43 protein-coding genes and 2 pseudogenes (2 of these 45 running past the window's edge) are annotated in these 57,671 nt (G+C 63.6%); 29 read left to right on the top strand and 16 right to left on the bottom strand.

Going from position 1 to position 57,671, the window contains the following annotated elements; genetic code table 11:
* The 8 genes from ffh to rplS form a co-directional block, all read left to right on the top strand.
* A protein-coding gene (gene ffh / locus FFY45_RS12535; RefSeq protein ID WP_176340675.1) for a signal recognition particle protein crosses the window boundary here: on the top strand, positions 1-585 show its 3' end. The gene continues 792 nt to the left of window position 1, outside the view; only the last 585 of its 1,377 coding nucleotides appear in the window; its start codon lies off the left edge, out of view; the stop codon is at positions 583-585.
* A 484-nt stretch (positions 586-1,069) separates the two neighbouring features.
* The gene (locus FFY45_RS12530) at positions 1,070-1,900 is read left to right on the top strand and encodes a DUF2314 domain-containing protein (protein ID WP_176340674.1); all 831 of its coding nucleotides are present in this window, start codon (positions 1,070-1,072) and stop codon (positions 1,898-1,900) included.
* Positions 1,901-1,907: 7 nt separating this feature from the next.
* Positions 1,908-2,999 (top strand): NAD(P)H-dependent flavin oxidoreductase, encoded by a 1,092-nt coding sequence (locus FFY45_RS12525; protein WP_439333532.1) that lies wholly within the window; start codon positions 1,908-1,910, stop codon positions 2,997-2,999.
* Positions 2,990-3,787 (top strand): aminotransferase class IV family protein, encoded by a 798-nt coding sequence (locus FFY45_RS12520; RefSeq protein WP_176340672.1) that lies wholly within the window; start codon positions 2,990-2,992, stop codon positions 3,785-3,787. The genes FFY45_RS12525 and FFY45_RS12520 overlap by 10 nt, the downstream gene beginning before the upstream one ends.
* A gap of 110 nt (positions 3,788-3,897) precedes the next feature.
* Entirely contained in the window at positions 3,898-4,158 is a 261-nt protein-coding gene (gene rpsP / locus FFY45_RS12515) for a 30S ribosomal protein S16 (RefSeq protein ID WP_006449156.1), read from the top strand.
* Positions 4,159-4,199: 41 nt separating this feature from the next.
* Positions 4,200-4,712 carry a ribosome maturation factor RimM gene (rimM, locus tag FFY45_RS12510; RefSeq protein WP_176340671.1) on the top strand — a complete coding sequence of 171 codons (513 nt, stop codon included), beginning with the start codon at positions 4,200-4,202 and terminating at the stop codon, positions 4,710-4,712.
* An 81-nt stretch (positions 4,713-4,793) separates the two neighbouring features.
* A complete protein-coding gene (gene trmD / locus FFY45_RS12505) occupies positions 4,794-5,564 on the top strand; it encodes a tRNA (guanosine(37)-N1)-methyltransferase TrmD (protein ID WP_176340670.1) in 771 nt (256 codons plus the stop codon).
* A 148-nt stretch (positions 5,565-5,712) separates the two neighbouring features.
* Complete coding sequence (rplS, locus tag FFY45_RS12500) at positions 5,713-6,120, top strand: 50S ribosomal protein L19 (RefSeq protein WP_006449159.1); 408 nt, start codon at positions 5,713-5,715, stop codon at positions 6,118-6,120.
* Between the two features lie 161 nt (positions 6,121-6,281).
* Here rplS and FFY45_RS12495 read toward each other — a convergent pair whose 3' ends face one another.
* On the bottom strand, positions 6,282-7,757 hold the full coding sequence (locus FFY45_RS12495) for an MATE family efflux transporter (RefSeq protein ID WP_176340669.1): 1,476 nt from the start codon (positions 7,755-7,757) through the stop codon (positions 6,282-6,284).
* Positions 7,758-8,077: 320 nt separating this feature from the next.
* Here FFY45_RS12495 and FFY45_RS12490 point away from each other — a divergent pair, with 320 nt between their 5' ends.
* The gene (locus FFY45_RS12490) at positions 8,078-8,485 is read left to right on the top strand and encodes an RNA-binding S4 domain-containing protein (RefSeq protein ID WP_176340668.1); all 408 of its coding nucleotides are present in this window, start codon (positions 8,078-8,080) and stop codon (positions 8,483-8,485) included.
* Positions 8,486-8,800: 315 nt separating this feature from the next.
* On the opposite strand, the gene katG is transcribed toward FFY45_RS12490, so the two are convergent.
* The 3 genes from katG to mutS all read right to left on the bottom strand — a co-directional run bounded on the left by katG (position 8,801) and on the right by mutS (position 14,918).
* Positions 8,801-11,047 carry a catalase/peroxidase HPI gene (gene katG, locus FFY45_RS12485; RefSeq protein ID WP_176340667.1) on the bottom strand — a complete coding sequence of 749 codons (2,247 nt, stop codon included), beginning with the start codon at positions 11,045-11,047 and terminating at the stop codon, positions 8,801-8,803.
* A 373-nt stretch (positions 11,048-11,420) separates the two neighbouring features.
* Positions 11,421-12,035 (bottom strand): DUF937 domain-containing protein, encoded by a 615-nt coding sequence (locus FFY45_RS12480; RefSeq protein WP_176340666.1) that lies wholly within the window; start codon positions 12,033-12,035, stop codon positions 11,421-11,423.
* Positions 12,036-12,362: 327 nt separating this feature from the next.
* On the bottom strand, positions 12,363-14,918 hold the full coding sequence (mutS, locus tag FFY45_RS12475) for a DNA mismatch repair protein MutS (RefSeq protein WP_439333533.1): 2,556 nt from the start codon (positions 14,916-14,918) through the stop codon (positions 12,363-12,365).
* A 901-nt stretch (positions 14,919-15,819) separates the two neighbouring features.
* Here mutS and FFY45_RS12470 point away from each other — a divergent pair.
* Complete coding sequence (locus tag FFY45_RS12470; protein ID WP_176340664.1) at positions 15,820-17,634, top strand: DUF885 domain-containing protein; 1,815 nt, start codon at positions 15,820-15,822, stop codon at positions 17,632-17,634.
* 169 nt (positions 17,635-17,803) lie between these two features.
* Here the strand turns inward: FFY45_RS12470 and FFY45_RS12465 are convergent.
* Positions 17,804-18,097, bottom strand: a pseudogene (locus FFY45_RS12465) (methyl-accepting chemotaxis protein); the annotation flags it as partial.
* 93 nt (positions 18,098-18,190) lie between these two features.
* Between FFY45_RS12465 and FFY45_RS12460 the strand changes: the two are divergent.
* Positions 18,191-18,484 carry a hypothetical protein gene (locus FFY45_RS12460; protein ID WP_006449167.1) on the top strand — a complete coding sequence of 98 codons (294 nt, stop codon included), beginning with the start codon at positions 18,191-18,193 and terminating at the stop codon, positions 18,482-18,484.
* A gap of 173 nt (positions 18,485-18,657) precedes the next feature.
* Here the strand turns inward: FFY45_RS12460 and FFY45_RS12455 are convergent.
* Positions 18,658-18,817: pseudogene (locus tag FFY45_RS12455) on the bottom strand (IS5/IS1182 family transposase); the annotation flags it as partial.
* A 405-nt stretch (positions 18,818-19,222) separates the two neighbouring features.
* Here FFY45_RS12455 and FFY45_RS12450 point away from each other — a divergent pair.
* Positions 19,223-21,151, top strand: a complete 1,929-nt coding sequence (locus FFY45_RS12450; protein ID WP_176340663.1) for an alpha-L-fucosidase — start codon at positions 19,223-19,225, stop codon at positions 21,149-21,151.
* A 247-nt stretch (positions 21,152-21,398) separates the two neighbouring features.
* On the opposite strand, the gene FFY45_RS12445 is transcribed toward FFY45_RS12450, so the two are convergent.
* Complete coding sequence (locus tag FFY45_RS12445) at positions 21,399-21,983, bottom strand: TetR/AcrR family transcriptional regulator (RefSeq protein ID WP_228995943.1); 585 nt, start codon at positions 21,981-21,983, stop codon at positions 21,399-21,401.
* Positions 21,984-22,171: 188 nt separating this feature from the next.
* Between FFY45_RS12445 and FFY45_RS12440 the strand changes: the two genes are divergently transcribed.
* Together FFY45_RS12440 and FFY45_RS12435 are read left to right on the top strand one after the other, a co-directional pair.
* Positions 22,172-23,500, top strand: coding sequence for an NtaA/DmoA family FMN-dependent monooxygenase (locus FFY45_RS12440; RefSeq protein WP_176340662.1), 1,329 nt, complete (start codon positions 22,172-22,174; stop codon positions 23,498-23,500).
* 37 nt (positions 23,501-23,537) lie between these two features.
* Complete coding sequence (locus FFY45_RS12435) at positions 23,538-24,278, top strand: NADPH-dependent F420 reductase (protein WP_176340706.1); 741 nt, start codon at positions 23,538-23,540, stop codon at positions 24,276-24,278.
* Between the two features lie 128 nt (positions 24,279-24,406).
* Here FFY45_RS12435 and FFY45_RS12430 read toward each other — a convergent pair whose 3' ends face one another.
* Positions 24,407-25,156 carry an SDR family NAD(P)-dependent oxidoreductase gene (locus FFY45_RS12430; RefSeq protein WP_176340661.1) on the bottom strand — a complete coding sequence of 250 codons (750 nt, stop codon included), beginning with the start codon at positions 25,154-25,156 and terminating at the stop codon, positions 24,407-24,409.
* A gap of 111 nt (positions 25,157-25,267) precedes the next feature.
* Here FFY45_RS12430 and FFY45_RS12425 point away from each other — a divergent pair, with 111 nt between their 5' ends.
* Complete coding sequence (locus tag FFY45_RS12425) at positions 25,268-25,846, top strand: SbtR family transcriptional regulator (protein ID WP_176340660.1); 579 nt, start codon at positions 25,268-25,270, stop codon at positions 25,844-25,846.
* Between the two features lie 43 nt (positions 25,847-25,889).
* Here the strand turns inward: FFY45_RS12425 and FFY45_RS12420 are convergent, their stop codons facing one another.
* Positions 25,890-26,807, bottom strand: a complete 918-nt coding sequence (locus FFY45_RS12420; protein ID WP_176340659.1) for a LysR family transcriptional regulator — start codon at positions 26,805-26,807, stop codon at positions 25,890-25,892.
* 172 nt (positions 26,808-26,979) lie between these two features.
* Here FFY45_RS12420 and dctA point away from each other — a divergent pair, with 172 nt between their 5' ends.
* On the top strand, positions 26,980-28,278 hold the full coding sequence (dctA, locus tag FFY45_RS12415; protein ID WP_176340705.1) for a C4-dicarboxylate transporter DctA: 1,299 nt from the start codon (positions 26,980-26,982) through the stop codon (positions 28,276-28,278).
* A gap of 28 nt (positions 28,279-28,306) precedes the next feature.
* Complete coding sequence (locus FFY45_RS12410; RefSeq protein WP_176340658.1) at positions 28,307-29,470, top strand: mandelate racemase/muconate lactonizing enzyme family protein; 1,164 nt, start codon at positions 28,307-28,309, stop codon at positions 29,468-29,470.
* Between the two features lie 43 nt (positions 29,471-29,513).
* Here the strand turns inward: FFY45_RS12410 and galA are convergent, their stop codons facing one another.
* From galA to FFY45_RS12390, 4 genes are all read right to left on the bottom strand, one after another.
* Entirely contained in the window at positions 29,514-32,081 is a 2,568-nt protein-coding gene (gene galA, locus FFY45_RS12405; protein ID WP_176340657.1) for a beta-galactosidase GalA, read from the bottom strand.
* Positions 32,078-33,289, bottom strand: a complete 1,212-nt coding sequence (locus FFY45_RS12400) for a glycoside hydrolase family 53 protein (RefSeq protein ID WP_176340656.1) — start codon at positions 33,287-33,289, stop codon at positions 32,078-32,080. Before FFY45_RS12400 ends, galA begins: the two co-directional genes overlap by 4 nt.
* A gap of 161 nt (positions 33,290-33,450) precedes the next feature.
* Entirely contained in the window at positions 33,451-36,141 is a 2,691-nt protein-coding gene (locus FFY45_RS12395; RefSeq protein ID WP_176340655.1) for a TonB-dependent receptor, read from the bottom strand.
* A gap of 361 nt (positions 36,142-36,502) precedes the next feature.
* A complete protein-coding gene (locus FFY45_RS12390; RefSeq protein ID WP_176340654.1) occupies positions 36,503-37,888 on the bottom strand; it encodes a helix-turn-helix domain-containing protein in 1,386 nt (461 codons plus the stop codon).
* A gap of 124 nt (positions 37,889-38,012) precedes the next feature.
* Between FFY45_RS12390 and FFY45_RS12385 the strand changes: the two genes are divergently transcribed.
* The 7 genes from FFY45_RS12385 (at position 38,013) to FFY45_RS12355 (ending at position 46,928) form a co-directional block, all read left to right on the top strand.
* Entirely contained in the window at positions 38,013-39,518 is a 1,506-nt protein-coding gene (locus tag FFY45_RS12385) for a CoA-acylating methylmalonate-semialdehyde dehydrogenase (protein WP_176340653.1), read from the top strand.
* Positions 39,519-39,528: 10 nt separating this feature from the next.
* Positions 39,529-40,710 (top strand): acyl-CoA dehydrogenase family protein, encoded by a 1,182-nt coding sequence (locus FFY45_RS12380; RefSeq protein ID WP_176340652.1) that lies wholly within the window; start codon positions 39,529-39,531, stop codon positions 40,708-40,710.
* Positions 40,707-41,504 (top strand): enoyl-CoA hydratase, encoded by a 798-nt coding sequence (locus tag FFY45_RS12375; RefSeq protein ID WP_176340651.1) that lies wholly within the window; start codon positions 40,707-40,709, stop codon positions 41,502-41,504. Before FFY45_RS12380 ends, FFY45_RS12375 begins: the two co-directional genes overlap by 4 nt.
* Positions 41,489-42,691, top strand: a complete 1,203-nt coding sequence (locus FFY45_RS12370; protein WP_176340650.1) for a 3-hydroxyisobutyryl-CoA hydrolase — start codon at positions 41,489-41,491, stop codon at positions 42,689-42,691. The genes FFY45_RS12375 and FFY45_RS12370 overlap by 16 nt, the downstream gene beginning before the upstream one ends.
* 156 nt (positions 42,692-42,847) lie before the next feature.
* The gene (gene mmsB, locus FFY45_RS12365; RefSeq protein WP_176340704.1) at positions 42,848-43,750 is read left to right on the top strand and encodes a 3-hydroxyisobutyrate dehydrogenase; all 903 of its coding nucleotides are present in this window, start codon (positions 42,848-42,850) and stop codon (positions 43,748-43,750) included.
* Positions 43,751-44,509: 759 nt separating this feature from the next.
* Complete coding sequence (locus FFY45_RS12360) at positions 44,510-45,475, top strand: cation diffusion facilitator family transporter (RefSeq protein WP_176340649.1); 966 nt, start codon at positions 44,510-44,512, stop codon at positions 45,473-45,475.
* 169 nt (positions 45,476-45,644) lie between these two features.
* The gene (locus FFY45_RS12355; protein ID WP_176340648.1) at positions 45,645-46,928 is read left to right on the top strand and encodes an aspartyl/asparaginyl beta-hydroxylase domain-containing protein; all 1,284 of its coding nucleotides are present in this window, start codon (positions 45,645-45,647) and stop codon (positions 46,926-46,928) included.
* 19 nt (positions 46,929-46,947) lie between these two features.
* Here FFY45_RS12355 and FFY45_RS12350 read toward each other — a convergent pair whose 3' ends face one another.
* Complete coding sequence (locus FFY45_RS12350) at positions 46,948-48,450, bottom strand: tetratricopeptide repeat-containing sulfotransferase family protein (RefSeq protein ID WP_176340647.1); 1,503 nt, start codon at positions 48,448-48,450, stop codon at positions 46,948-46,950.
* A gap of 160 nt (positions 48,451-48,610) precedes the next feature.
* On the opposite strand from FFY45_RS12350, the gene FFY45_RS12345 reads away from it, so the two are divergent.
* Together FFY45_RS12345 and FFY45_RS12340 are read left to right on the top strand one after the other, a co-directional pair.
* A complete protein-coding gene (locus FFY45_RS12345) occupies positions 48,611-49,066 on the top strand; it encodes a hypothetical protein (RefSeq protein WP_306432069.1) in 456 nt (151 codons plus the stop codon).
* A 40-nt stretch (positions 49,067-49,106) separates the two neighbouring features.
* Positions 49,107-50,678 (top strand): tetratricopeptide repeat-containing sulfotransferase family protein, encoded by a 1,572-nt coding sequence (locus tag FFY45_RS12340; RefSeq protein WP_176340703.1) that lies wholly within the window; start codon positions 49,107-49,109, stop codon positions 50,676-50,678.
* 245 nt (positions 50,679-50,923) lie between these two features.
* Here the strand turns inward: FFY45_RS12340 and FFY45_RS12335 are convergent, their stop codons facing one another.
* Complete coding sequence (locus FFY45_RS12335; RefSeq protein WP_176340527.1) at positions 50,924-51,184, bottom strand: hypothetical protein; 261 nt, start codon at positions 51,182-51,184, stop codon at positions 50,924-50,926.
* On the opposite strand from FFY45_RS12335, the gene FFY45_RS12330 reads away from it, so the two are divergent.
* A complete protein-coding gene (locus FFY45_RS12330) occupies positions 51,096-53,948 on the top strand; it encodes a TonB-dependent receptor (protein ID WP_176340646.1) in 2,853 nt (950 codons plus the stop codon). The genes FFY45_RS12335 and FFY45_RS12330 overlap by 89 nt on opposite strands.
* A gap of 169 nt (positions 53,949-54,117) precedes the next feature.
* On the opposite strand, the gene FFY45_RS12325 is transcribed toward FFY45_RS12330, so the two are convergent.
* Positions 54,118-56,199, bottom strand: coding sequence for a 3-hydroxyacyl-CoA dehydrogenase NAD-binding domain-containing protein (locus FFY45_RS12325; RefSeq protein ID WP_176340645.1), 2,082 nt, complete (start codon positions 56,197-56,199; stop codon positions 54,118-54,120).
* A gap of 235 nt (positions 56,200-56,434) precedes the next feature.
* On the opposite strand from FFY45_RS12325, the gene rpoE reads away from it, so the two are divergent.
* Both rpoE and FFY45_RS12315 read left to right on the top strand, forming a co-directional pair.
* Positions 56,435-57,055 carry an RNA polymerase sigma factor RpoE gene (rpoE, locus tag FFY45_RS12320; RefSeq protein WP_043908138.1) on the top strand — a complete coding sequence of 207 codons (621 nt, stop codon included), beginning with the start codon at positions 56,435-56,437 and terminating at the stop codon, positions 57,053-57,055.
* Positions 57,052-57,671, top strand: partial view of a sigma-E factor negative regulatory protein gene (locus FFY45_RS12315; RefSeq protein ID WP_176340644.1) — the 5' portion only. 262 nt of this gene lie beyond the right edge of the window; only the first 620 of its 882 coding nucleotides appear in the window; the start codon lies at positions 57,052-57,054; its stop codon lies beyond the right edge, outside the window. The genes rpoE and FFY45_RS12315 overlap by 4 nt, the downstream gene beginning before the upstream one ends.

Below are 57,671 nucleotides of genomic sequence, written 5' to 3'. Positions count from 1 at the left end.
ATCACCGGCAAGCCGATCAAGTTCGTCGGCACCGGCGAAAAGACCGACGGCCTGGACGTGTTCCATCCCGACCGCGTCGCCAGCCGCATCCTGGACATGGGCGATGTGCTGTCGCTGGTGGAGCAGGTCGAGCAGAGCGTCGATCAGGAAAAAGCCGCCAAGCTCGCCGCCAAGGTCGCCAAGGGCAAGAAGTTCGACCTCAACGACATGAAGGAACAGCTCGAGCAGATGCAGAACATGGGCGGCATCCATGGGCTGATGGACAAACTGCCGGGCATGGGCCAGATCCCGGACAACGTCAAGCAGCAGGTCACCGGCAGGGAAGTCCCGCGCATGATCGCGATCATCAATTCGATGACCAAGAAAGAGCGCCGCAACCCGGCCCTGCTCAACGGCTCGCGCCGCTCGCGCATCGCGCGCGGCTCGGGCATGCAGCCGGCCGACGTCAACAAGCTGATGAAGCAGTATCAGCAGATGGAAAAGATGATGGGCAAGCTGGCCGGCGGCGGCATGAAAGGCCTGATGCGCAATATGAAGGGCATGATGGGCGCCATGGGCGGCCGCGGCGGCATGCCGTTCCGCTGAGTTCAGTAATGCGCTGACGCGGCCAGCGCGGCGCCACACGGTCCCTGCGCTGGCAATGTAGGGCATCGCGCAGATGCAGGTGCGATTGCGTGGATGCAGTCAGAGGTCCAGATCAAACGCTGCGTGGGTCGAGGGCGCGGTGCCCTCACCGCTCGCGGGGCACGCCGTAAATCCATCCGTGGAGGCTCAGTGGCGGCATCCATGCCGCCACATGGTCCCGCAATCGGTGAGGGCACCGCACCAGAGAGTGAGTCGGTTGCTTTGAGAAGAGCTACGCACACCGACCATCTCGACTGGTCCTTGCCCGCCCACCGTCGCGGGACCTTACGCGGCATGGATGCCGCGTAAGAGCTTACAAGGACGTACTTGCAGCGTGTCCCGCGACGGTGGGCGGGCAAGGGCCCTGCAGCCAGGCAGCAGATCAGCCGGCCTGCAGTAGACTGGCGTGAAGTAGTTTTGTTGGCGGCTCTTCGTCGAGGTAACCATGACCGATAACCGCATGTATTTCGCAAACGATGAAGACGCTGCACTGCAGGCGGCCTACGCCGCGGCGCGCGACACCTTCAAGTTTTTCTGGCGCGAACTGTCCTGGGAATATCGCCGCATCGTGCCGGGCCTGGAGATGGCGGCAGTGAAACTGCCTTTCGCCACCGATGCTTCCGCGACTGATGCGCCTTCGCACGAGCATATGTGGATCTCCGACGTGCAGTTCGATGGCGAGCAGGTCTCCGGCAGCCTGCTCAACGATCCGGAATGGATCGCAGGACTCACTGCCGGTGACGCCGTGTCTGCACCGATCACCGACCTGGAGGACTGGATGTACGTAGTCGATGGCCAGGTCTACGGCGGCCATACCATTGCAGCGATGCGTCGCACGATGTCGCAGGACGAACGCGCCGAGCACGACGCTGCATGGGGCCTGGACTTCGGTGAGCCGAGCGTAGTGCGCCTGGTGCCTGCACCTGTGCCGGAGCGCAAAAGCGGCTTGTTCGGCAAGATGTTCGGTAGCAAGCCGGCTCAGGTCGCTGCAACGGAACAGGCTCCGTCCGAGCGCGAGCATCCGATGAGCGAGAACATGGGCGCAAAGTTCGACGAAGGCCTGCGCAATCAGCCGGACATGGTGCATTTCCGCGACGACGCCGGTTGGACGCTGTTGCAGCGCGATGCATTGGCGGGCAACTATCAGCCGGTGTCGTTGTTGCTGAAGCACGGCGCGGATGCGTCGCTGCGCACGCCATCGGGCAAGACGGCATTGGATCTGGCTCGACAGATGCAATGGCCCAGAATCGTGCAGCTCCTCGAAGGCGATCACTGAGGTGTCGGTGACACCGTCGCTTGCGTCGGATGGCCCGTACGCAAACGTCGCGCGTTTTTGCAGGCGTTTTGGCTTAGGCGTTCCCATTCTGCTCAGCCCCATGGCCGGCGCCTGCCCGGTGCCGTTGTCGACGGCGGTTGCCGAAGCCGGTGGCATGGGCGCGATGGGTGCGGTGTTGTCGCAGCCGCAGGAGATCGTGGCATGGATGATGGCGTTTCGTGACGCGAGCAGCGGGCCTGCGCAGATCAATCTATGGATTCCCGATCCTGCACCGGTGCGCAACGCAGATGCGGAAGCGCGCATGCGGGAATTTCTATCGCAGTGGGGGCCGCCAGTTTCTGCAGCCGCTGCCGACGCAACGCCAGCCGACTTCGACGCACAGTTCGAGGCCTTGCTCGCCGCGCGTCCTGCGGTTGCCTCATCGATCATGGGGCTGTTTCGGCCCGATCAGGTTGCGCGTTTGAAGGCTGCCGGCATCGCCTGGTTCGCCTGCGTCACCACACTGGACGAAGCGCTGGCGGCACAGACAGCAGGCGCCGATGCGGTGGTCGCACAAGGGGCCGAAGCCGGTGGGCATCGTGGCGCCTTCGATGCCAACCAGGCCGAGCGCCAGACGACCGGGTTGTTCGCCTTGTTACCGCGATTGGTCGATCACCTGCACATCCCGGTGATCGCCGCAGGCGGCATCGCCAGCGCACGCGGCATTGCTGCGGCGCTCACGCTGGGTGCGAGCGCAGTGCAGATCGGCACCGGCTTGCTGCGCACGCCCGAAGCGGCGCTGCCAAGCGCCTGGGTCGATGCATTGGCCCAGGCCGAGCCGGAACAGACGCAGCCGACTCGCGCATTCTCCGGCCGGCTGGGCCGTGCGCTGATCACGCCATATCTGCGTGCCGCCAGTGCTGCAGATGCGCCGCCGCCCGCGCCGTATCCGGTGCAGCGCGCGCTGACCGCGCCGATGCGCCAGGCCGCCGCGCGCGACAACCGCCTGGATGCCATGCAGGCCTGGGCCGGGCAATCGGCCTGGATGGCACCCGCGCAGCCGGCCGCGCAGGTGGTAACGCAGTGGTGGGCTGACGCGCAGGCGCTGTTATGTCGGTGATCTTCTGCAATGGCGTGCCCGCCAGCGCTGCGCAGCTCGGGGCTGCCGCGCTGATCAACTATGGGCACTTCACCACGCTACAGGTGCGCAGCAGTGCCGCGCTCGGGCTGGATCTGCATCTGCAGCGCCTACAGCAGGGCAGTCGCGCGCTGTTCGGCATGGAGCTGGCGCAGGAGGCATTGCTTCTGCAAATGCACGCCGCGCTGGAAGCCTCGGTAATGGCCGATGCCAGCCTGCGCGTCACCGTGTTCGCGCAGGATTACGACTTTCGCGATCCCTTGCGCGAGGTCGCGCTGGACGTGCTGGTTGCGGTGTCGCCGCCAGCGGACATGCCCGAGACCGGGCTGCGTGTGCAGGTGACCAGCTATGTACGCGATCAGCCCGAGCTCAAGCATGTCGGGACATTTCCGCTGTTGCGGCTGCGCCGGCTGGCCATGAATACCGATCACGACGATGTCGTGTTGCAGGATCCGCAGGGCAGGGTGCTGGAAGGCGCGTTCTGGAATCTGGGTTTGTGGGAGCGCGGCGGCGTGGTCTGGCCGCAGGGCCCGGCCTTGCTGGGAACGCGTCAGCAATTGCTGCAGACCGGGCTGGAAACGCTGGGGATTAGCCAGATTCGGCGGCCGGTGCAACTGGACGAACTGGATCGTTTCGATGGCGCCTTCGCCTGCAATGCGCGCGGGCAGCAGGCGATCGTGGCGATGGGGCCGGCCCGCTGGGGCCCGCATGCGGCCCAGCTGCCGTTGCTGGAGCAGGCCCTGCAAACCCATGCCTGGCAAGCGATCTGAGGCTTGGCGTGGGGCGGTCGCAGGGTGACTTGGCTTCGCCGCCGGTGCCCGCTATAATCGCCGGCTTACCGCGCCACTCTGGCGACTGGGCAACTCAGGAAAACGACACCATGGTCAAGATTCGACTGACCCGCGGCGGCGCCAAGAAGCGTCCGTTCTACCACATCATCGTGACCGACGTGCGCAGCGCGCGCGACGGCCGCAACATCGAGCGTCTGGGTTACTACAACCCGGTTGCCCAGGGCGCAGAACCGCGCGTCGTGCTGGACATCGCGCGCGTCGACCATTGGGTCGGCCAGGGCGCACAGCTGACCGACAAGGTGCGTAACCTGTATCGCGAAGCATCCAAGCCTCAGGCCGCTGCGGCCTGATTTGGGAGGGCCGAGCGCATCGCTCGGCCTAGCTGACGCAGATGAAACAGACCGAGCGCCGTATCCTGCTGGGCAGGGTTGCCGGCGCTTTCGGTGTCAAGGGCGAACTCAAGATCGAGTCCTGGACCGAGCCGCGTAGCGCAATCTTCCGGTACCAACCGTGGATTCTGCGTACGCCCTCGGGTGAGGAGTCGACACTGAGCGGAGCGCGCGGGCGCGATCAGGGCAAGCATCTGGTCGCGACATTCCCCAACGTTGCCGATCGCGACACCGTCGAAGCCATGCACGGGATCGAGATTTACGTCTCGCGCAGCGTGCTGCCGCCACCCAAGCCCGATGAATATTATTGGGTGGATCTGGAAGAGCTGCAGGTGGAAACCGTCGAGGGCGTCAAGCTCGGCACGGTGTCGCATCTGTTCTCCACCGGCTCCAATGACGTGATGGTGGTACGCGGCGATCGCGAACGGCTGGTGCCGTTCGTGCTGCCGGATTTCGTCAAGTCGGTCGACTTCGAAGCCAATCTGATCGTGGTGGATTGGGACCCGGATTTCTGATCAGAATTTCCGATCAGAGCGGTGCTTCGGCTCCGCGCTTGCTGCACCTATTCCCCAATCCCGATTCCCGATTCCCAGCCATTGCGCATCGACGTCATCAGCCTGTTCCCTGAGTTCATCGCGCAATGCGCGGCGTTCGGCGTGGTCGGGCGGGCGCAGGAGCGTGGCTTGCTGGAACTGCAGGGCTGGAATCCGCGCGACCATGCACAGGGTAACTACCGCCGTGTGGACGACCGTCCGTTCGGTGGTGGGCCCGGCATGGTGATGTTGATCGAGCCGTTGCGGGCCTGTCTGGCTGCGGTGCAGGCCGCAGACACGCGTCCTGCACCGGTGATCTACCTCAGCCCGCAGGGGCGGCCGCTCACCCAGCCGCTCGCCCGTGAGCTGGCGCAGTTGCCACGCATGGTGTTGTTGTGCGGGCGCTACGAAGGCGTGGACGAACGGTTTCTGGCGCAGGCGGTGGATATGGAAATCTCCATCGGCGACTACGTGTTGTCCGGTGGCGAGCTTGGCGCAGCGGTGCTGGTGGATGTGGTGACGCGGTTGCAGGAGGGCGTGTTGAACGACGCCGAATCTGCGGCCCAGGACAGTTTCGAAGGCCCGCAGGGTCTGCTGGATTGCCCGCACTACAGCCATCCATCGACCCACGACTGGGGCGATGTACCGGACGTGCTGCGCTCGGGCAATCACGCTGCAATTGCGCGCTGGCGTCGGCAGCAGTCGCTGGGCCGGACCTGGCTGCGTCGGCCGGACCTGCTCGACGAGGCCGGGTTGGACAAGAACGATCGCCGCTTGCTGGAGGAGTTTCGTCGCGAACTCGTCTCGGACGACGATAAACCAGGCGACAAGTAAATCAGGGCTCACCCCTAGCTCTTGCAACATTGATTGGGGTACAATATGCGGCTTGCTGGCCAGCCTTGCGTCTGGCCCTCCTACGAACCTCGAGCAATCGCCGTGCGGCGACTGCCGGTCCAATATCACCAGACACGCGGTGCCCATCATGAGCAAACTCAACAAGACCATCCTGGCTGACTTCGAAGCCGCCCAGATTCAGCGCCAGCTGCCGGAATTCAACCAGGGCGACACCGTTGTGGTGAACGTCAAGGTGAAGGAAGGCAACCGCGAGCGCGTGCAGGCCTATGAGGGCGTCGTGATCGGTACCAAGAATGCCGGCCTGAACTCCGCGTTCACCGTGCGCAAGATCTCGCACGGCTTCGGCGTCGAGCGCGTGTTCCAGACCCACAGCGCCATCATCGACTCGGTCGAAGTGAAGCGCCGCGGTAAGGTCCGCGCCGGCAAGCTGTACTACCTGCGTGGTCTGGAAGGCAAGGCTGCCCGCATCAAGGAAGATCTGGCCGCCGCTGCGCAGGCCAAGGCTGCTCGCCAGGCTGCTGCCAAGGCTCAGTAAGCCACATTGGCAGGTTGTTTCTGCCACTGCCAAACGGCCGCCTTCGGGCGGCCGTTTGCGTTACGGGAATTGGGATTTAGGAATCTGCAGGTGGTGATCCCACAACGTTCGCGGGAACGTGTGGGCGCGCGAGCGTCTGTTCTCCGCACTGCCAGTCGACATCAGCGCTGGCGAGGCCTCGGCAATTCCGTCAACGGTGCCGTATCGGCGACCGGCGAAGCCGGGTGTGCCGGAACCTCCGCAGCGGCCGCCAGCTCTGCCGGATCCGCAGGCGTGGTCAACATGCGCGCCTTGCGCCAGCCGCCCCAGCGGTAATACGCCAGCGACAGCAGCATCGAGCAGACCGAACTGATCGGAAGACTCCACCAGATGCCATCGGCTCCCAGATGCGGGATCAAGGCGTTCGCCAGCGGCACGCGCACGCCCCACAGACCGAATGCCAGGATCAGCAGTGGCGGGATCACCGCACCGGTCGCGCGCACCACGCCGGAAATGACGAAGCTCACGCCGAACAGCAGGAACGACCAGATGCCGATGTGATTGAGATGCCGCGCCACTTCCAGCGTCGGGCTGTCGGTCGGCAGGAACAGCGCGAGTGTCCAGTGATCGAACAGGATCAGCAGCACGATCAGAATGCCGGTCATCAAAAAGTTGGCGACGATGCCGGTGCGTGCGGTCGCATCGACGCGGTTCCAGAGACCGGCACCCACATTCTGCGCCGCCATCGTGGAGCACGCAGCGCCCAGCGCCATCGCCGGCATCTGCACATACGTCCATAGCTGCAGCGCTGCGCCGTAAGCGGCTGCAGTGTCGGTGCCGAAGCCGTTGACCAGCGTCATCATCGCGATCATGGACAGCGAGATCAGCACCATCTGCAGGCCCATCGGCACGCCTTTGACGATAAGCGCGCGCAGGATCGTCGGTGAGATCCGAAACAGCTGCAGATCGCCGCGCCCCAACCACAGAACATGGCGTTTTTTGCGTAAATACAGCAACAAACCGCCGAGTGCGACCACCTGCGCCAGCAGCGTGGCCCAGGCCGCACCGGCAATGCCGAGTGCCGGAAACGGGCCGAGACCGAAGATCAGCAATGGGTTGAACACGATGTCCAGCACCACTGACACCAGCAAAAAGCGGAACGGTGTGCGCGCATCACCGGTGCCGCGCAGTGCCGCCGACAAAAACGCGAACACATAGATCAGCGGCATCGCCAGGAAGATGACGCGCAGGTACTCCTCGGCCAATGTCTGCGACGCCGGCGGTGTACCCATCGCGGTTAACAGATGCGGCGCCAGAAACCAACCGAAGACCGCAATCGCTGCCGACAGGCCGCCGAAGAAACTGGCGCTGGTGCCCATGACCTTGCGTGCCTGCGCGATGCCGCGCGCGCCCATCGCCTGGCCGATCAGGATGGTGGAGGCCATGCCGATGCCGAACACCGAGCCGATCAGGAAGAACATGATGCTGTTGGCGTTGGCTGCCGCAGTCAGTGCCGCCTCGCCGAGGTAGCGGCCCACCCAGATCGCATTGATCGAGCCGTTGAGCGATTGGGCGATGTTTCCCGCCAGGATCGGCAGTGCGAACAGCAGCAGATTCTTGCCGATCGGGCCTTCGGTCAGGACAGCGGATTTAGGCATCGCAGACGCGCCGTGGTGCGGAAGCTGCGAACACTAGCATTGGCGTGTGTGCCGCGTGCGGTCGCCTGGCGAATCTCAACAGCCGTGGAAGAGCGAGCTCGCCAGGCCGATGTCACGGGGCACCACACGTGCCATGCAGCTCCGCCTGTATCGGTCAGCCAGTGTGTGGCAGGCAGGCTGGATCTGGCAGGCGGTGGCGCTTGAGTTCCGGCGCGGTTGCCCAGATATTTCTCGCTCGATGCAGCCGGTTGCACCGTGCCGATGCAGCGCGATGACCACACCGGCATGCAGCCAATGGACCCAACGGCAAGCACAACGCGATGACTCAATTGGTGGAACAAACGACGACGGTCAGGCTGGATGTGTGGCTGTGGGCAGCACGCTTCTTCAAGACCCGCAGCCTGGCCAAGACGGCGGTGGACAACGGCAAGGTGGATGTCGCCGGCCAGCGGCCCAAGCCATCGCGTGCGGTACGCCAGGGCGAGCAGTTACGCATCGATCGTGGCGGTGAAATCTTCGAGATCACGGTTGCCGCGTTGAGCGACGTGCGCGGCCCGGCACCGGTCGCGCAGGCGCTGTACGTGGAAAGCGATGCCTCACGGGAGGGACGTACGCAATGGCGGCTGCAACGCGTGGCCGAGCGCACCGGCTATCGGGCACCCGTCGGCAAACCGGACAAGCGTGCGCGTCGGCTGATCACTGCGCTGGGCGACATCGACGCGTTGTAGCGAGGTGTGGCTGTCGTGCTGTGTCTGGAATGATGGAAACGCAAACGCCCCGGTGATTCGGGGCGTTTGTGTTATGCGGTCAGCTATTTGCGTTGCGCTTGACGCGTGGAAACCAACGTCGCCGCAACCGCCATCCGTTCTCGAGGGCCTGCTCGATGCAAGCTTCTCGATGCCACGTTGATCGGGCGGCAAAAGTAGCCAGCAATCGTCAGTGGCGCGCGGGCCACGCATTCGGAATAGCGCGCGTGGCAAGTGCCGCCCCGAGCAACGACGGCACCCGCCTGATGGCGAGTGCCGTCGTCCTGATCGCCGCTGTTACGCCAGATCAAACCGATCCAGCTGCATCACCTTGGTCCAGGCAGCGACGAAGTCGTGCACGAACTTTTCCTGTGCATCGGCGCTGGCGTAGACCTCGGCGACCGCACGCAGGATGGAGTTGGAGCCGAACACCAGGTCCACACGCGTGCCGGTCCACTTCTGTTCGCCGGTGCTGCGGTCGCGGCCTTCGTAGAGGTCCTTCGCTTCGGAGGTGGCTTTCCACTCGGTGCGCATGTCGAGCAGGTTGGCGAAGAAGTCGTTGCTCAGCACGCCGGGACGGGTGGTGAACACGCCATTCTTCGAGTCGCCGACATTGGCGCCGAGCACGCGCAGGCCGCCGACCAGTACGGTCAGTTCGGGCGCGGTCAGAGTAAGCAGCTGCGCCTTGTCGATCAGCAAGGCTTCGGCCGGCACCGCGTAGCTGCGCTTGGCGAAGTTGCGGAAGCCATCGGCCACCGGCTCGAGCACGGCGAAGGACTCGACATCGGTTTGCTGCTGCGAGGCATCGGTGCGGCCGGGGGCGAACGGCACGGTGACGCTGTGGCCCGCCGCGTGTGCGGCGCGTTCGACCGCGGCGTTACCTGCCAGCACGATCAGGTCGGCCAGCGAGATCTGCTTGCCGCCGGAATGGGCACTGTTGAAGTCGGCCTGGATGCGTTCCAGCGTGCTCAGCACGTTCGCCAGCTGCTCGGGCTGATTGGCTTGCCAGTCCTTCTGCGGTGCCAGACGAATACGCGCACCGTTGGCGCCGCCGCGCTTGTCCGAGCCGCGGAAGGTCGATGCCGATGCCCACGCGGTGGAGACCAGCTGTGCCACGCTCAGGCCGGAGTCGAGAATGGTCTGCTTCAGAGTAGCGGCGTCCTGCGCATCGACCAGCGGGTGGTCGACGGCCGGCACCGGGTCCTGCCACAGCAGTTCTTCGCTCGGCACATCTGCGCCCAGGTAGCGTGCGCGCGGGCCCATGTCGCGGTGGGTGAGCTTGAACCAGGCACGGGCGAAGGCATCAGCGAACTGGTCGGGGTGTTCGTGGAAGCGACGCGAGATCGCCTCATAGGCCGGGTCGAAGCGCAGCGCCAGATCGGTGGTCAGCATCGTCGGCCGATGCTTTTTGGAGGCATCGTGCGCATCGGGAATGATGGCGTCGGCATTCTTGGCCACCCACTGGTGCGCGCCTGCCGGGCTCTTGCTCAGCTCCCACTCGAACTTGAACAGGTGATCGAAGAAGTCGTTGCTCCACTGCGCCGGGGTGGTGGTCCAGGTGACTTCCAGGCCGCTGGTGATGGTGTCTGCGCCCTTGCCGGTGCCGTAGCTGTTGTGCCAGCCCAGGCCCTGGCTTTCCAGATCGCTGGCTTCCGGTTCGGCGGCGACGTTGTCGGCCGGGCCGGCGCCGTGGGTCTTGCCGAAGGTATGGCCGCCGGCGATCAGGGCCACGGTCTCTTCGTCGTTCATCGCCATGCGCGCGAAGGTGTCGCGGATGTCGCGCGCGGAGGCCACCGGGTCGGGCTTGCCGTCCGGGCCTTCCGGATTGACGTAGATCAGGCCCATCTGCACGGCGGCCAATGGGTTTTCCAGATCGCGGGTGTGCGGCACTTCGCTGTCGTCGTCCTTCACCAGCACGCCGTGCGCTTCGTCCACGCCCGGCGAGCCGCGTGAGTAGCGGTCGTCGCCGCCCAGCCACTTGGTTTCGCGGCCCCAGTACAGGTCCTGATCCGGCTCCCAGGTGTCTTCGCGGCCGCCGGCAAAACCGAAGGTCTTGAAGCCCATGCTTTCCAGCGCGACGTTGCCGGTGAGGATCATCAGATCGGCCCAGGAAATCGCCTGGCCGTACTTCTGCTTGATCGGCCACAGCAGGCGGCGCGCCTTGTCCAGGCTGACGTTGTCCGGCCAGCTGTTGAGCGGTGCGAAGCGCTGCTGCCCACGACCGCCGCCGCCACGGCCATCGCCGATACGATAGGTGCCGGCGCTATGCCAGGCCATGCGCACGAACAGCGGACCGTAATGGCCGAAGTCGGCCGGCCACCAGTCCTGCGAATCGGTCATCAGCGCGCGCAATTCCTGCTTGAGCGCAGCAAGATCGATGCGCTTGAACGCCTCGGCGTAATTGAAGGTCTGGCCCAGCGGGTTGGACTTGCTCGAATGCTGGCTGAGCAGATCCACGCGCAGCTGCTTGGGCCACCAATCGCGGTTGGTGGTTCCGGTACCGACGACGGCGTGATTGAACGGGCACTTTGCTTCGGTTGTCATGGCAATACCTGTGTGCGTGAGCACTTGGGGAGCTGTGTGCCGAAACTGCGGACACGTGCTGGTGGAGTCGAAGTGGTTGGCAATGCGTCAGCTATGGTTATCGATTGAAGGCGCACATGCGGCCGTGGGGTCATCGAGCATCGTTGCCGCGTGTGCCGATGCTAGCGCTTGCCCGCAGGGGCCGGTATAGGCCGGTATCCGGAATGTGACTGGCGGAGGTGCGCATCAGGCGGACTCATCGTGGCGGCGTGTGCACACGATAAGGAGCATCGATCGTTTGGGGAATTCGAATTATTCAACCATATCGATAGGATGTCGCTATGGTTGGGGGAGGAGACGCCCGGGCGGAACCCAGGCGCACGGCAGCGACCTGTCAGCGCTTGCCGAACAGGCTGCCGCCGAGTTTCATGACATCGCCCAGGCCCAGCTTCCCGTCGCCATCCTGATCCAGCACGCTGCTCAGCAGGCCGCTGACGCCGCTATTGCTACTGACGTGCTGGCGTTCCTGCGCCAACGCCGGGCCGAGTTGATTGCTGGCCGTCGTCGTGCCACTGAGGAAACGCTTGGCCAGATACGCCATCACGATGGGCGCCAACAGTTGCAGCAGTTGGCTGGCCTTGCCGGTTTCCAGCCCGGTGGCCTTGCCCAGGCCTGCAGCGGCCTGCGGTGCCTTGTCGCCGAACAGATGACTAACGATGCCGGCGCCGTTACCTTGCGCACCACTGGCCGCGCCGCCCAGCAGCGAACCGAGCAGGCTGCCGATGTCCGGGCTGCCGGCGTGGTCGCGCTGCAAGGCGCCCACCAAGGCATCGGTACCGCCGGCCTGCTGGCTGTTGCGGCCCAGTGCGCCCATCAACAGTGGCAGGGCGGTCTGCACCGCCGATTGCGCCTGCTCGGGCGCGATGCCGAGCCGGCTGGCGAGTTGCTGCAACTGCGGGCCCTGCAGTTGCGCGGCCAGTTGATCGGTCAACGAGGCGGACGTGGTCATCGGTGTGCTCTCCGGTTGGACAAAACGTCGAGGCAGGGTGCGCCTGTCGCGGCAGCAGAGCAAACCGCGGGGCGTGCGTCACCGTGCAGCATGATGTCGCGCGAGCCGGCGCTATTGCAGGGCAGCGTTCAAGCAAACACTCAAACCTGCAACTGCACTGGATTAGCAGGGCCGCACGCGTCGGTCATGCAGCCATGCGGTTACGAATCCCCAATCCCTGCAAAACAGCATTCAACCGACCACCCAACCCTGCCGCCGCAACGGATCCGCAAGCGCCGCAAACGGCGCTGTCACGAATCCCCAATCCCGACTCTCGAATCCCCGCACTCACAGCAACGCCTTCAGCCGATACAGCGCCTCCAGCGCCTGCTTGGGCGTAAGTTCGTCCGGGTCCAAAGCCTGCAGTGCTTCCTGCGCAGCGGAGGACGGCGCGGTGAACAGGCCGAACTGCTGCGGCGCATCCAATGCGGCCGGGGCCATCTGCGCGACATGGCTTTCGCCGCCGCGTTGTTCCAGTTCAGCCAGGCGATGACGCGCCTGGGTCACTGCGGCCTTGGGCAGCCCGGCCAGCGCGGCGACCTGCAGACCGAAGCTGCGATTGGCCGGGCCGTCCTTGACCGCGTGCATGAACACCAGGCGCTCGCCGTGTTCGACCGCATCCAGATGCACGTTCGCAATGCCGCTGTTGCCGCCGGCATGCGATTCGTCGGCCAATGCGGTGAGTTCGAAATAATGCGTGGCAAACAGCGTGTAGCAGCGATTGGTGTGGGCCAGATGGCGTGCAACGGCGTCGGCCAATGCGAGGCCATCGTAGGTGGAAGTGCCGCGGCCGATTTCGTCCATCAGCACCAGCGATTGCGGCGTGGCGTGATGCAGGATGTAGCTGGTTTCGGCCATTTCCACCATGAAGGTGGATTGCCCGCGGGCCAGATCGTCGCCGGCACCGATGCGGGTGAGGATGCGGTCGATCGGCCCGATCACTGCACGGTTGGCCGGCACATAGCTGCCGATATGCGCCAGCAACACGATCAACGCGTTCTGGCGCATGTAGGTCGATTTACCGCCCATGTTCGGGCCGGTGATGACCAGCATGCGGCGGTCGGTGTGCAGGTCCAGATCGTTGGGTTCGAACGGTTGGTCGCGCACCGCTTCCACCACCGGGTGGCGGCCGCGTTCGATGCGCAGGCACGGCGCGCTGTCCAGTTCCGGTTGCGACCAATCCAGCGCTTGCGCGCGTTCCGCGAACCCGGCCAGCACATCCAGTTCGCTCAATGCACTGGCGCAGCGCTTGAGGCCTTCAAGCTCGCCGCCGAGTGCGTCGAGCAGGCCTTCGTACAGCAGTTTTTCGCGCGACAACGAACGCTCGCGCGCCGACAGCACCTTGTCCTCGAAGCTCTTGAGTTCCTCGGTGATGTAGCGCTCGGCATTGGTCAGCGTCTGCCGGCGGCTGTAGTGCAGCGGGGCTTTTTCGGCCTGGCCCTTGCTGATCTCGATGTAGTAGCCGTGCACGCGGTTGTAGCCGACCTTGAGCGTGGCGATGCCGCTGCTGGCGCGTTCGCGTTGTTCCAGGTCGATCAGGAATTGGTCGGCATTGGTGGACAGGCGACGCAGCTCGTCCAGATCGGCATCGTAACCGGTGGCGATGACGCCGCCGTCGCTGAGCTTGAGCGGCGGTTGTTCGGCCACTGCGCTGATCAGCAGATGCGCGGTGGCATCGTGTTCGCCGAGTTCTGCGTACAGCGTCTGCAGGCGCGGCGAATCCAGTGGCGCGAGGATGGTGCGGACCTTCGGCAACAGCGCCAGGCCATCGCGCAGGGTGGAAAAATCGCGCGGGCGCGCCGAGCGCAATGCCACGCGCGTGAGAATGCGTTCCAGATCGCCAAGTGCGCGGAAGGCCTCGCGCACGTCGGCATCGGCGCCGGTGTCGATCAGGCTGCCGACCGCGTGGTGGCGCTGCACCAGCACCTCGCGCAGGCGCAACGGGCGATGCAGCCAACGCCGCAGCAAGCGCCCGCCCATCGGCGTGACCGTGCTGTCCAGCACCCCGAGCAAGGTGTTGCGGGTGTCGCCATCCACGCGCGTGTCCAGCTCCAGGTGCCGGCGCGTGGCCGCGTTCATCGAGATCGCCTCGCTGGCCACTTCCATTGCGATGGAGGTCAGATGCGGCAGGCGCTGCTTCTGGGTTTCTTCGACATAGCCGAGCAGCGCGCCGGCCGCCGCAGTGGCACACGGCTTGTCGTCGATGCCGAAGCCGGACAGGTCGTGCAACTTGAAGAACGCCAGCAGCTGACGACGGCCGCTATCGGCGTCGAACAACCACGGTGGCCGACGCCGCACGCCGACGCGGCCGCGCAGGAATTCCGGCCAGTTGTCTTCGTCGGGCACCAGCAGCTCGGCCGGTTCCAGGCGCGCGATCTCCGCTTCCAGCGCATCCACGCTGTCCACTTCATTGACCAGAAAACGCCCGCCGGCCAGATCGGCCCAGGCCAGACCGTAGCCTTGCTTGCTGCGCGAGATCGCCATCAACAAGGTGTCGCGGCGCTCGTCCAGCAGCGCCTCGTCGGTGACCGTGCCGGGCGTGACGATGCGCACCACCTTGCGTTCGACCAGGCCCTTGGCCAGCGCCGGGTCGCCGATCTGCTCGCAGATCGCCACCGACTCGCCCAACGCCACCAGCCGCGCCAGATAGCCCTCGTAGGCATGCACCGGCACGCCGGCCATCGGAATCGGCGCACCACCGGAACTGCCGCGCTGGGTCAGCGTGATATCGAGCAGCCGCGCGGCCTTGCGCGCATCGTCGTAGAACAGCTCGTAGAAATCGCCCATACGAAAGAACAGCAGCAGGTCGGGGTAGTCCGACTTGGCGGCGAAGAATTGCTTCATCAGCGGGGTGTGCTCGACTGCTCCGCTGGTGGCCTTGGATTTGTCTTTTGAATCAGTGTTTTGCAAGAAACGTCCTTCCAGGGTGTGCGGTCGATCAGGGCGGTCGCTGCGACAAGCGAGTTCCGTGTTGCGCCGCTGTTGCGGCGCCGTTGACGGCATCAATCGACGGTGCGACGCAGTGGGGAGAGCCCAGAGCAGCGTGTTGCATTGGAGCGGCAGACTGCGCGGCCCGGATGCAAGTTTAAGCGCACCGGCTTAAAAATCCTCGTGCCCGGCCGACAATGCGCCACGCGCGGTACGGCGAAAGACTCATGGCGGCGGATCGCGCGACCTGAAGCGCTGAGGACGGCACGCGACCGGCGCAAGTTGGTCGGCAGAAAGCGTGCTCCGGGGCAGTCTAAGGGGCGGCATGTTGGCGCAGACGCGCCATCGAAAATCGAAGCACGGATGTCATCGTTGGCTCGCGGCCAGTTGACGCCTATTCGGGCAATGGGGCACCCGTCTGGACCGGAGTGCGAATCGCGGCGCCGGTCGAGTAGATGTGGCCAGTTGCTGTGACCGCCCGGCTGGATGCGTCGCGATCTCACAGCGCGTGCCGTCACTAGGTGATCAAAGCGGCGCGAGTGATGACCGGCTTTGTCCGCAATGCGTGGAAGTGCCGCCTTTAGCAGTCGATGGCGCTAAACGCGAAGCCACGCCGACTGCGATCGGCCGCGCGATGACGACTGCTCTAAGCTGCGGTGATTGCACGAGGCCTGCCGATGCGGCTATGTGCCCGACGCAGGCATCCAGCGCGCGCGTGTGCCAGATCCAGTGGTTTGCGAGCAGAAATTTCGTGTGTTTGCGATAGCGCTGATGCGTGTAGCTGCGCATGGACCGTACGTGTTACTTGGAGTAATTCATGCATCTTCTACGTCCCCTTGCCGTTGGTCTGCTGACGGCCGCGTTGTTCACCGCCTGCAAGCCGGCGCCGCCTGCCGAAAACAAGGCGGCAACCTCAACACTCGGGCACACGGCTGAACAGGCAGCCAAGGCTTTCGACGCGCTGCTTGACGCGCAGTGGCAACACCAGCTCAAGCAGGCCCCGGAGTTCGCAAGCACCATCGGCGACAAGCGCTACAACGATCGCTGGAGCGACTACTCGCTACAGGCCGTGCCTGCAGAGCGCAGCGCCGTGGCGGGTCTGCTCAGGCAGTTCGAAGCGGTGGATGCCGCAGCGCTGGACGAACAACGTCAACTCAGCCTGCAGATGATGCTCGGCCAGCTGCGCGACACGCTGGACGGTATCGACCTGAAGACCTACGAAATGCCGCTGGACCCGATGCAAGGCATCCATCTCACGCTTGCCGGCTACAGCGACAGCTTCCCCTTCGACACCGCCAAGGACTACCAGGACTACATCAAACGACTGCAGACGCTTCCTGCGGTGGTCGATCAAGTCATCGACGTCTCGCGGCAGGGCGCCAAGGATGGCCTGATGCCGCCGCGCTATCTGCTTGAGCGCGTGCCCGAGCAGATTGACGGAATCGTGGCTCAGCGTGGCGCGCAGAACCCATTTGCCTCGCCATTGGAAAAACTCGACAGCGTGGTGCCCGCCGATCAGCGCGATGCGCTCAGGAAGCAGCTGCTTGAAGCGATCGATCAGCAGGTTCGCCCGGCCTACGCCAAGCTGTCCGCGTTCGTGCGCAATGAATACGCCCCGCAAGGACGTACGCAGGAGGGGCTGTGGTCGCTTCCTGATGGCGAGAAACTCTACCAATACTTGGTGCGTACCCAGACCACCACCGATCTGACGCCTGAACAAATCCACCAGATCGGGCTGCAGGAGGTTGCGCGCATCGAAGCCGAGATGACCGTCATTGCCAAGGCGCAGGGTTATGCGGACCTGGCCAGCTTCCGCAAGGCGGTGGCAGCCGATAAGCGCCGCTTCGCGACCTCCAGCGAGCAGCTACTGGAGCAATACCGTCACTACGTCGCGGGAATGCAGCGGGAGCTTCCAAAGTTATTCGAGCAGGTGCCGAAAAAGCCCCTGGAAGTTGAGCCGATGCCGGCATTCCAGGGTAAATACCCGCCCGCCCGTTACCTGCAAAGCAACCCGGAAAGCAGCAAGCCGGGCGTCCTGAGAGTCAATATCAGCGACGTCGCTCACCGCACGCTGATCAACGTTGAAACTATTGCTTATCACGAGGGCGTGCCAGGCCATCACCTGCAGGTCTCGCTTACACAGACGCTACCATTGCCGCCGTTCCGCCAGCAGGGTGGGTATAACGCCTACGGCGAGGGGTGGGCACTGTATGCCGAGCGCTTGGGCAAGGACGTCGGGCTCTACAAAGATCCCTATAGCGACTACGGCCGGCTATCGGCTGATCTATTGCGCGCCAATCGATTGGTGTTGGATACCGGCGTGCACTACAAGCGCTGGAATCGTCAGCAGATGGTGGACTTCTTCCACGCGCATCCATCCGACGACGAGGCGAGCATGCAGTTCGAAATCGACCGCTACATCGTGTGGCCAGGCCAGTCGTTGGGATACAAGGTGGGGCAACTGCAATTCATGGCGCTGCGTGCAGAGGCGCAGAAAGAACTCGGCGATCGTTTCGACTTGCGCGCATTCCATACTGCAGTGCTCGGCGACGGCGACATGCCGCTGGCGATGTTGCAGCAGCGCGTGCGCCAATGGATCGCGAAGGTCAAAGCGCATCAGGTGGCAAAATAGGTGAGCCCAGTGTGCTCTTGCGTGCCAGCGTGCGGCACATGCTGATCGCAGTCGCATGGAGGGCGAACGGCGAAATGGTGCAGTTACCTGAGTAAACCAGGGCTGACATCGGGCCGATATGTACCGATGCAAATCCCAGAGAAATCATTGATTGCTTGAGTCAAAAAGCCGAGCGTGCGGCAGCCATTGCCTCTTCCATCAGCGCGGCATGCTGCTGCGTGGTTTCGTCCATCTGGGTGACAGTTAGGTTGACCTGCTCGCTAACAGCCGAATGCTCCTGGGATGCGGCGGAAATCTCGCCCATGATGTCGGTGACGCGCTGCATGCTGGCGACGATCTCGGCCATCGTGGTGCCGGCGCTATGCACCAGTGTTGAGACTTCGGCGACGCGCTCGACTGAATCGTCGATCAGGCTCTTGATCTCCTTGGCCGCAGCCGCGGAGCGTTGGGCGACCTTGCTGACGATGTCCCGCCCTGTGAGCCGATGCCGACTGCACAGTGTTCTTGCAGCCGCCGCGCTACAGTCACCGACCCACCATTACGTACGACACGCCGCATGGATAACCGCAATCAGGAATGGATGCAGGCCGTCACCGACGCACTCAGCGATCTGCTCGCCGCGCGCGTGGCGCAGGCCACGCTACTGGAAGCCATGCTGGTCTCGCATCCAGATCCGGTCGCCCTGAGAAAAGCATGGGACGAACTGTCGTCTCAGCGCATCGCAGTCGTTGCACAGAACAAGGCAGTCGCCTCGGTGGAACGGCCAATGGATGAATACACGCTGGAACAATTCCAGGCCTGGGAAGAAAAATTTCGCCGCTACTTTCCGCGTGATGTGGATCTGCGATAGGTGCACGATCTAGCGTTTTCGCTGTCGTCAAAAATGAAGGCGAAAGACGGCGCGCTGTGCATTTCCTTGACGCCTGCTTGCTTGCGCCGATGGTGGAAGCTCTACACAACCCGCCAAGATCGTTGAGGTTCGAATGGAACCGCCGAGTTGAAGCGTGTGGGGGCTTGGGCCTAGGCGAAACCCCGAAAGATGGCGATCTCGTGCCGCGCTTTGTCCAGTGCTGGATCGCTCGACGCATACCGCCGCGATAGCAGATGCACCCGCAACATCGTCGCTAGTGCGTACGGCTGCCGGCCTGGGCGTTCTGATACCTGGGGGGTGGGGCTCGGGCAGCTCGATCACTTGCTGCTACGCCACGATCTATGGACTCCCAGCAAGTCAGTGCCAGCCAAAATGAGAAGTCTACGGTCAATGTTGATGACAAAACTTGACAGGTGTTAGCCCGCCCAAGCTGTCGTGCGGTCTTTATTGGTTGTCGTTGACCGGACATTGTTTGTCTTGTTCGCGGAGCTCGCGTCGCGTGCGGAAAATGCATGGATATGCGAGCACCAACACGGCAGCGTGGGCCGGGGCACGGCCGTCAAGCCACGAACGCTCGCGGCTTGCTTCGCATGCGCTTCAACGCCGGCCGTGCTGGGGGCATCCCGTGTGCGTGCACAGCCGTCTATTGCTTCGGAATGACGACTCTTCGCTGTTGGAAAAGCTAAGATCGAAGCTTGTGCAAAGTCGGAAGCGCTAATGATCGATCGTCGTACTTTTCTTGCCACGGGTGTGGTGGCCGCTAGCGCCAGCTTCAGTGCATCGGCAGCGCGCATCGCGCAAGCGCCGCGCGCCAACGGGCCGGCACCGTGGGGTGCGCTGCCCAGCAAGCGACAGCTGCGCTGGCATCGGTGGGAGCAATACGCGTTCGTGCATTTTGCGATGAATACCTTCACCGACAAGGAATGGGGCTACGGCGACGAGGATCCGCGCAAATTCGATCCCAGCGATTTTTCACCCGATCAAATCGTCGCTGCTGCCAAGGCCGGCAATCTGAAAGGGCTTATTTTCACGGCCAAGCACCACGATGGGTTCTGTCTTTGGCCGACACGCCTGACCGAGCATTGCATTCGCAACTCGCCCTACAAGAACGGCAAGGGTGACATCGTCGGCGAGATGGCAGCGGCGTGTCGACGCGCCGGCCTGGCGTTCGGCATCTATCTCTCCCCCTGGGATCGCAACCATGCCGAGTATGGGCGCCCTGGGTATCTCGACTATTTCCGCAAGCAGATCGTCGAGCTCTGCACAGGCTATGGCGACCTGTTCGAGTTCTGGTTCGACGGCGCCAATGGCGGCGACGGCTACTACGGTGGAGCGCGCGAATCGCGCAAGATCGATGCGCCCGCGTACTACAACTGGCCACGGATGATCGAGCTTGTGCATCAGCATCAGCCGATGGCTTGCACCTTCGACCCGCTCGGCGCCGATATCCGCTGGGGCGGCAACGAGGACGGTATTGCCGGCGATCCATCCTGGCCGACCATGCCCAATGCCCCGTATACACAGGAAAACGGCAATTCCGGCGTGCGCGGGGGGGCGCTGTGGTGGCCGGCCGAAACCAACACCTCGATCCGCCCAGGCTGGTTCTACCACGCCGATGAAGACGGCAAGGTGCGTAGCCCAGAGAATCTGGTGCGCTATTTCGACACCTCCGTCGCGCGCGGCACCAACATGAACCTCAATCTGCCGCCCGACCGACGCGGCCGCATCCCCGACCACGATGTGGCGGTGCTGCAGAGTTTCGGCGACGCGATCCGCGGCAGCTTCGCCATCGATCTGGCCAAGGGTGCCAGGGCCAGCGCCAGCGCGTCGCGTGGTCCTGGGTTCGAGCCGGCGCGCGTGCTCGACCGCCAGCCGGACAGCTACTGGTCTACGCCTGACGATGTCACCACACCGACGCTGACGCTGGAGCTGTCGGCGGTGCACAGCTTCGACTTGATCCGGCTACGCGAATATTTGCCGCTGGGTGTGCGCGTCACCCGCTTCGCGGTCGAAGCCGAGGTCGATGGGCAATGGAGGCGGCTGGCCGAAGCGCAATGCATCGGTGCACAGCGCATCGTGCGGCTGGATCGCCCGGTCGCCGCACGCAGGGTACGCCTGGTGGTGCTTGAGGCGCCGGTGTGCCCGGCGATCAGCGAATTCGCGCTGTTCCGTGCCGTTGCGCCAGTGCCGGTCGCGCGGCCGACGGCAAACGCGCCGGATGTGTTGTCCTCCGCTGGCTGGCGAATCGTCGAGGCCAGCGCGCCAGGGGCGGACAAGTTGCTCGACGACGATGCCAGCACGATCTGGATCACGCCTGCGCCCACGCCCGGCCATCCCGCGCAGGCGACCATCGACCTCGGCGCGCTGCGTCAGGTTGCCGGTTTCAGCCTGACGCCCTCGCGCACGGTGATGAACGGTGCGGCGCCACCGAAGGGTTATCGCGCCGAGACCAGCGAAGATGGCCAGCGCTGGCAGCCGGCTGGCGCCGGCGAGTTGTCCAATATCGCCTATGCGCTCTCGACCCAGCGCCTGAATTTCCCCGAGGTCCGCCAGATCCGCTACCTGCGGCTGTCGTTCGCGGAAACGGCGGTACCCGCCGAGCGGCTGGCGATCGCGGGGATCGGTGCGTTCTCGCGCTTGCGATGAGGGCCTGCATTCCCTCGCGGCCACGTGCCGCGAGGGGAAGCATCCGGGTTGACGGCGTTTGGCGGGATTGAGACGCGTCAAGCGACGCGATGGAGCTAGACATCGCCGCATTCAGATCACGTGGCGAGCCTGCATCGTGAACCGCCTTGTCCAGAGGTTCCCAGGCGTGTCCAAATTACTCGGTTTGCGGGATTGCGCACCGCTTGCATGGTGACGCGCAACCGCGCAGTCGCTTTTGTTGGCCGCTCTAAGTCGGAAGCGCCCACCCTGAGCGCAAGACCTCCAGCAGCACCGGCCGGGCGTCGCTGTCCGCGCCGCCGCTTGCAGCTCCTGCCCATGCAATCGCAAGCGCGGCAAGAAAGATGTCGCGGCCGGTCAACGCTGCCCGCGCCTGACCAGAGCGCTGTGCAGCCTCAAGGAAAACGCTTGAGGCCTCGACCATGGAGGTGCACGTCGGCATCAACACCGAACTCGGTTGGGACCATGCGGCACGGAGCGGTTCCGGGAGGCCTTCGTAGGCGTTCATCCAGGTTCCCAGCGCTTCAATCCATCGCTGCAGCGCACGCCCCGGGTCGCGCTCTTCGGCGGTAATGGCGGTACGCACTTGCTCAAGGTTGGCGTAATGCGTTTCGAGTAGCGCTGCCAGCAGGGCGTCGCGGGTAGGGAAGTGGCGGTACAACGTCCCCGGGCCAACGCCTGCTCGCTTGGCAATGCTGTCCATCGATACGTCGATGCCTTCCTCGGCAAAGGCTTCGCCGGCCACCTCAAGGATGTGGGTCTTGTTGCGTTGGGCATCGGCTCGGGGAGGGCGTGGCTGAACGTCGGGAGGCATGTTAGGCAGGCTTGGCGCTTGATATCCGGAGTGTATCTCCATATAGTTCTTCGCAACAAACGGAGGGGCTCTCCTTTTGCGGGCGCTGTGCAACACAAGGCGTTGCAAACGAAAGATGGCCACGTTCGTCGACTCGCTGGCTAGGTCGCCGGCCGACTCACGAACCACAGCCACAGGGTGAGAAACGCATGCGCACGTCCAAGACGATGATTATTGGCCTGCATCTGGGCAATGGCTACGGGTCCCAGCCAGGGGCCTGGCGCATGCCATGGGTCGACCCGACCAACTACATCAGCTTCGATGCCCGCGTGCGCCAGGCGCAAGCCGCCGAGCGCGGGAAATTCCAGTTCATTTTCCTGCCGGATGGCCCGAGTGCCGTTGCCGATATCGACAACGAAGCGCCGCACTTCAATCTGGACGTGATGATGACCCTGGCTGCGGTGGCGCGCGGCACCGAGCGTATCGGGTTGGTCGCCACCGGCTCCACGACGTTCAACGAACCGTTCAACCTTGCACGGCAATTCAAGGCGCTGGACATCATGAGTCACGGGCGTGCGGGCTGGAACGCGGTGACCTCTAGTGGCGAGGATGTCGCTGCGAACTACGGGCGAACACTTCCATCCAGCGCTGAGCGCTACGCACGCGCGCACGAGGTCGTGCAACTGGTGCAGGCCTTGTGGGGCAGTTGGGGAAAGGACGCCTGGTTGCACGACCAGGCCGCTGGGCGGTTTGCAGACGCCGCGCAAATTGCGCCGATCAACCTGCAGGGCAAGTTCGTCGGTTCCCGTGGGCCGTTGTATATCCCACCCTCGGAGCAGGGACAGCCGGTGATCTTCCATGCGGGCGGCGGCCCGAACGCGCTGAAGCTGGCCGGACGCTATGCCAGTGCCGTGATCGGTGCCAGTTTCAGTATCGAAGACGCTCGGGCGCAACGTGCGGCGTTCCGTCATGCCGCCGAGCAGGCCGGCCGCGATCCGGACGAGATCAAGTTCATTCCGGGGTTGATGACGACAATTGCGCAGGACCGCCGCGCGGCATTGGATCGCCGGATCGCACTGACCGCGCACACGTTTCCTCAGCGGCTGGGTTACCTGCAACAGATGCTCGGGGTGCGTCTGGATCCCACTGCGCTCGACCGGCCGCTGTCGCCGGCGCAACTGGCTGCGGCACGCCCGTCATCGCAGGATCCTCGCTCGCCAAAGGCGTTGCAGATCGCGCGTGAGGGTTGGAGCCTGCGCGACATTCTGGCGCATGGCGTCATCGATTATCACCCGGTGATTGTCGGCCCGGCGGTCGAGGCGGCCGATCACATGCAGGCCTGGTTCGAGGCAGATGCGGCCGATGGCTTCTGGATTTCGCCGGATATCAACGACGACGGCATCGATGCCTTTGTCGATGGCGTCGTCCCGATCCTGCAAGCGCGCGGTCTGTTTCATCGCGATTACCGGGGCAGCACGCTTCGCGACCATCTGGGCGCATCTGCCCAATACGGCCGCGATCCACGCATCACTGCTTGAGCAACAAAACCCCATCTATTTTTTGAATGGAGCGAACATGAAAATCGGCATCATTGGCGCAGGCAACATCGGTGGCACGTTGGCGCGCAAATTCGTAGCGGCAGGGCACATCGTCAAACTGGCTGGATCCAAAGGCCCCGACAGCATTCGCGAATTGGCCGAAAAGATCGGCGCCGAGCCTGTCACCGCTGCAGCGGCGGTTGAGGACGTGGAGGTGATCGTGTTGTCGATCCCGTTTGCCAAGATTCCCGAGGTTGCCGGCCTGTTCTCCACCGTGCCTGCGGAGGTGGTGGTGATCGATACTTCGAACTACTACCCGCAGCTTGGCACCCGGATCCCGGAAGTCGAGGACGGCAAACTGGAAAGCGTCTGGTCGAGCGAGCAACTCGGCCGGCCCATCATCAAGGCGTTCAATGCCGTGCTCGCCAAGACGCTGGCCGAGCGCGGTAAGCCAGCTGGCACGGAGAACCGGATTGCCATCCCGGTGGCGGGCGACAGTCCGGCCGGCAAGGCGATCGCGCAGCAGCTGCTGGACGATGCCGGGTTCGACTCGGTCGATGCGGGGAATCTCGCAGATTCTTGGCGGCTGCAGCCAGGCACGCCTGCGTATTGCACTGAGCTTTCGGTTGCCGCATTGGCGTCAGCGCTCAAGGCTGCAGTAAAGGACGATGCACCGCGTCATCGCGACGCCTTGATGGCGGAGTTCTTCGGCGGCGACGCACCGCCAAGTCATGAGACGATCGTTGCACGCAATCGCGCGGTGAGTGCGGCGCGCTGACTCCGATGCGCAGAAGCGGTATCTGCGCCCCAGCCTCACGTTAGAGTTGATGAGCCACTGTCCTCAGCACAGCGGGGAGCGCGGTGCTGACGACTCGACCGTTCTGCCACAGTCGTTCTGCCACAGTCTTAAAACGTGACCGCAGAAAGCATTCCCAGCATCTCGTCGTAGCTGCCGTTGGCGGCAGCATCGCGAAGGAATTTGGCACGTTCCACGACGATTTCCTTCGGTGTGGGTTCTGCCTGCAAAAGCGCCAGCGCTTCATCGAGGAATTCGTCCAGGGGCATGGCGTGCTCGTCGTTGCCTTGACCATACAACTTGGTGCGAACGCCCGGCGGCACCAGCTCGATGACTTGCACGTTGCTGTCGGCCAGCTGCACACGCAAGCCTTCGGTGAAGGAGTGCACGGCGGCCTTGCTGGCGCTGTAGCTCATCGCGGCCGGGAACGGCACAAAGCCCAATGCGGAACTGACGTTGATGATGACGCTGTCAGTGTTGCCGGCAAGTTGCGGCAAGAATGCATACGTCATGCGGATGGTGCCGAGCAGGTTGATGGCGATCGCCTCTTCGGCTGCCTTCAAGGACTCTGGCTTGAAGACGTTCTCGCTCGGCATGATGCCGGCATTGTTGATCACGACATTCAAGCCGGGATAGCGCTCGGCCGCCACGCGGCTGGCCTGCACCACAGAGTCCGCGTCTGCGACATCGATTTCGATCGCATCAAGGCCAGGATGCTCGGCGGTGATCTGATCCAGCAGCGCCTTCTTTCGTCCGGAAACGATGACCTTGTTGCCAGCCTGCTGGAGCCGGAGTGCCAGCCCAAGTCCGATGCCGGAGGTCGAGCCGGTGATGAGGATGGTATTGCCGCTGTTCTTCACGGATGTCTCCTGATTGCGGAAAGGGGTAAAATAAAAACGGACAGTCATCCGCTTACAGAGACATTGGCGGACAGTTGTCCGTTTGTCAACGAGTTCATTGAAGGGTGGGGTGTGGAGAAGCCAAAGCGATCTGATGCAGTGCAGAACCGGGAGCGCCTTCTGTCCGTGGCGCTTGCGGAATTGGTGCGCTCGGCCGATGTTCCACTGAGCGCAATTGCCAAGAAGGCGGGTGTCGGGCAGGGGACTTTCTACCGGCACTTCCCGACCCGGGAGGCCTTGGTGATCGAGGTCTATCGCCACGAAATGCTGCAGGTCACCGGTTTAGCCGAGCAACTGCTGAAGACGCTTCCGCCGGAGCAAGCACTCCGCGAATGGATGAACCGCCTGGCCGAATACGCCATCACCAAGGCGGGTCTGGCGGATGCACTGCGGACAGTTGCCAACGCGAAAGAATGCGCGGGCAACGCAGGCTATGCGCCCGTGATCGCTGCCGCGCAACTGCTGCTCGATGCCAACGAGAAGGCCGGGACGATCCGTGCGGGGATCACCACAGACAAGTTTTTCCTGGCCATTGCGGGGATCTGGCAGATAGACGCCAGCGAGAACTGGCAGCCCCGCCTGACCTGGCTGATGGAGACGGTCATGGAGGGGTTGTGCGCGGGAGCGCCGGGTCGGCCCGCAAGCGGATAACGGCGTTAGGTTTCCAGCCTGGAAGCGTGCAGCGCCACCTGTGTTAGTGCTCCAACTTGCCCTGCTTGAGCTTTTGCCACATGTCTTCGGCTTGCTGGGACAAGCTGCCGATGTGCCGTATCAGACAGATTTCCATGCTGATATCCCACTGCGTGTGTCCGGGCGCTGCATGGACGAGCCGCCCCTTGGCGATGTCCTCTTCCACCAGCGTCCGCGGCAGCCAGGCCACCCCGCCACCGGAGCGGCACATGGCCAGCAAGGTCGCGGCAAGATCGGAGGTGAGTGCAGGGGTCAGGCGCGCTTCAACGTCCTTGAACGCCGGATGCCCGGCGATGATGCGGCCCAGCCCGGAATCCGCGCTGTAAGACAGCAAAGGCATTGCATCGGTGGAAGCGAGTGACCAGCGCGGGCGGCCGTCGCCATTTTCCTTCGGTGCACTGAAGGGTTGCAGCACATCGCTGCCCACCACAACTCGCTCGAAGTGTTCGGGATTCAGCCCAAGCGGCATGCGCGGATGATGGTGGCACAGCAGGAATTGTGCTGCCCCTTGCAGCATCAGTTTCTCGCACGCCCTGAGCGTGTCGGAGACCAGCTGAAATGCGCCGATGCCGGTATTTGATTCGATGCGTCTTACGAAGGCCGGAAAGAAGGTGAAGGAGAGAACATGTGTGGCAAGGAATGCCAACGCAGGCCGTTGTTGTCCGGCCACCTCAAGCGCTTCTTGCCGCGCGGCGTAAATCGCCGCGGCCAATCCGGATGCTTTGCGAACGAAGGCTTCTCCAGCCGGCGTCATCAGCACCTCTTTGCGCGAACGCGTAAACAGCGGCGTGCCCAGCCATTCTTCGAGGGAATGAATGCGCCGACTGAAGGCCGGCTGGGTGACGAAGCGACGCTGTGCCGCGCGCGAAAAATTGAGGGTGTCAGCCAACGCCAGGCAGTCTTCGAGCCATGTCAGTTCCATGATGCCGATTGTGCATCAAGCGCATAAAAAAGGCATTGGCAGCGCTTGGGGAGTGACCCTTACGCTCTGACTCGAGCTTGCAACGCCTCGACACGCAGGTCGTCCAGCAAGCGGCAATTCCGGTGAATTCGCATGTCGACGGGAGCGGGCGATCATGCAGAAAAGAAGTGGCATGAGAGGGGTGTTGAGCCAACTCTATGTGCAGGTCTTGATCGCCATCGTCATTGGCGGCCTGGTGGGCTATGTCTGGCCGCACCTGGGTGTGGTCATGCAACCTGCTGCAGAGGGTTTCATCAAGCTGATCAAGATGCTGTTGGCCCCCATCATCTTTGGAACGGTCGTGGTCGGGATCGCCAAGATGGGAAGTGTCAGAGAGGTCGGAAAAACCGGCATCAAGGCGCTGATTTATTTCGAGGTCGTCTCGACACTGGCGCTGGCGATCGGTCTTGTCGTGGTGAACATCATCCGGCCGGGCGATGGCATGAACATCGATGTCGCCTCGATCGACAGCAGCGCGATTGGCCAGTATGTCGAGCGTGCAAAAGACGACGCGGGCATGGTGGATTTCGTGCTGAACATCATTCCCACCACGCTGGTGGATGCCTTTGCCAAGGGCAACATGCTGCAGGTCATTCTGGTGTCGGTGCTGTTTGCAGTGGGGCTGTTGCAGCTTGGCGAGCGTGGCAAGCCGTTGGTCGATCTGATCGATAACGGGCTGCAGGCGCTGTTCAAGATGATCAACCTGGTGATGCGGCTCGCGCCGCTGGGTGCCGGGGCAGGCATCGCTTTCACGATCGGCAAGTATGGCCTGGCCACCCTGTGGTCGCTTGGGCATTTGATGTTGGCCGTCTATGTGACCTCGGCACTGTTCGTCTTCGTGGTGCTGGGAGCGATCGCGCGGTGGACCGGCTTTCCGCTGCTGCGCCTTCTCCGGTTCATCAAGGACGAACTGCTTGTCACGTTCGGAACCTGTTCGACCGAAGCCGTTCTGCCGCGCATGATGATGAAGCTCGAACTGGCCGGCGTGCGCAAATCGACGGTTGGCCTGGTTCTGCCAACGGGATACACCTTCAATGCGGACGGCACCTGTATCTATCTGACCATGGCGGCCATTTTCGTCGCGCAAGCGACCAATACACCGCTGCCGGTCTATCAACAAATCGCACTGCTTGGGGTGTTGTTACTGACCTCGAAAGGGTCCGCTGGTGTCGCTGGCGCGGGTTTTGTGGCGTTGGCCGCAACGCTTTCCACCATCGACACGGTGCCTGTTGCAGGGCTGGTGCTTTTGCTGGGCGTCGATCGCTTCATGAATGAGGCCAGGGCGGTGGTCAATCTGATTGGCAACAGTGTTGCCACGCTTGCGATCGCCAAGTGGGATGGCGCGCTGGATATCTCCAAGACCCAGGAAATCATTCGTCGTCAACAGGCGGGCGAGCCAATGCCTGTCGCGGCCTCTTCAACCGATTCATAACTCACTACACCTCGCGGGAGACTACCCAATGCGTATCATCGATGTCGTTGAAATCACCAAGCCGATCTCCTCGCCGATCCGTAACGCCTACATCGATTTTTCCAAGATGACCGCCAGTCTGGTGGCGGTGGTCACCGATCAGGTGCGCGACGGCCGTCGGGTCGTCGGCTACGGCTTCAACTCCAATGGGCGCTATGGACAGGGCGGACTGATACGCGAGCGGTTTCGCGATCGCATTCTGGAAGCCGAGAGCGCTGCGTTGTGCAACGACGCCGGCGACAATCTGGATCCTTCCAGGATCTGGACGGCGATGATGTCCAACGAGAAGCCGGGCGGTCATGGCGAGCGCTCCGTGGCGGTGGGCACGCTGGATATGGCGATCTGGGATGCCACCGCCAAGATTGCCGGTCTCCCGCTGTTTCGTTATCTGGCGCAGATGAAAGGCCGGCAAGCCAATCCCCGCGTCTTTGTCTATGCAGCTGGTGGCTACTATTACCCGGGCAAGGACAACAGCGCCCTGCGCAAAGAGATGCGTGGTTATCTGGATCGCGGTTACAACGTGGTCAAGATGAAGATCGGTGGCGCCTCCATCGACGAGGACCGTGGCCGCATCGAGTCGGTGCTTGAGGAAATTGGCGGCCAGGCGCGTCTGGCGGTGGATGCGAACGGCCGCTTCGATCTGGAGACCGGCATCGCCTACGCCAAGATGCTGCGCGACTACCCACTATTCTGGTATGAGGAAGTCGGTGATCCGCTCGACTACGCGCTACAAGCCAGCCTGAGCGAATTTTATCCAGGGCCGATGGCCACAGGCGAAAACCTGTTCTCGCACCAGGATGCACGCAACTTGCTGCGCTACGGCGGCATGCGGCCGGATCGCGATTATCTGCAGTTCGACTGCGCGCTGTCTTACGGCCTAGTGGAATATCTCCGCACGCTGGAGGTGCTCGAGCAGTTCGGTTGGTCGCCCGCGCGTTGCATCCCGCATGGTGGTCATCAGATGTCGCTCAACATTGCCGCAGGGTTGGGTTTGGGCGGCAACGAGAGTTACCCGGATCTGTTTCAGCCGTATGGCGGGTTTCCGGATGGCGTAGAAGTTCAAGACGGGCACATCGTGATGCCGGAATTGCCGGGCATCGGTTTCGAAGGCAAGTCCGACCTGATCAAGGTCATGCGCGAGCTCGCCGAGTAAGGACTGAGCCAGCCTCGCCCCGTGACCAACGGGGCGAGTTGCGTCAGATGACTGCTGCGCGTGGTTTGGTCGCTTGGGCAGTCACGCGCAGGGTCGCTGGCGTCAGGCCCTGCGCAGTCGCTTGCAAGATGATGTCGCCGGGTTTTTTAGTTGCCTGAAGCAACGCCATGCACAAGCCATTGAACGCCTTGCGCTGCGGTGCCTTGTCATCCTCATGGCTACTGGGGTCGCCGTTGCCTACGCCGATCAGTTTGCCTGCGCCGCGTACCGCGAACTGCACGTGCGTGTCGGCGGTGGGAACGACGCGGCCCTGCGCATCGACAATTTCGACCTTTACCACGGCCACATCTTCGGCGTCGGCGCGCAATGCCTTGCGATCGCAACTCAAGCGGATCGCAGCCGGCTTGCCGACTGTCTCGCGGCGTTCGGTGAGCACCAGTTTGCCGCCGCGATAGCCGCGCGCTTCGATCACGCCCGGCGCATACGCGACGCGCCATTCCACATGCCCGTAGGCCGGCACGTGTTGCAGGCCCTGGCTGACGCCATTGACCAGCAGTTCCACCGCGTCGAGATTGGTATGGCACCAGACGGCGACGCGGCCCTTGTCGTCGGGCTGCAGCAGGCCGTCCCAGTTCCAGTGCGGAAACAGATGCAGCACTGGTTCGTTGGTCCACTGTGCGCGGTAGTACCAGTAGTTGTCTTTTGGAAACCCGCAGCTGTCTAGCACACCGAATTGCGAGGCGACATTCGGCCAGCGGTTATACGGTGTGGGTTCGCCGCGGTAGTCGAAGCCGGTCCAGATAAAGCCGCCGGCGATGTACGGACGTTGTGCGACGTAGCTCCACCAGGCTTCGGCAGTGCTCGCCCACCACGGGTGGTCCAGGTCGTAGGCGCGGGTATAGCCGCGTGCATCGTCGCGCTGGTAGTTGCCACGCACCGACACGGTGCTGCCGGTTTCGCTGCCGTAGATCGGAATGTTCGGGTATTGCGCGTGGAAGCCGTCCATCTGGCTGGTGCGGTAGTTGAAACCGACCACATCGACGACCTGGCCAACACCATCGCCAAAGCCCTTGTCCATGGCAAAGGTGGTGGGGCGGGTGGGGTCGAGTTGACGCACGCGTTGCTGCATGCGGCTCACGATACGTGCGCCGCGCTCGGTGACCTGTTGCGGTTCTTCGTTGCCGAGCGACCACAGGATCACGCTGGGATGATTGCGCCCGCGCCGCACCATGGTCTCCAGTTCGCCCATGGCTTCCGGATCGGTGGACATGCGGCGGGTTTCTTCGATCACGAACATGCCGAGGCGATCGCATAGCGCGAGCAGTTCGGGCGTGGCTGGATTGTGCGAGCTGCGATAGGCGTTGCAGCCCATCGACTTGAGTCGGCGCAGGCGCCACTCGTGCAGGCTGTCCGGGATGGCGGTGCCGACGCCGGCATGATCCTGGTGGTTGTTGGTGCCATGCAGTTTGAGCGGGGTGCCGTTCAACAGGAAGCCGCGTTGCGCATCGAAGGCGGTCGTGCGTACGCCGAACGCTGTGACCAACGCATCGATGGCAGTGCCGTCGCTGTGCACGCTGGTGGTGAGGCTGTAGAGCTGCGGGTCGTCGATCGACCATAGCGCGGCCTGGCCGAGCGGCACGGTTTGTTCGACAACCTGCACCTGGCCCGGTGCAACAGTGACCGCTGCACTGACCGCTTGTGCGACGACGCGCCCATCCGGTGCTGTCACGCGCGCTTGCACGTTGCACTGGCGCGGTGCGGTACCGTCGTTGCGCACTTCGGTGGACACCTGCGCGGTTGCGTTGTCGCCTTGCACAGTGCTGCGCACGAACACGCCGTCTTGCGGCAGATGCAGCGGGTCGGTCTTTTGCAACCACAGATGCCGATAGATGCCGGCACCTTCGTAGAACCAGCCTTCGCCCAGCGTGGCATCTACGCGCACGGCAATGAGGTTGGGCTTGCCGTAGTCGAGCACTTCGCTGAGGTCGACCTCGAAGCCGCAATAGCCGCTGGCATTGCGCCCGACGATGTGGCCGTTGCAGAACACGATGCAGTCGCGGAACACGCCGTCGAACACCAGGCTGATGCGCTTGCCCAAATCGCTTGCGGGAATCTGCAGCGTGCGGCGATACCAACCCACGCTGTGTTCCGGAAAGCTCGTGCCCAGCGGTTTGTAGCCGTGCGCGGCGGCCGGGTCTTCTTCGGTGATGGTGGCGGAGATCGGTTCCTGGCGGAAGGGCAGGGTGACGGCCCAGTCGTGCGGCAGATCCAGCAGTTCCCAGCCGCTGTCGTCGAAAGCGAGTTGCGCGGCGGTCGCAGTGTCCTTGCCGGCCTTGGCAAAGGTGCGCTGAAAGGTGCCGAACTCGAAGTCGCGCGACGCATCGCTGGCATGGCCGAGATGGAAGCGCCAACCGAAGTCGAATAACAGACGTTCGCGCGGTGCCAGCGTTGCATCGCCGAGCGCGGCAAGCGGCGTGGCGTTCTTGCCTGCGGCTGGCGCTGCACCGGCGATGGCGGGCACTAACGCGCCGGCTGCGCCGACGGGGAGAGCGGCGCTCACGCCGCTTGCCAACATGCCGCGCAGCAGCTCGCGGCGATTGATGCCGGTCATGGCTGCGTCCTCGTGCTGGCGTCGGCAGCTTGGTCTTGTTTGGTCGAAGCGGGTTTGCCTGTTGCCGGCCTGCTCGATGCAGGCACGCCGGTATACGGATGGCGCATGAAATCGATCGCCGGCAGCATTTCATTGCCGTGCTTGAAATCGAAGAAGCTGGCGTTTTCCCACGACGAGCCGGTGCCCCAGCGCGTCTTGCAGCTGCTGCTGGTCCATGCCGGTTCCCAATACACCACGCCGGCACCACCGGTATCGATCACCAACTGGGTGAGATCGATCATGTAGCGGGACTGGCCCTGCGGTGTGGCCGGGTAACCGGGAATCAGCGAGTCTTGGCCTAGCAGATTGTGCGAGGTGTCGCCGGACTCCAGCGTCCACGGGTAGGCGGTTTCCACCACCACCACATCGGCGTCGTAGCGGCCGCGCAGGCGCTTGATGGTCTTGCCCAGCTCGGCCATCGATTGGGTCGACCATTTGCGGTAGTAGCTGATACCGATCAGATCGTAGTCGGTGACGCCGGCCTTGGTGGCGGCGGCAAACCACGGTTCCACATTTTCCGGCTGGGCGATATGCAGCATCACCCGTGGCTTGATGGTGGAGCGTGCGCTGATATCGCGCACCGCCCTGATGCCGGCATTGAACAGCTTGGCGTTGCGTTGCCAGTTGATGGGGCGCTTCTTGTCCCAGGGAATGCTGTCCATCAGATCGGAATTGCTTTCGTTACCCACCTGCACCAGCTCCGGCATCAAGCCGGCACGGTCGAGCGCGCTGAGCGTGTCGTAGGTGAAGCCATACAACGTGCGCGCCAGCTCATCGGTGTCGGTGATACTGGCCCAGGCCTTGGGAATCAGCTGTTTTTCGCCATCGGCCCAATCGTCGGAGTAGTGCAGGTCCAGCAAGACCTGCATGCCTTGCGCGCGTGCACGCGCGATGGTCTTTTTGACGTCGGACAGGTCGCTGTAGCGGGTCCAGCGTGCGTCGTTCCACAGCCGCACACGTACCAGATTGGCACCGTGGGCGTGGAAGAGTTCGAACGGGTCTTTGACCACGCCGTTCTCGCGGTACTGCACACCGCACTCTTCCATCTCGTTGACGTAGGACAGGTCCGCACCGAGATACAACGTGGCGGGGGCCGGGGCGGCGTGTGCGAAGGTGGAGATGGCCAGCGCCAGTAGCGCGGGCGTCCAGAGACGGCGTGTAGAGCGCATGCAATTCCTCGACGGATCAAACGTGGAGCGGCTGACAGCATGCCGCATGGGGCCGTGCTGTCGTGTGGTGTGTGCGCGGAATCAGAACGTCGATGACAGATCCGATTCCGCGCATGCACCGCACCTGTGTAGCGGTTACGCAGCAGGGGTATCAGCTGCGCTTAGAACTTGTAGCTGGCTTCCAGCGCATACCGACGGCCGAACACCTGGTAGCCACCGTCGTCCTGATTGGCAAGGCGATTGGGCTTGTTGTCGGTGTAGGCGCGCAGCGGTTCGTTGGTGAGGTTGCCGGCCTGGAAGCGGAAGCTGAGCTGCTTGCTGTACTGCCAGTTCAGGCTCAGATCCACCGTGCCTTCGCTTTGCAGACGTGCAAGACGCGCGGCATTCCAGCCGTACACCACGGTGTAGGGGCTGTGGTACTTGTAACCCACGCGCGCTTCGAAGCTGCCGTTGCTGTACCACAGATCGAAGGTGCCGGTCTTGCGCGCCAGGCCGCTCAGTGGCAACGGATTGTCGACCGGCGAGAATTCCTTGAGGTTGGAATCGACCAGCGAGAAGTTGGAATAGACGCCGAAGTTTTCCATGTGCGGGATGAAGTAGAACGGCGTCTGGAAGGTGAGCTCCACCCCGTTGATATGTCCGCCGCCGCCATTGAACGGCGCGCTGACCAGGTAATCCAGGCCGTTGATCACTTCACGGTCGGTGCGGTAGCCGATGCTGGAATCCACTTCCTTGCGGTAGACCGCAATCGCCGCGAGCGCTTCCTTGTGGAAGTACCACTCGTAGGACACATCGACCTGGGTGGCCTTGAACGGATCCAGCTGCGGGTTGCCGCCGCTGCCGGTGAGCTGGCCGACGGTGACATTGGGGTCGTCCAGGCGACGGCCGGTGCGCAACTCATCCAGCGGCGGACGTGCGATGACCTTGGCTACCGCAAAGCGCAGGATGCGCTGATCGTCGATCAGGAAGTTGATGGTGGCGCTAGGCAACACGTCGGTATATTCCTTGCTGTCGGTGCTGGCCTGCACGGTGTTGCCGACCGAATCGAAGCCGTCGCTTGTGGTCTTGGTATTGACCAGGCGCACGCCGATATTGCCGGTGACATCGGTGCCGAACACCTGCGAGCTGAACACCGCTTTGGCGAAGGCTTCGCGCACGTCTTCTTTGACGTTCCAGTGGTCGAGCAGTTGCTCGTCGAGCGTGGCCGGATCGAAACCGCCGAAGCCTATTTCGGCGATGGCATCCATGTTGCCGCCGGTCAGCGTGGGCACGTTCAAGTCCGGCATGGTGACCGGATAGATCAGGCCCTGATACGCCGAAATCGGTTGGTCGTAGCCGGATTGATTGCTGATGAAGCGGCGGTTCTGCTTTTCGCGACGCGCGGCGCGTACGCCGAATTCCAGCGAGGTGAAGGCCGCTGCATCGATCGCCCGGCTGGCGTTGAGCGCAAGCGCGGCAATCTTGTCGCGCAGCCCCTGCGGCTCGGTCTGGCCGGCGATGCCGTATTCGGGCGTGTCCGAGCTGGTGCTGATGGTGGGGGTGACGCTGCGGCGGAAATCGAACGAGACAGTGTCCGGATTGCTGCCGAAGCGCACGGCCTGCCAGGTGTTGTCGCGCTTGGCCTGCGAGAACGACAGGTCGCTGCCCAGCGTCCACACATCGCCGCTCCACTTGGCGTTCAAACCACCGGCGGTGAGCGTCTTGACCTCGTTGTAGTGGCTGACCACATGGTCGACCTGCAGGTTGGAGTTGGCCAGCGTACCGGCGACCACATCGCCATCGACGATGGTGTAGGACGAGCCCGGGGTGGTGTATGGGTTGGCACCGGTCGAAAAGGTGCTGAAAGCCAGGCCGTTGAACCAGTTCTGCAACTGGTCTTCGTCGATTTCGATCCGCGAATACAGGCCGTCGAACTTCAACTCGAAGTTGCCCGAGCGCCATTGCACGGTGCCCATCGCACCGGTGCGGGTCTGGTCGGTCAGCTTGAGCTGATCGGCCGCGCCGAACGGAGTCGGGTCCACGGTGCCGTCGCCATCCACATCGCGCGAGGTGGTGGCATCGGTGTAGCCCCAGCTGCCGATCGAGGAGTTGGAGTTCTTCTGCTTCTGATAGGTGGCGCCCAGCGCAACCGCCAGGTTGTCGTTGATCTTGTGCACCCAGCTGGCGCCGAAGCGATTGCCCCACGGGGTGTAGCCGTCCACGTCCTTGGCGTGGTCGTAGAACACCGGGCCGGCGGTGCCGACAAAGCCCGGGCCGGTGTAGTCCAGCGGGCTGATGGTGGAGATGTCCACCGTTGCGGCAAGGCCACCGGCCACCAGATCCGCCGACTGGGTCTTGTACACCTTGACGGTGGAGACGATCTCGGTGGGGAACACTTCCCAGCGCACCGCGCGATTGGGTTCGGAGGAGGCGATTTCGCGCCCGTTGACAGTGCCCATGGTCATGCGCGGGCCAAGGCCGCGCACGGTGGCCAGGCTCTCGTTGCCGCGGTCGCGGGTGCCGTTGACGCCGGGCAGGCGCACCAGCGCTTCGGCCACGGTGACATTGGGCATCTGGCCCATGTTGTCGGCCGAGATCACTTCCATGACGTGATCGGACATCTGTTTGGCCTGCACCGCCTGATTCAGGCTGGCGCGCTGGCCGATCACGGTGATGTTGTCGAGCGTGACCGGTGGCGGCGCGGCGGCGGCGCTGTCGCTTGCCGGCGCTGCGGCAGGCGCAGGCGCGCTGTCCTGTGCGTGCGCACTGAACGCGCTGGCCAGAACGAAAGCGATGGTGGTGCAGAGGACGTCGCGCGCAGGGGTGCGGCGCAGGCGCCGGCTGGCCGAGTGGCCGGTGTGGTGAACGGGCATCGTTTGATCCCTCCCAGGACAAAGTTACCGAATGGAGATGGTGGCCGTTGCTGCGGCCGTCTGGCGCATCCGCGCGGGCATGACTGAGGTGGTGCGTTGCTGCGGTTGAAGCCAAGTGTGCGGTTGCGCGACGCTGCAACAATCATCGAGTCGATCGCGTTGGCGCCCCCCCTGTCCTGCATGTGTCCGCTTCAGGGTAGAAGCGCAAGCCATTCCATTCCAATGAAGCATTTTGCGTGAGCTATCTCACGTTGGAATGCTGCAGTGCAGCGATAGCGAATGGCCCGTCACAGTTGCGGCGTAAGTGGCGACACGGCCACCAAAGGTTGCACTGGAACGCATGCGCAGCCTTGTCTGCTGTCTAGCGCGCGCTGGCAGGCAACCGAGGCAATGCCGGGAAGGCACGCTGCACGCAGTCGCTGCGCTCGCAGGTCAGGCAGCCCGGCCCGATCGGCACCGCATCGTCCACCGCATCCAGGTCCCAACCGCGTGCATACACCAATTGGTCGGCGTGGCGCAGGTCGCAGCCCATCGCCAATGCAAAGGTCTTGCGCGGGCGGCCGTAACCGGGCGCGCCACTGCTGACCTGGCGCGCAAGCCAGAAATAGCGCCGGCCATCGGGCATGCGCGCGATCTGGGTGAGGATGCGGTCGGGCTGATTGAAGGCTTCGTAGACGATCCACAACGGGCAGGCGCCGCCGACATGCGAGAAGTGGAAGTCGGTGGCCGAGTGACGTTTGGACACATTGCCGGCGCGGTCCACCCGCATGAAGAAGATCGGCAAGCCGGCCGCACCGCGCCGCTGCAAGGTACTGAGCCGGTGGCAGACCGCCTCGAAGCCCACATCGAAACGATCGGCCAGCCATTCGATGTCGTAGCGGCAGGTCTGTGCGCTGTGCAGAAATTCGCCATACGGCATCACCAGGGCGCCGGCGAAATAGTTCGACAAACCAATGCGCGACAACGCGATGCGCTCGGCATCTTCGAATCCGGCATCGGCAATGCGCGCCTCCAGCAGCGGCGCACATTCCAGCAACGCCAACTGCGCCGCCATCTGGAAGGCCTGTTGGCCGGGGCGCAGATGCGCAGGCAGCCATAGCACGCGTGCCTGCGCATCCACGCTGCGTTTGTCGCTGAGCAGATCGGTGGCGTCCTGCACCAACAAGCCGTGGCGATCGGCCAGGCGTTGGCGCAGCCGCAGCGCAAGGTTGTCCGGGGTCAGCCCGAGTTCGGCATACAGCGCTTCGGCGCGCTCATCCAGTTCGGGCAGGTAGTTGTGCGCGCGATTGAAGTAATCGCGCACCTGCTCGCCGGGCGACAGCGAGGGCAGTGCGGCGTGGTCGGCACCGATCTGCAGTTCCAGTGCGGCATTGCGCTCGAGCAGATGCCGATGGGCGCGGTGCAGGTCCAGCAGTGCCTGCGCCACCTGCGGCAGATTGCCGGTGAGCACGCGCAGCTCGGCGGCCGACAGGCTATGGCCCAGGCTGCGCAGCGATTCGTCCAAGGGTTCCACCAGTGCGGCAGGGTCGTCCAGATCCAGCAGGCCTTCGAGGTCGCCCAGGGTGGCCTTGAGCCGCTGCTGGATCGCCAGCGTCAACGGGCGCTGGTTGCGCTCGATCTGGTTGAGATAGCTCGGCGACAACGCCAGCCGGCGCGCCAGTTCGGCCTGGGTCAGGCCATGGCGCTGGCGCAGCCGCTGCAGGCGCAGGCCGAGCTGGTGGCGCAGAGGTGGCTGCGTGTGTGGCATTCGCAATATTCGCAAAATTGTGCCGCCAGCTTAGCGCGATTAAGCAATTGGCGGCTGGGAATGCCGGCGAGGGGTGCGAACAATGCGAAGCATCTGTGTCGACCCTTCTGCGAGCGAACCTGCAATGAGCGAATCCGTCCCCCGCGTGTCCCTGTTGATCGATGGCGAATTTGTGGTTTCCGACAGTTCGCACTGGCAGGACGTGGTCAACCCGGCCGACCAGTCGGTGCTGGCGCAGGTGCCGTTCGCCACCTCCAGTGAAGTGGACGCTGCCGTGGCCGCCGCCAGCAATGCGTTTGTAAGCTGGCGCAAGACCCCGATCGGCACCCGTGCACGCGTTTTTCTCAAATACCAGCAGCTGATCCGCGAGCACATGCCCGAGCTGGCCGCGCTGCTCAGTGCCGAGCAGGGCAAGACCCTGGCCGATGCCGAAGGCGATGTGTTCCGCGGGCTGGAAGTGGTTGAACACGCTGCAGCGATCGGCAATCTGCAACTGGGCGAGCTGGCCAACAACGTCGCCAACGGCGTGGACACCTACAGCCTGCTGCAGCCGCTGGGCGTGTGCGCGGGCATCACCCCGTTCAATTTCCCGGCGATGATTCCGCTGTGGATGTTTCCGATGGCCATCGCCACCGGCAACACCTTCGTGCTCAAGCCGTCCGAGCAAGACCCGATGGTGACCATGCGCCTGGTGGAGCTCGCGCTGGAAGCAGGCATTCCCAAGGGCGTGCTCAACGTGGTGCACGGCGGCGAAGAGGTGGTCAACGCGCTGTGCGACCACCCCGAGATCAAGGCGCTGTCGTTCGTCGGCTCCACCAAGGTCGGCACGCACGTCTATCGCCGCACAGCGCTGGCCGGCAAGCGCGTTCAATGCATGATGGGCGCCAAGAATCATGCCGTGGTACTGCCGGACGCCAATCAGGAACAGACCCTCAACGCGATGGTTGGTGCCGCCTTTGGTGCCGCCGGCCAGCGTTGCATGGCGGCATCCACGCTGGTGCTGGTGGGCGAGGCGCAGCAATGGATTCCGGCACTGGTCGCCAAGGCCAAGACCTTGAAGCTGGGTGCGGGCAGTGCCCAGGGCACCGACGTGGGCCCGCTGATTTCCTGCGCCGCACGCGAGCGTGTGGAGAGCCTAATCGCCTCCGGTGTGGAGCAAGGCGCCACGCTGGAACTGGACGGTCGCAGCCCGAGCGTGCCGGGGTTCGAACAAGGCAATTTCGTTGGCCCGACGATCTTCTCCGGCGTCACGCCGGGCATGCGCATCTACGACGAAGAAATCTTCGGCCCCGTGCTGGTGATCCTGGGCGCAGACACGCTGGACGACGCGATTGCGCTGGTCAACGCCAATCCCAACGGCAACGGCACCGCGTTGTTCACCCAGTCCGGTGCTGCTGCGCGGCGTTTCCAGGAAGACATCGATGTGGGCCAGGTCGGCATCAATGTGCCGATTCCGGTGCCGGTGCCGCTGTTCTCGTTCACCGGTTCGCGCGCCTCCAAGCTCGGCGACCTGGGCCCGTACGGCAAGCAGGTGGTGATGTTCTACACCCAGACCAAGACGGTGACCGCGCGCTGGTTCGACGACCAGACGCTGGGCCACGGCGTCAACACCACCATCTCTCTCAAGTGATCCGATCGCCATGAATGCAGCCATCCAGCTACACCCCAACGCGGCCGATTTGAACGACGAGCAGGAGGCCTTCCGCGCCGCCGCGCGCGACTTCGCCAACAAGGAACTCGCCCCACATGCCGCGCAATGGGACGCAGAAAGTCACTTCCCGCGCGAGGCGATCGCCAAGGCCGCCGAACTCGGTTTCTGCGGTCTGTACACCGACGAAGGCGTGGGCGGCCTGGGCATGCGCCGGCTCGATGCGGCAGTGGTGTTCGAGGAACTGGCCACCGTCGACCCGTCCACCTCGGCCTTCATCAGCATCCACAATATGGCCACCTGGTTGATCGCCAGCTACGGCAACGACGGCGTGCGTGCGCAATGGGGCGAGGCGATGACCAGCGGTGCCAAGCTGGGCTCGTATTGCCTGACCGAGCCGGGTGCCGGCTCGGACGCGGCATCGTTGAGAACCCGCGCACAGCGCGACGGCGACAGCTACGTGCTCAACGGCAGCAAGGCCTTCATTTCCGGCGCCGGCGCCACCGATGTGCTGGTGGTGATGGCACGCACTGGCGACGATGGCGCACGCGGCATCAGCGCCTTCGTGGTGCCGGCCGACGCGCCCGGCATCAGCTACGGCCGCAAGGAAGAAAAGATGGGCTGGAACAGCCAGCCCACGCGCGGGGTGACCTTTACCGATGTACGCATCCCGGCCGGCAATCTGCTCGGCAAGGAAGGCGAGGGCTTCAAGATGGCGATGAAGGCGCTCGATGGCGGCCGCATCAATATCGCGGCATGTTCGCTGGGGGCGGCACAAGGCGCGCTGGATGCGGCGCGGCGTTACATGGGCGAGCGCCGCCAGTTCGGCAAAAAGTTGGCCGATTTCCAGGCGCTGCAATTCAAGCTGGCCGATATGGCCACCCAACTGGTGGCCGCGCGGCAGATGGTGCACACCGCCGCACGCAAGCTCGATGCCGGCAGCCACGATGCCACCGTGTGGTGCGCCATGGCCAAGCGCTTCGCCACCGATGCCGGCTTTGCCATCTGCGACGACGCACTGCAGATCCACGGCGGTTACGGCTATATCCGCGAGTACCCGATCGAACGCCTGCTGCGCGACAGCCGCGTGCATCGCATCCTGGAGGGCACCAACGAGGTGATGCGCATGATCATTGCGCGGCACCTGCTCAACGGCGAGGAGGAACTGCGATGAGCGATTGGGAAGGACGCACGCATACCGGCCTGCAGGTCGAGCGCGATGGGCATGTGGCCACCGTCACGTTGAGCAACCCGCCGGCCAATACCTGGACCGTGCAGAGTCTGGCTGCCTTGCGCGACCTGGTGCATGCATTGGATGCCGACCGCAGCGTGTATGCGCTGGTGATCACCGGCGAAGGCGAAAAGTTCTTCAGCGCCGGTGCCGACCTCAAGCAATTTGCCGATGGCGACAAGGCCGCTGCACGCGAGGCCGCGCGTCGCTTCGGCGAAGCGTTCGAGGCCTTGAGCGCCTTCCGTGGCGTGTCGATCGCCGCCATCAACGGCTATGCCATGGGCGGTGGTCTGGAGTGCGCGCTGGCCTGCGACCTGCGCATTGCCGAGCAGCAGGCGCATCTGGCGCTGCCGGAAGCCAGCGTCGGTTTGCTGCCGTGCGCGGGTGGCACCCAGAACCTGCCGCGCCTGATCGGCGAGGGCTGGGCCAAGCGCATGATCCTGCTGGGCGAGCGTATCGATGCCGCCACCGCGCACCGTATCGGCCTGGTGGAAGAGGTGGTTGGCAAGGGCGAGTCGCGCGCGCTGGCAGTTGCATGGGCGCAGCGTGCCGGCAAGCAGAGCCCGGTGAGCGTGGCGGCCTGCAAGCGCCTGGTGCAATACACCCGCCATGGCACGCACGCTGCGGCCTTGGTTGCCGAGCGCGAGGCCTTCGTCGACCTGTTCGAGCAAGCCGATCAGGCCGAGGGCGTCGCGGCATTCCTCGAGAAGCGCGCGCCGCAGTGGAGCAACGGCTGATGGTGGATGTCAACGCAACTGAAGAGGCACCGGTGCTGTTCGAGCAACGCGATTGCGCGGACGGGCATCGCATCGGCATCGCCACCTTGAATTCGCCCAAGACGCTCAACGGCCTGTCGTTGCAGATGACGCGCCTGCTGGATGCGCAGCTGCGCGTCTGGGCCGACGATGCGCAGATTGCCTGCGTGGTGTTGCGTGGTGCCGGCGAGAAAGCGTTCTGCGCGGGCGGCGATCTGCATGGTCTGTACCAGAGCATGCGCGCGCATCGCGAGGCGGTGCCGGATGCGCAAGAACGCGTCGCGCAGCCGCAAGGCAATGCGCACGCCGCTGCGTTCTTCGAAGAAGAATATCGGCTCGACTATCGCATCCATACCTATCCCAAGCCGCTGCTGTGTTGGGGCCACGGTATTGTCATGGGCGGCGGCATCGGCCTGATGTCCGGCGCCAGCCATCGCGTGGTCACCGAGCGCTCGCGTCTGGCGATGCCGGAGATCAGCGTCGGCCTGTTTCCCGATGTCGGTGGCAGTTGGTTGTTGCGCCGTGTGCCGCACGGCGCCGGATTGTTTCTGGCACTGACCGGTGCGCCGTTGGATGCCAGTGACGCTATCTATGCGGGGCTTGCGGATGTGCGCCTGGAGCACACGCAATATGCCGCCGTGCTGGATGCTTTGAGCGCGCACGCCTGGACGGGCAATGTGCAGGACGATCGCGGCCAACTCAGTGCGTTTTTGCACGGCATTGCGCAAGCTCTGGAGCCCGGCCCCTTGCAAGTGCATGCGGCCTTGATCGAGCAACTGGTGGCGGGCGACACGCTGGAAGAGGTGGTCGCTGCGATCCTGGCACTGCAAAGCGAAGACACCTGGTTGCAAGCCGCACGCGCAACGCTCGCAGCTGGCGCGCCCAGTTCCGCGCGACTGGCCTGGGAGCTGCAACGTCATCCGGCTACAAGCACCCTGGCCGATACCTTCCGCACCGAATACGTGGCGGCGCTGCATGTCGCCGCACATGGCGACTTTGCCGAAGGCATCCGCGCGCTGCTGATCGACAAGGACCGCCAGCCGCAATGGCAACCGGCCTCGCTGGAAGAAGCGGATGCTCAGTGGGCTGCTGCATTCTTTCAATCGCCCTGGCCGGCCGCAGAGCACCCGCTCGCCGATCTTGCTGTACGTGAAGTCGGTGAATGCTGAGTGGCCGGCAAATGCGGTTGATAGCTAGCGCAACGCGGACGCGGCGGGGGAATCGCAAGGTTCGCATTGGCACCGGCAGGCCCGGAGTTTGCGATGGCCGCCTTGCGACCCAGCCGCCAATCCACGACCGCACTAACTATTGATGATCGTTCTAACCTGGAAACCGACACCATGAGCAAGATCGCTTTTATCGGCCTGGGCAATATGGGCGGGCCGATGGCTGCCAACCTGATCAAGGCCGGGCACCAGCTACGCGTTTTCGATCTGGTGCCTGCCGCACTGGACGCCGCTGCGGCAGCCGGCGCGCATGCGGCACGCTCGGCGCACGACACCTTGGCCGATGCCGAGATCGTGATCTCGATGCTGCCGGCCAGCCGCCATGTCGAAGGCCTGTACTTCGGGGAGGCCGGCATTCTGGCGCAGATTCCCGCAGGTGCCTTTGTCATCGATTGCAGCACCATCGCGCCGGTCACCGCGCGCAAAGTCGCCGCTGCAGCGCAGGCGCGTGGCTTGGCAATGCTGGACGCGCCGGTTTCTGGCGGTACCGCGGGCGCGGCGGCCGGCACGCTGACCTTCATCGTCGGCGGTGCAGCCGAGACGCTTGAGCGCGCCCGCCCAGTGCTGCAGGCCATGGGCAAGAACATCTTCCACGTCGGCGACAACGGTGCCGGCCAGGTCGCCAAACTGTGCAACAACATGGCGCTGGGCGTGATCATGGCGGCCACCGGCGAGGCGCTGGCGCTGGGCGTCGCGCAGGGGCTCGACCCAGCGGTGCTGTCGCAGATGATGGCGGTCAGCACCGGGCGCAGCTGGGCCACCGAAGTCTGCAATCCCTGGCCGGGCGTGCTGCCCAATGCACCGGCTTCGCGCGGCTACAGCGGCGGCTTCGGCAACGATCTGATGCTCAAGGATCTGGGGCTGGTCACTGAGTCCGCAGTGCAGGCGGGCGTGTCGATTCCGCTCGGCGAGCTGGCGCGCAATCTTTACGCGATGAACAGCCAGGCCGGTAACGGTGCGCTGGATTTTTCCAGCGTGATCAAGTTGGTTGCCAAGGTCTGAGAGTGGCTAACAAAGCTACTATTCCCACCGCCAGGTGGGCGTCGCCGGCGTTGTAACTCGCATCCGTTTTGATAGGTGATCGAACGGGTATGCGTCGGGTGCAGAGCGGATGATTTGCGGCTTGGCTGCGAGGCCCTTGCCCGGCCACCATCGCGAGACACGCCGCAAGGCAGAGCGGCTGATCTGTGGCTTGGCTTCGAGGCCCTTGCCCGGCCACCATCGCGAGACACGCCGCAAGGCAGAGCGGCTGATCTGTGGCTTGGCTGCGAGGCCCTTGCCCGCCCAGCGTCGCGGGACACGCCGCAAGGCAGAGCGGCTGATTTGTTGCTTGGCTGCGGGGCCCTTGCCAGCCCAGCGTCGCGGGACACGCCGCAAGTACGTCCGTGTAGGCTCTTCGCGACGGTGAGCGGGCAAGGACCAGTCGAGATGGTCGGTGTGCATGGTTGCAAGCAGGGCAAGTAGTGCATGCAGTGCGGCCGTCCGATGATGTGCGGTCTGATCGGCTCCTCTCGATCCGAGCAATGTCACTGCCACTACCGACATCACTCCACTCGTCAACGAAGGCAGTGTGGCCAGCACGTTGCCGCCATCGCTGCGGCGTTCGAGAGCTTTTGTTAGCCGCTCCAGGTTGCCACCCGGCCTGTGGGCAATAAGGCACATCACCGCGCCCACGTGATGTGATGTCATCACGCCCAGGTGTAATAGTCTCCGCCATCGCGTGCGCCTAAGGTGCGCGGATCGCACGAGGCCACCGCATCCATGGGACACGACCACAACCACGCACCTAGCGACATCCGCCACGAGAAACCGTTGTGGTGGGCGCTCGCGCTGACCGCCACCTTCCTGTTGGCGGAGGTCATCGGCGCGTTCATCACCAACAGCCTGGCGCTGCTGTCCGACGCTGCGCATATGGCCACCGACACCGTGGGTTTGATGATCGCGCTGGTCGCGGTGCGGTTGAGCCGACGCCCTGCCGACGCGCGTCGCACCTATGGCTATGTGCGTCTGGAGGCGCTCGGCGCGCTGGCCAATGGCGCGCTGTTGTTCGCAGTCGGCGCCTACATCCTGTGGGAAGCCGCGCAACGCTTTCGCGCGCCGCAGGATATTTCCTCCAGCGGCATGCTGTGGATCGCCGGCTTCGGCCTGGTGATCAACCTGATCGCGATGAAGCTGTTGCATGCCGGCAGCGGCGAGAGTCTCAACGTCAAGGGTGCCTATCTGGAAGTCTGGAGCGACATGCTCGGCTCGGTGGCGGTGATCATCGGCGCGCTGCTGATCCGCTGGACCGGCTGGCAGTGGATCGACCCGGTGCTGGCCGTGCTGATCGGCCTGTGGGTGCTGCCGCGCACCTGGGTGCTGTTGCGCGAAGCGATCAACGTATTGCTCGAAGGCGTGCCCAAAGGCATCGACCTGCCTCAGGTGCAGCAAGCGCTGAGCAGTTATCCCGGCGTCGAAGACGTCCACGACCTGCACGTCTGGGCGCTGGCCTCCAGCACTCCCGCACTCACTGCACACGTGGTGGTCAGCGAAACCACCGACCGCGACCGCCTGCGCGAGGCGCTCGGCCAACTCCTGCACGAGCGCTTCGAGATCACCCACGTCACCCTGCAGGTGGAAAGCGGCGACTGCGGCACCGAGCCTTGTGGGACGCCAGGCGTGTCGAAAGGCGCTGCGGAGCACGATCACCAGGGGCACGCGCACTCTCACAGCGGCCACTCGCATTGATGTTTTGTTGCAGGGCGTAAGCATCCGGAAGCGGCGCCGCTGGCAGGTCGTCGCTCACAGTAGCGTGTGCAGGTCGCGCACAGGCGGCGTGCTACGTAGCAGCCTGGCTGTTGCGATGCCGCTCAAGCCGTATGATCGAGCCGGGGAAGGCTGACAGGCTGCGAGTGCCATGGCGGTACAGATCGAACAGACCAACGAACAGATCGCCGCGCTGATCGCCGAGGCAGGTGCCGCGGCATCGGTGGGGCAATGGCAACAGGCCGAGCAGTTATGGGCACAGGTGCGTCAATTGGCGCCTGCGCATCCACAAGCCTTGTATAGCCTGGGCGTGCACGCCTATCAGCGGGGCGACACAACGGCAGCGTTGGAGTATCTGAGCGGCGCACGCGCAAGCAGCCCAGGCGACCCGATGATCGTCCTGACCATTGCGGTGGTGAAGCAGGCGCAGGGCGACCTGGATGGCGAGTGGCAGGCCATCAGTACCGCCTTGGCGCTGGATGCCTACTTCCTGCCCGGCCTGCTGGCCAAGGCGGCGTTTTTGGAAGCGCGCGGTCGCCCACGTGCAGCCGCCGCGGTCTATCGCGATGCTTTGAAAGTGGCACCGCCAGAACCGCAATGGCCGGCGGCGTTACGCCGCAAGCTAGCCCTTGCCAAGCAAGCAGTGGAACAGGACACGCTGGAACTGGAAACCCAGTTGCGGACCTTGCTTGCGAGCCCAAGTGCAGCGGTTGATGCAGCGCTACAGGGGCGCTGGGACGAGGCCGCAGCGATCGCCTGCGGGCGCAGTCGCCCCTTCCATTCCCAATCCAACCGCTTGTATGTGCCGCGATTGCCGGCCTTGCCGTTTCATGCAACGGATGCCTTCCCGTGGATCGATGCGGTGCAGGGCCAGACCGACGCAATCGCTCAGGAGTTGTATGCGGTCATGCACGACGATCAACGCGGATTCGCCCCTTATATCGCCTACGCGCCTGATCAGCCGGTCAATCAATGGAAAGACCTCAATCATTCGCCTGCGTGGAGTTCCTATCCGCTCTGGGCCCATGGCAAGCCGGTGCAGGAGCATCTCGTGCGGTGTCCCGCCACTGCAGCCGCATTGTCATTGGTCGACGCCGCGCAGATCGACGGCGTGTGTCCCAACGCGATGTTTTCGGTACTGGCGCCGCAGACGGTGATTCCGCCGCACCATGGCGAAACCAATGCGCGTCTGGTGGCGCATCTGCCGTTGATCGTGCCGGAGGGCTGCAGTTTTCGCGTGGGTTATGACTGGCGGCGCTGGGAGGTCGGCAAGGTGCTGGTGTTCGACGACTCGATCGAGCATGAGGCGCGCAACGAGAGTTCTCGGGTGCGCGTAGTACTGATCTTCGATATCTGGAACCCGCTGCTGACCCAGGAAGAGCGCGGCATGGTCAATGCCATGGAGACCGCCATCGCGCGCCACCGCGCTGGTTGAAGACAGCTAGGTTCAATCGTCAATCGTCAAGCGTCATGCCGGCTTGGGCAAGGGCGGCGCGCAAAGGAGCAAGTTGCGCAGCGTAGTGTCGCCAGCGCCCAGACGCATCTGCATGCAAGGGGCGACGCACCTGCCAGTAGCTGGCGGTTCTCACTGCGCCACCTGCAAGGTGAAAGTCCAGGCAGTCCGGTTCCCAGGGCAACTGCAGAAAGTCCAGCAAGGCGCGCAAGGTCGGTTCTGGCGCGGCGACGAATGCGTCATAGTCGAAGGTGTGGATGCTGTCTGGATACAGCGATAGCCAGTGCCCCATCAACCGTTGATAGTGCGCATAGAAATGGCCGATATCCTCCAGCCGACCCGCATAGCCAAACCCCTGCGGATTGAGCTGCTGCAGGAAGATCGACAGCCCGTTGTCCAGCGGATGGCGACGCGTGTGCACGATCCTGGAGGCAGGAAACAGCTGCTTGATCAAACCGATCAGCTGGAAATTATCCGGTCGCTTGTCGGTGATATAGCGCAGGCGTGCCTGCTCGGGAACGGCGGCTGCCACACGTTGCCGATAGCGTGCTGCCAACTGCTCCAGGGTTTGAGCGGGCAGCGCATGTGCGGCTTGCGGAAACGGCGACAGCGACTGTGCCACCAGTCGTGGCAGCGCATCCAGTTCACCGCCCGCCGCAATGCAGGGATGGCGCGATAAGGCCTGTTCGATCAAGGTGGAGCCGGAGCGGAACATGCCGCAGATAAATAGCGGAGACACCGTGTCGTGCTCAGCAACCTGCGGCATCGGGGTGGTCGCGCCATCGGCTGCGGCAAATACCTTCGCGATGTGGTCGAAATGCTGTTGTGTCCGGAGCGGGTCGTAGCGCCTTGCCTGTGCATGAGCATGACGATTGCCGGCGCTTGCTGCATCGAAAGCGCGTGCGTGCAGACCGAGACGGTCGTAGGCGTGGGCAAGCGCATGCAGCACGCTGGCGACAAGCTCCGGATCCTGGTCGGGTGCCGAGACTGCCTGCCCGAGTGTGAGCAGGCGTATGTCCTCGGCGTGAGTAGGCGGATTCAGATGCAGCAGGCGCGCAGTGGCTTGCAGTTGCAGCGCGTGCGTAGCGGCGTCGCTATCGACAAGAGCGACAAGTCGGCAATAGGCCGCAATCGCCTGATCGCGTGCGCCCAGTTCCTCGTGCAGATTGCCCAGATTGAGCAGCGCCGGAGCGTAGTCGGGCCGGCAGCGCAGCGCCAGGTCGAGTTCGCGCAGCGCTGCCGCCTCCTGATGGAGATGGTCGCTATAAAGTGCGGCGCGATTGAGGTGGATCTGCTCGGGCGCTGTTGCGCCACAGACCAATGCCTGCGCATAAGCGTCCAGCGCACCGGACGCATTGCCGGTCCGGCGCAACAAGTACCCCAGGTTGTACCAGGCATCGGCCGAGCGCGGCTGCGTCTGCAGCACGCGCTGATACGCCACGATCGCCTGCTGCAACTGGCCCTGCTGCAGTAGTTGTGCGGCCTGCTGCAACGACATGTTCAAGGCGTAATCCTGGGAGGTGGTGCGTCAGTTCAGACCCGCAGCTTAGATGGCGCTTGCAGCCTGTTCAATCGATGCCAGGCAAAACAGCGCCGGCCTGTCTCTCCACCGCCGTCCGGTTGCCTTGTATGCTCAGGCGCAACCGACGATTGAAGATGCGCAAATGCACAAGCGGAGACTGTGTGGGCTGGCAATCATGTGTTGCACATGGGGTGTGGTGGCTCAGGAGACTCCAACGCATCGATGCGCGTCGGTACTTGAGCCATTGCCGCGGCTGGCCTGCTACGACGCCAGCTTCCCGCCAGCGCAGGCCGTACGGGCCGCAGAAGCCAGCAGGGGCGTGCGCGAGTTTGGCCATAGCGCAGATGAAGTATCTGCTGCTGCTACGAGACGGTCGTCGCCTGCGCAACTGAGCGCAACAGTGCTTGCAGTGACCTATCAGGCAGATGGCACCCGCATGGTGTCTCTTGATACGCACCAGCGCTGGGCACTGACAGAAGCAAGCAGCCGCGGCCATTTGGCCGAAGGTGATGTGATAGTGCTTCGCAAGGCGGCAATGGGTAGCTACATGCTGGTGACCGCTGCCGGCGTGGCGCTGCGCGCGCGTCGTATCGACTAGCCAGATGACCGGCCACAGTGCACCAAACAGGGAGAATGGATTGACTGAGACACAGCTGCGCGCCCTCTTGCGTGACGGATATCAATTGCTGCGTCAAGGCCGTTATGCCGACGCAATTGCTCTGGCCGATCGCGCCTGCGCAGACCGGCCTGACAACGCGCACCTGCTCGAATTCGCAAGCGAAGCCCGGTTGGCCAACGGTGATCCACACGCTGCAGCCGAGTGCATCGCCAATGCTGCAGCGGTGGCATCGTCGCCACTTCCCTTATTGATCAAATATGCCAGCCTGCTGATACAGCTGCGCCGTCGCCGCGAGGCGGCGTTGGTCGCGCGTCAAGCGCAGGCACTGGCAGCAGCGGATGGCAACGCGTGGTGGCGGATCGGCGCGCTGTACAGTGGCTGCCAGGACGTGGCTGCAGCCCGTGATGCCTATCAGCAAGCGCTGACGTTGCTGGGGGACCAGCCCGCCTTGCTGTACGACCTGGCGACCATGCAGTTCTTCGGTGGTGAATTCGATGCCGCTGAGATCACCGTGGAGCGGCTGTTGCAACTTGCCCCAAATGCTGGCGATGCGCTGTACCTGCGCGCAACGCTCCGGCGGCAGACCGGGCAGCACAACCATCTGGACGACCTGCGTCACCGGCTGGCAACCACGCTATCGGAGCCATCTGCCAGGGCCGCAGGCCTGTACGCCTTGGCCAAGGAACTGGAAGATCTTGGGCAACATGCACAATCCTTCGAAACATTGACCGCAGCAGCGGCATGCAAGCGCAAGACCTTGCAGTACGACGTGACCGCCGAGTGTGCGCATATCGCTTCGGTGCGCCAAGCCTATGCTGCGGATGCCCTACGCACGTTGCGGCCGGGTCACGACGGTGAGGGCGTGATCTTCATCGTCGGCCTGCCGCGGTCAGGCACCACCTTGTTGGAACGACTGCTCATACAACGCGGCGGCGCGCGCTCTGCAGGCGAATTGATGGATTTCGGAGCAGTTCTTGGAAGCGCCACCTCTGGCGTGATGGCGAGCAATCCCGGCCTGACTGCGGCGCAAGCGTCGCTGAAGATCGATTTCGCAGCAGTCGGCAAAGAGTATCTGCGCGGCGCTCGCGAAGTCGTGCATGACCATCCGGTACTCATCGACAAAATGCCGGTCAATTACCTTTACTGCGGCATGATTGCGGCCGCGTTGCCGCGGGCGCGCATCATCCATCTGGTGCGCGATCCGCTGGACACCTGCTATGCGATGTACAAGACCCTGTTCTACAACGCCTATCCGTTTTCATACGCGCTCGATGAGCTTGGCGAGTATTACCTCGCGTACCAGCAGACCATGCGCCACTGGCACACCGTGCTGCCCGAGAAAATTCTCGATGTGCATTACGAAGATCTGGTGCGTGATACCGAGCATCAGATCACGCGGGTGCTGACGTGGTGCGGACTTTCATCGAATGAAAATACGTCCGAATTGAAGGACGTGGCGTTTGTCACTGCCAGCGCTGCGCAGGTGCGTGGCGAGGTCCATCAACGGTCGGTGCACAGTTCTCGGCGGCATTTGAACGAGCTCGCTCCGTTAGTGACGCGGCTTCAAGCGGCGGGTGTGAGCGTGTCTTGAGTTTCAGTTTCTAGGGATTCCAGTTTTTAGGTATTCGCCATCAACCACCAACAAGCCCAACTCGCACGTGCAAGCGAGCTCTAGCTTTTTGTGGGATAGACAAAACCGCGATTACGGAGACCAGCCTCTACAGGGCGTAGAGGTGCATCAAGGCAGTTTTTCCGTGACGGGCGCACTCTTTTGGGGCTTCAACGCACCTATTTAGAGCATTTCTGAATGGCGCTTTAACTTTCGTCAACATCGTCTTAACATCGGGTTGGCAACGTTTTTTCGGAGCGCTCTTCGCCCGTCCGTTTGCCGGTGTGGCTGCGCAGTTTGATGCGTTCGCCAACGATGTCGCAGTCGATCCGCGCTCGCATCACTTCAGATGCCGACGCATTGCGCTGCTTTCCCCCGTTCGGACTTTCGGAGAGAAAGATGAGATTGAAGACCACCAAGTTGCGCGATGCCATCAGGGTATCGCTCACGGTTGGCGCTGCTGCGCTGGCCTTGTCGGGAACCGTCATGGCACAGGAGCAGCCGTCGTTGGATGCCAAAAGCCTGGATACGGTCAATGTCACCGGCACGCGTATCAAGAGCCAGACAATGACCGCCTCCAGTCCGGTGGCAGAAATCAACAAGGAAGAATTCCAATACTCCGGCTCGACCAAGGTCGAAGATCTGATCAATCAATATCCGCAACTCGCTGCCACCTTCGATAACTTCGCCAACAATGGGTCGGACGGCTATGCAACGGTCGATCTGCGCGGCCTCGGTGCGCAGCGCACCTTGACCCTGGTCAATGGCCGGCGCATTCCCAAGGGCATCGGCGAAAGCCCGGATATCAGCATCATTCCCGCATCATTGGTGCGCCGCGTGGATATCCTGACCGGTGGCGCCTCTGCGGTGTACGGGTCGGATGCCGTCGCCGGTGTGGTCAACTTCGTGCTGGACGACGAGTTCGAAGGCGTCAGTGTCGACATGGGCTACAACGCCTATCAGCACGACAATGGCAACAAGTTGATGCGTGGTCTGATGGATGATGCCGGTTACGATTATCCGACCGGAAATTCCGGCTTCGACGGCATCTCCCGCAATGTAGACCTTGCCATCGGCGGCAGCTTCGGCGAATCGGGTCACGCCACCGCATGGGCAACCTGGCGCGAAAACGATCCGTTGCTGCAGGGGCAGCGCGATTACTCTGCGTGCGCATTGAGCAACCGTGGTACCGCTTGCGGTGGCTCGGCCACCGCCGACCCGGCAAACTTCTACGTCGTCGCGCCGTCTGCGGGTGCGTTCTACGTGCAGCCTTCCGCAGGCGGCACCTGGTCGCAGGTTGCATCTCCGAATTTCTACAACTTTGCGCCGGTGAATTACTACCAGCGCCCGGATACGCGCTATACCGCCGGCAGCAGCTTCAAGTACGAAGTGAACGAGCACTTCAAGCCCTACCTCGAAACCTTGTTCGTCAACCGCAAGAGTTCGACGCAGATTGCGCCATCGGGTGCGTTCTTTACCGATCTCAATGTCAATTGCGGCACATCGGTGCTCGGCAGCCTGTGTAACGATGTCGGCATCACCGATGACGAATTCACTGTGTATGTCGCCAAGCGCAACGTCGAAGGCGGCCCGCGTATCACCAATTCGGACAGCAACAGTTTCAGCATCACCAGCGGTGCGCAGGGCGATATCAACGACAACTGGTCCTACGACGCGTCGTTCACCTACAACCGCAGCACCACCAAGTCCGAGAACATCAACGACTTCGTGACCACCCGCGTACGCGATGCACTGCTGGGCTGCCAGCCGGGCTCGTTCGACGGCTGCGTGCCGTACAGCGTGTGGAACGATAGCGTCACCGCAGCCGAGGCAGAAGCCCTGCAGGGCGTGGGTATCGTCAATTACGAAACCTCGATGCGCGTGTTCAACGCCTACGTGACCGGCAACTTTGGCTATAGCCTGCCGTGGGCCGGCGATAACCCGATCAGCGTCGTCGGTGGTGTGGAAACCCGCACCGAAACCTTCAAGCGGGTGGCCGACAGCAATATGCAGACCGGCAACTTCACCGGTCTGGGCGGTCCCACCTCCAACGTGTCCGGCGACATCAGCGTCAAGGAACTGTTTCTGGAAGGCGCGGTGCCGTTGTTGGCGAAGGCAGGCAGCCTGGACAACCTCGACATGCAGCTTGGCTATCGTTACTCGGACTACGACATCTCCGGTGGCGTCAGTACCTACAAGGTCGGTCTAGGTGCGACGTTTGTCGACGGTAAATACCACCTGCGTGCAGGCTGGAACCGTGCGATCCGCGCTCCGAACGTCACCGAGCTGTACAACGAAAATACAATCAATTTGTGGAGCGGTAGCGACCCCTGCGCTGGCGCCAATCCGACATTTACCCAGGCCCAGTGCGCCAACACGGGCGTGACGGCGGCGCAGTACGGCCGCGTTGCAGCAAACCCTGCGGGTCAGTACAACGAAATCGGTGGCGGTAATGCTTCACTGCAGCCGGAAACGGCCAACACCTGGACCGTCGGCTTTGCTGCCAGCCCGATCAAGGGGCTCGATCTGAGCGTGGATTACTACGACATCAAGATCGACGATGCGATCCGGTCGATCGGCTCATCCAACATCCTGACCGCCTGCGGTGTGACCGGCAATGCGGATATCTGCAGCCGCGTCCGCCGCAATGCCACGACAGGCGATCTGTTCCGCGGCAGCGATGCAGACATCTCCGGTCTGATCTTCAATTCCCAGGACAATTTCGGCTCATTGCACTTCCAGGGTATCGATCTGACTGCGTCGTATGCATGGAGTGTCGGCCCGGGCCGCCTGACCGCCTCGATGATGGGTAGCTATGCCCTCAAGCAGGAATACGAGCCGGTTCCGGGCGTGCAGGAAGTGACCTACGACTGCGCGGGCGTGGTCAACGTGGCGTGCAACAGTGCCGAGTGGCGGCATGTGCTGAGCACGCGCTACAACTTCGATCGCTACACCGTCAGTCTGCGCTGGCGCTATATCGGTGAGCTGGACTATCAGAACACCGACGGCACGCCGGGGACCACCGACGTGCGCTTGGTCAATCAGGACAACAAGGTCTCTGCCTACAACTACTTCGACCTTTCCGGTTCGATGCAGTTGGGCGATTACGTCACCTGGACGCTGGGCGTCAACAACATCGCCGACAAGGAACCGCCGTTGGTGGGTGGCAGCCTGACCTATAACGGCAACTCGCTCGGTGGTTACGACCAAGCCGGCCGCTACTTCTTCACCAGTGTGGGTCTGCGTTTCTGAGTCGCTTCGTGACTGTGTAAAAAAGAACGGCGAGCCTTAGCTCGCCGTTCTTTTTTGTTGCTTGCGACATGCGCCGCCGATGACGCGCTACTCCACGACCTCATGCCGTGTGATCGCCGCTAGCGGCTCGGCTGCGCGTTTGCTCAAAGTCGCAGCTGAAGTCAGCGTGTCACGCCACCGCTTCACGCAACAACGGCGACTCCCAACCTGGGCGCGGCGCAAAACGATCGCCGTAACGCGCATGCAGTGCCTGCAAGCGTTCCAGCAGCGCGTCGGCGCCGACGCTGCGGATGTGCTGGATCGGGCCACCGCGGAATGGGGCAAAGCCGGTGCCGAAGATGACGCCGGCATCTAGCAGATCCGCATCGGCCACTACGCCGTCGTGCAGGCAGGCGACCGCTTCGTTGAGCAGCGGCAGGATCAGGCGATCTTCCAGATCGGCCGGTACCGCGTAGCCGCTGGCGACCTCGGGTTTGACCGCGCGCCCGTTCTCCCATTTGTACAAGCCCTGGCCGTCCTTCTTGCCGCGCTTGCCCGGCTCCACGGTGGCCAGCGCCGCAGGAATCGGCAGGTGCAGGAACGGCGCGAGCTCCGCGCCCACGCCAGCGGCGACATCCAGCCCCACCGTATCGATCAGTTCGATCGGCCCCATCGGCATGCCGAACTTCACTGCGGTCTTGTCCAGCACCGTGCCCGGCACGCCTTCGGCATACGCGGTGGCCGCTTCGAGCAGATACGGAAACAGCACGCGATTGACCAGGAAGCCGGGTGTGCCCGCCACCGGCACCGGGAACTTGTCCAGCGCCTTGCAGAACGCCGCCAGGCGCGCGACGTTGGCTGGATCCAGGCCGTCGTGTTGCACGATTTCCACCAGCGGCATCATCGACACCGGATTGAAGTAGTGCAGGCCGGCGAATTGCGCCGGGCGCTGGATGTGTCCACGCAACTCGGTCAGCGGAATCGACGAGGTGTTGGTGGTCAGCAACGCATCGGGCTTGAGCTGCGGCTCGATGGATTGATACAGATCGCGCTTGGCCTGCGGATTTTCGATGATCGCTTCGATCACCAGGTCCGCCTGCGCTACGCCCGCACCGGCCAGATCGCCACGCAGACGCGCCGCCACCGCCGGCCGCTTGGCCTCGTCCTTGACGCGCTTGGCGAACAACTCGCCGCCGCGGCCCAGCGCAGTATCGATGAAGCGTTGCTCGCGATCCTGCAGCGTGACCTCGAAGCCCTTGTAGGCCGCCCAGGCCGCAATATCGCCGCCCATCACGCCGGCGCCGATCACATGCACATGGCGGATAGGGGCCAGCGCCGCAGCGCCAGCGTCCTTGCCGCCCAGCGCCTTCAAGCGCTCGGTGAGGAAGAAGATGCGGATCAGGTTGCGCGCCGTCGGCGTGCTGGCGAGTTTCACCACCGCCTTGCGCTCGGCGGCCAGGCGCACCTGGATGCCGCTGCCACCGGCGCGTTCCCACACGTTGATTAACGCATACGGCGCCGGGTAATGCTCCTTGCGCGCCTTGCGTCCGACCTGTTTGCGCATCTGTGGCGCCAGCAGCTTGCGCGCAAGCAAGGTGTTGGTGGCCCACGCAGTGGCGCGTTGTTTGAACGGCCGTTTGCTGCCGGTGAGCGCCAGTGCGGCGGCGACATCCACCAGCACCGCAGGCGCGGCGACCTTGTCGACCAGGCCCATCGCGCGCGCGGCCTTGGCCGACACGGTGCGGCCGGTCAGCATCAGATCCATCGCCGCTGGCGCACCGATCAGACGCGGCAAGCGGGCGCTGCCGCCCCAGCCGGGAAAGATGCCGAGCTTGGTCTCCGGCAGGCCGATGCGCGTGCTGCCATCGTCGGAAGCCACCCGATACCGGCACGCCAGCGCAATCTCGGTACCGCCGCCCATGCAGAAGCCGTGGATCGCCGCGACCGTGGGGCAGGGCAGTTCGGCCAGCTTCTGAAACACGCTCTGGCCGCGCTGGATCGCGTCGTTGACGGTGCCTTTGCGGTCGAACTCCTGGAATTCCTTGAGGTCGGCGCCGGCGATGAAGCCGTTGGCCTTGGCCGAGCGCAGCACCACGCCCTTGGGCGGCTCCAGTGCCAGTCGTTCGATCAGCGCGCCCAGTTCGAGCAGCACCTCCTGCGAAAACGCGTTGACCGGCGCACCTTGGCGATCAAGGCTGAGCACGACCACGCCGTCCTCGCGCAGGTCTGCCTGCCAATGGCTGAATCGGAGCCCGTCGAAACCTGGAAGCATGCGTCTGGCCGTCCGGAGATATAAGGAAAGATCGTTATCATCCAGAGGTTGTTTCCTTCACGTCAAATACCCATACCTGTCGACAAGGCGGCGTGCGCTTGGTGCGAGGCGTCGCCAGCGGCGCATCGGTGCCGCTACCCTGATGCGTGACGGTCGTACGGATCGGTATGAACTTTTCTTTTCAATGGCGGTCTCATTGCCCGACTTCGGTGGGCTGACAGGAGTGCGGCCCGACATGGCCGAAGTCGATACACCTCAGGAGCTGGACCTGGAACTGGTCCGGCGTGTGCAGCGCGGCGAGAGCGCAGCGTTCGATGTGCTGGTGCGCAAATACCAGCACCGCATCGTTGCGTTGATCGGGCGCTACATCGCCGATTGGAGCGAATGTCAAGACGTGGCCCAGGATACGTTTGTGCGCGCCTACCGCGCGATCAACAGTTTCCGCGGCGATTCGCAGTTCTATACATGGTTGCACCGCATTGCCGTGAACACTGCCAAGAACCATCTGGTTGCGCACAACCGCCGTCCGCCCACCGACGACATCGAGATCAGCGATGCCGAGCAGTTCGATGGGGCGACACGCTTGCGCGACACCGATACCCCGGAGCGCGAATTGATGCGACAGGAGCTGGAACAAACGGTGATGCGTGCGGTCCAAGCCCTGCCGGAAGAACTCCGGTCGGCCATCACCCTGCGCGAGGTGGATGGGCTGAGCTACGACGAAATCGCGCGAAAAATGGATTGCCCGATCGGAACGGTGCGCTCGCGCATCTTCCGGGCGCGCGAGGCCATCGACATCGAGCTGCGGCCTCTGCTGGAGACCGAAAGCGCTACCCGTGAGCGACACCGCGTATGAGCCATACCCCTGTGATGTCCACCACCGACAAGTTCGAGCTTCACTATCGCCAGCAGCTGTCTGCGCTGGTGGATGGCGAATTGAACGCGGACGAGTCGCGCTTCTTGTTGCGCCGTCTGGCGCACGACGACGAGCTGGCCGGTTGCCACGAACGTTGGCAGCTGTGCGGCGATGTGCTGCGCGGCGCAGCCAGTGCGCCGGCACCGCTGGACTTCGCAGCGCGTGTGCGCACGGCAATCGCCGATGAGCCCGCTCCACAGGCGCAATCCTCTACGCGCCCGGCGACGCGCTGGCGCTGGGGTGGTGGCGCGGCGATTGCGGCATCGGTCGCGGCGATCGCCTTGTTCATGGCGCGCGAGCGTTTGCCCGAGACGGCGCCGCCTGCCGCCCAGGTGCCGGTGTTCGCCTCGGCCGCGCAGATGCCCGCCGCAGTGCAGCCGCCGGCAGCGCCGAAAGCGCCGGCGACACCGGACCCGGCCACGCCCGACGAGGGTGTCGCGCTCGCTGCAGCGTTGCCTGCCGCTGCGCTGGCTTCCACCCGTCGCGGTGCGGCCACGCGCAATCAGCAGGCGGCCCGCAGTGTCGCTGCCCGCCAGCAGCAGGCGCCGACCCGCAT

The organism is Xanthomonas hortorum, assembly GCF_011305375.1.
GTDB classification, from domain to species: Bacteria; Pseudomonadota; Gammaproteobacteria; order Xanthomonadales; family Xanthomonadaceae; genus Xanthomonas; species Xanthomonas hortorum_E.
The sequence above is the reverse complement of the archived record's forward strand: the minus strand, read 5'-3'. Positions and strand labels throughout refer to the sequence as shown.

Coding starts and splice junctions, on each gene's coding strand:
- FFY45_RS12445 (WP_228995943.1), bottom strand. CDS start 21,983: ATGCCTCCCGACGTTCAGCCACGCCCTCCCCGAGCCGATGCCCAACGC.
- dctA (WP_176340705.1), top strand. CDS start 26,980: ATGAGAGGGGTGTTGAGCCAACTCTATGTGCAGGTCTTGATCGCCATC.
- FFY45_RS12495 (WP_176340669.1), bottom strand. CDS start 7,757: ATGCCTAAATCCGCTGTCCTGACCGAAGGCCCGATCGGCAAGAATCTG.
- FFY45_RS12390 (WP_176340654.1), bottom strand. CDS start 37,888: ATGCCACACACGCAGCCACCTCTGCGCCACCAGCTCGGCCTGCGCCTG.
- FFY45_RS12345 (WP_306432069.1), top strand. CDS start 48,611: ATGCACAAGCGGAGACTGTGTGGGCTGGCAATCATGTGTTGCACATGG.
- rimM (WP_176340671.1), top strand. CDS start 4,200: ATGAAACAGACCGAGCGCCGTATCCTGCTGGGCAGGGTTGCCGGCGCT.
- FFY45_RS12420 (WP_176340659.1), bottom strand. CDS start 26,807: ATGGAACTGACATGGCTCGAAGACTGCCTGGCGTTGGCTGACACCCTC.
- galA (WP_176340657.1), bottom strand. CDS start 32,081: ATGACCGGCATCAATCGCCGCGAGCTGCTGCGCGGCATGTTGGCAAGC.
- FFY45_RS12330 (WP_176340646.1), top strand. CDS start 51,096: ATGAGATTGAAGACCACCAAGTTGCGCGATGCCATCAGGGTATCGCTC.
- FFY45_RS12375 (WP_176340651.1), top strand. CDS start 40,707: ATGAGCGATTGGGAAGGACGCACGCATACCGGCCTGCAGGTCGAGCGC.
- FFY45_RS12490 (WP_176340668.1), top strand. CDS start 8,078: ATGACTCAATTGGTGGAACAAACGACGACGGTCAGGCTGGATGTGTGG.
- FFY45_RS12395 (WP_176340655.1), bottom strand. CDS start 36,141: ATGCCCGTTCACCACACCGGCCACTCGGCCAGCCGGCGCCTGCGCCGC.
- rpsP (WP_006449156.1), top strand. CDS start 3,898: ATGGTCAAGATTCGACTGACCCGCGGCGGCGCCAAGAAGCGTCCGTTC.
- katG (WP_176340667.1), bottom strand. CDS start 11,047: ATGACAACCGAAGCAAAGTGCCCGTTCAATCACGCCGTCGTCGGTACC.
- FFY45_RS12520 (WP_176340672.1), top strand. CDS start 2,990: ATGTCGGTGATCTTCTGCAATGGCGTGCCCGCCAGCGCTGCGCAGCTC.
- FFY45_RS12355 (WP_176340648.1), top strand. CDS start 45,645: ATGGCGGTACAGATCGAACAGACCAACGAACAGATCGCCGCGCTGATC.
- FFY45_RS12400 (WP_176340656.1), bottom strand. CDS start 33,289: ATGCGCTCTACACGCCGTCTCTGGACGCCCGCGCTACTGGCGCTGGCC.
- FFY45_RS12380 (WP_176340652.1), top strand. CDS start 39,529: ATGAATGCAGCCATCCAGCTACACCCCAACGCGGCCGATTTGAACGAC.
- FFY45_RS12450 (WP_176340663.1), top strand. CDS start 19,223: ATGATCGATCGTCGTACTTTTCTTGCCACGGGTGTGGTGGCCGCTAGC.
- FFY45_RS12440 (WP_176340662.1), top strand. CDS start 22,172: ATGCGCACGTCCAAGACGATGATTATTGGCCTGCATCTGGGCAATGGC.
- mutS (WP_439333533.1), bottom strand. CDS start 14,918: ATGAAGCAATTCTTCGCCGCCAAGTCGGACTACCCCGACCTGCTGCTG.
- FFY45_RS12360 (WP_176340649.1), top strand. CDS start 44,510: ATGGGACACGACCACAACCACGCACCTAGCGACATCCGCCACGAGAAA.
- rpoE (WP_043908138.1), top strand. CDS start 56,435: ATGGCCGAAGTCGATACACCTCAGGAGCTGGACCTGGAACTGGTCCGG.
- FFY45_RS12470 (WP_176340664.1), top strand. CDS start 15,820: ATGCATCTTCTACGTCCCCTTGCCGTTGGTCTGCTGACGGCCGCGTTG.
- FFY45_RS12435 (WP_176340706.1), top strand. CDS start 23,538: ATGAAAATCGGCATCATTGGCGCAGGCAACATCGGTGGCACGTTGGCG.
- FFY45_RS12410 (WP_176340658.1), top strand. CDS start 28,307: ATGCGTATCATCGATGTCGTTGAAATCACCAAGCCGATCTCCTCGCCG.
- FFY45_RS12335 (WP_176340527.1), bottom strand. CDS start 51,184: ATGACGGTTCCCGACAAGGCCAGCGCAGCAGCGCCAACCGTGAGCGAT.
- FFY45_RS12325 (WP_176340645.1), bottom strand. CDS start 56,199: ATGCTTCCAGGTTTCGACGGGCTCCGATTCAGCCATTGGCAGGCAGAC.
- FFY45_RS12460 (WP_006449167.1), top strand. CDS start 18,191: ATGGATAACCGCAATCAGGAATGGATGCAGGCCGTCACCGACGCACTC.
- FFY45_RS12480 (WP_176340666.1), bottom strand. CDS start 12,035: ATGACCACGTCCGCCTCGTTGACCGATCAACTGGCCGCGCAACTGCAG.
- FFY45_RS12530 (WP_176340674.1), top strand. CDS start 1,070: ATGACCGATAACCGCATGTATTTCGCAAACGATGAAGACGCTGCACTG.
- FFY45_RS12385 (WP_176340653.1), top strand. CDS start 38,013: ATGAGCGAATCCGTCCCCCGCGTGTCCCTGTTGATCGATGGCGAATTT.
- rplS (WP_006449159.1), top strand. CDS start 5,713: ATGAGCAAACTCAACAAGACCATCCTGGCTGACTTCGAAGCCGCCCAG.